We start from the raw sequence: 57,671 nt of genomic DNA, 5'->3' as shown, positions 1-57,671 counted from the left end.
ACCGTTGCCGATGACGATGAGGCTGACATCGTACGTGTCGATCAGGCGCTTGAAAGCGGCCTTCGCTTCCGCGACTTTGTTGTTCGGCGGCGTTGGATACGTCACCGTGACCTCCAGCATCTTACCCGTCTCGTCCACGACGGCCAGCTTGCAGCCGGTCCGGTAAGCCGGATCGACGCCGAGCACGGTTTGGCCCTTAACGGGCGCCTGGAGGAGCAGATTCCGCAGATTGCCGGCGAAAATCTGGATCGCGTGCGTCTCCGCCCGTTCCGTCAGCTCTCCGCGGACTTCCCGCTCGATGGATGGCGCGATCAGACGCTTGTAGGCGTCTTCCACAGCCGATTGCAGCGCGTCGCGCGTCACGGACGGCCCCTGGATGACCTGGCGGCCGATGAATTCATGGATTCGCTCCACGGGAACGTCGAGCGCCACTTTCAGCACGTCCTCGCGCTCACCGCGGTTAATCGCCAGCGTGCGGTGCGGCGGCATTTTTTTCAGCGGTTCCTGGTAGCTGTAATACATCTCGTAAACGGACTCTTCTTCCTGCTTCTTCGCTTCCGTACGCAGAATCCCGTTGTCGTGCGTAAATTTACGGACCCAGGCCCGGATTTTCGCATCGTCCGCGAGCTGCTCGGCAACGATATCCTGCGCGCCTTGAAGAGCTTCTTCGGTGGTGCCGACGCCTTTGTCTTCGCGAACGTACTTCGCGGCTTCTTCCTGAAGCGAGCCTTTCTGAGGCTGTTTCAGTATAAATTTCGCCAGCGGCTCCAGCCCTTTTTCCTTCGCGACGCTTGCGCGTGTTTTGCGCTTCTGGCGGTATGGACGGTACAAATCCTCCAGCTCCTGGAGCTTTACCGCTTTTTCAATGGAAGCCTGAAGCTCACCGGTGAGCTTGTCCTGCTCGTCGATAAGACGCAGCACTTCCAGCTTGCGGTCTTCCAGATTGCGGAGGTAATTCAGCCGCTCCTCGATATCCCGCAGGAAATTCTCGTCGAGTTCTCCCGTCATTTCCTTGCGGTAACGCGCGATAAACGGGATGGTATTGCCTTCATCCAGAAGATTTACAGTCGTTTGAACCTGCGAAGCCTTGAGCTGAAGCTCGGCGGCGATTTGTTTGACGATTCGGGCAGCCGTAGCCGCCGTTTTTTCCTCGGTCCGTTCGTAGCTCTTAGGTGCTTGCTGCTTGTCTGCGTGCTGGACATCCGTGTTTGCCATCGTTATTCCCCCATGCGTTTTGTAGCTTTCTTCCGGGCATAGTTATACTCGGCCCGATCCTTCCCCCGAAAACCTCTTGATCTCCGCAGCTTTCGCGTGCCCGGACCTCATTTTCGTGCCGACCTTAGTTAAAGAAACGAAAAAACGAGGGCTGTTAGGGCCCCTCGCTCCTCATTTCATCGCTAGAAATCAATCAGTCCCACGCTGACCTGCAGCGCTTCGTCCACCTTGCGCATTGATTCTTCATCCAGATGCGTAATTTTGTCGGTCAGCCGCTGTTTGTCGATCGTACGGATCTGTTCCAGCAAAATGACGGAGTCCCGGTCGAAACCGTGCGTTTCCGCATCGATTTCCACGTGCGTCGGTAGCTTCGCTTTCTGAATCTGCGCCGTGATTGCGGCGACGATGACCGTCGGGCTGAAGCGATTGCCGATGTCGTTCTGGATAATCAGCACCGGACGGACGCCGCCCTGCTCGGAACCGACAACCGGTGAAAGATCTGCGAAGTACACATCGCCACGTTTTACAATCAAATTATTACACCCCGCTTACTAAGCGTACCAGCGTATTGTCCGCCTCTTCCTCCGCTTGAAAAGCTTCGTCCGCTATCGTTAGGTTGATTTTAGCCATCTCCATGTAGCCTTTCTGCATGGATTCGCGAAGGCTGCGTTTTTTGCGTTCAAGCAAATACAGCTTCATGGCCTGGCGAATAAACTCGCTTCGGTTGGAGTTCTCCTTCTCCACAATGCCGTCGACCTCCTGTAATAGGTTGTCTGGCAAACTGATCATGATCCTCTTCGTGTTATGAGCATTATTCACCGATTTCGCACCCCCAAGAAACATCCGAAAACACTTTACTACCATTATGTCGATGCAGTAGTAAATTTATACTACTTCAGTATATATGCGCGTGGTATATCATTTATGCCATACGCATCGTCAAGCTCCCTTGTAATCTATTCGAGGGCATACCCTGAAATCCTGTTTTTCCTTCGGGAAAAATTGTGGAATTTTGATTAAATTCTGTCGATCCGTTAAAAAAGATGTCTGAACAGGGAGTTGACCGCCTTCACTCTACGGCCGCCGCTTACGTAAACGCGGGGAACCCGGTGAGAGATCATGCAGGTTACTTCGTAATTGATCGTACCCAGCTTAGCGGCGATTTCCTCCGCGGTTATGCGTTCTCCGCCCTGCTCGCCGAGCAGGACGACCTCGTCTCCGAATGCCGCTTCCGGAATATCGCTCGTATTCAGCATACATTGATCCATACAGATCCGGCCCACGACCAGAGCTCTTCTGCCGCGCACCAGTCCTTCCGCTTTCCCCGTCAACAGACGCGAGAAGCCGTCGGCATAGCCGATCGGCAGTGTGGCAATCCGTTCATCGCCTTGCGTGTGATAAATGGTGCCGTAGCTGACGCCCGATCCGGGCGGAAGGGTCTTCAGATGGACGATCCCCGTTTTGAGGCTCAGTACGGGTTTCAGCCTAATCTGCTCTTTGTTTACCTCTTCGGAAGGATACAGCCCATACATGGCAATGCCCAGACGTACCATATTGTAAGTAAGTTCGGGCAGATCGATGGCAGTCGCGCTGTTGCCGGCGTGCACAAAAGGAAAACGGGCTCCCGGCAGCTCACCGGCCTTCCGGACGATCCCGGCGAATTTCGCGTGCTGTTCGTACGTATAAGCTTTGTCGGTTTCATCCGCATTGGCATAGTGGGTAAACAGCCCCTCGACCCGGACTCCCCGCGTCTGCAGCGCTTTCGCGATAAACGCGATCGCTTCGTCCTCGTCGTGCAAGCCGATCCGTCCCATGCCGCTGTCGATTTTAATATGAATGTTAAGCGGCGGTTTGTTCCCGCCCGCTGCGGCGTCGCGCTGCGCATACCCGGAAGCCGCTTCAAGCAGTTCTTCCGTATAAACGGTCAACGTAATGTCGTGTTCCAGCGCAAGTCCGATCCCTTCAGGCGGCGTATAGCCCAGAACCAGGATAGGCGCCGTAACGCCGGCGTTCCTCAGTTCCATCGCTTCGTCGAGAAAAGCTACGGCCAGATAGGTCGCGCCGCATTCCATTGCCACTTTCGAAACCTCTACGGCGCCATGGCCGTAGGCATCGGCTTTCAGAACCGCCATCATGTGTACGCTTCCCGGCAGCACGCGCCTGAAAGTCTCCAGGTTGCTGCGGAGCGCATCCAATGAAATTTCCACGTAAGTCGGACGGTAAAAAGCATCCACGTCAAAGTTCACCTTCTTCAAAACTGTACACGGGACAAGGGAGATCCCGAATAAACAGGGTCTCCCTTCCCTAATTGGCCGGCACTTCCGCCGTCCTCCGTTACACCCATGTTAAAGGCTCCGCTGGATGAAGTCAATGCATTGTTCCGGGCAAAATTCCCCAATCCATGGGCCTTTACGGGTTATTTGCCCGCTTCTTCGGCAACGGACTGGGCGATTTTGACAAGCTCGTCGTGCGGCAGGTCGGCGGTCGCCAGGCGGAATTCGATGCCCTCGTACGTCCACGTCAGCGTCTTCTTCTCGTCGCCGGTGACCACACCGAGCGTGTAGCCCAGGTCGACGATATCGCCGGGCAGGACGGATACGGTCTGTGTCTGCGGCGCTACCTCGAGCAGCGTGTAGTTGTAGGTCCCCTGGTAGCGGACCATGATGCCCGTGTTCTCGCCGAGCTTCACGTCCCGGATGTCCTGCTGCGCGACACCCTTGGGCATGTAGGACGGCTCGATGAGCCCGAAGCCCGCGCTGCTGTTGGCCGCGGCTTTGTTGTCCGCGTCGGCGGCACCGGTCGCGGAAGTGCCCGCCGCTGCGGGGGCAGGCTGCTTGTCGCCGGTGCCGCCTGCGGAGGCTGCGCCGCCCGCGGAAGCGCCTGGCGCAGCGGGCATCTTGCCCGCGTCAGCCGCCGCGCCGCCGGAGCCCGCCGCCGCGGCCGGAGCCTTCGCGGAGCCGTCTGCGGCTTTGCCTGCGGCGGCCGCGCTTTGGCCGGGCGACGCGGCCGGGGCTTTGCCGCCGTCGGCGGCCGCTCCGGCGCTTGCGCCGCTCGCGGGAGTTCCCGCAGCCGCGTCCTTGCCCGCGGTGCCTGCCTGCGCGGATGCCGGGGTATCCTTGCCGGCAGCCGCTTTGCCGTCCGGAGACGTCGCGCCCGCAGCCGGTTCTGTTGCCACGCCGGAGACAGGCGCGTCCTTATCCAGCGATTTCAGATCCCAGCTGGTCATGTTGCGCTGCATGTCAAAGCTGTCTTTTTCCAGCTTTTTACCAAACTCAAACTGGGTGAAATCAAGCTTAACGAGTACGTTCGAGCTGCTGTCGGAAACTTCGACCTTCTGCGGCGCGAGGCTTTTTTGATCCAGCCATATCTTCTGTCTCGCCATCTGTCCGCTGTTGGCATAATTCGCCGCCACGTCGAAGACGAACGAATTGCCCTCTTTCGTAAACTGCCGCTCCGTGTCCAGCAGAATGCTTTGAGCCAAGGACTGGAACAGGTACACCTGACCCTGATTCTCCGGCCAGTCGCTCTGGAACCGGAAGCTTTTATGCAGATGAGGCGTCAAAACAAAAACTCCGTCATCGTTGCGCAGCACAACCTGCGTGATGTCTTTTTTCTCATTGGTCAAGGAAATGCGGTAATAATGCGGCTGTTGGTACCACACCTCCACCTGATATTCCTGCGGTTCCTGCCCGGTTTGAAGAACCATGCGTCCCGTACCCTGATAACTTTCGAGCTTGCCGATCACATGATCCAAATCTTTTACTACCGATCCTGCATCCTTTTTTCCACAACCGGCCAGAAGCAATGCTGCACTCATCACGATGGCGAGTATCCATGTGACCCGACGCATGTCATCATCCCCTCATCCTTAAGTAAAATGTACTGATACATGTCTATGAAAGGACTTGGCCGATTATGCGGACTAGTTTGACAAGCCGTGATCCTGTCCTCGGCCGGTTTGTTCTGCCGGGGTAACCGGATAGTGTTCGTGCCGCACGGCCAAAAGCTGCATGCGAAAAGGAGGCCATCTTAATAGAAGACCTCCTTTTCCTACCTAGCCGCGACTGCCATGTTTGTCAGGCAAAGCCTATTCTAATCCAACCAAAATGAAGCTTCTGCCCGGTCGGCAGGGCTTGTGAAGCTCATCGGACAGGTTAGAAGGATTCACCAAGGGCCGTGTTGGCTGAACAAGATAACCGTAATCCCCCTCTTCAAGTCGCGGACGAACGAAGAAGTGAATCCGTTAAGGCCGGCGTTGCACAGCATGCCGGATGTGACGAATGCTTAAGCTACTTTCCCTCCCCAGGACTTCCCTTCTCCATGGGTTATCGATCCGGTGAGAAGCGGTATCTTCTCGCGCAATTCGGACAGAGTCGCCTCGCGCCCATCCGCGAGCAGCGCAAATGTCTGCTCGCCTGCCTCACGGATCAAGCGGCGACGCGGTTGCTCGCCCCGGCCTGGGCGAAGCGAAGCAGCTCGCGAGGGAAGACGAATAGGGTTCGTCGCATCGCCAAGTGCTTGATAAGGGAGCGATCAACGTAAAGGGCGTGATCCATATCTTCCACAATCATCCCATCGACACGCGCCCAGGCAGAGAGATACACGGTCGGCTGGTCCGTCCCGTGGAGACACACCATACTCCTCGCCGCGTCAACAACTTCCGTTGCCCGAAATCCAGGCGCTAAATGGTGGCGACGTGCCAATCGCGCTCGACGTTCGGCTGCACCGATGCTCCGGGTGGAATGAGTGGTCATTGTCTTTATCCTCCTCTGCTTGTAGAACGATCAATAAAGTTAGCGATTATTTTTAGTCAGATACAAATACAACGTCATAGGGGCAAAGATGGCGATCAACAGCAGGCAAACACCAAGTCCGGCTGTAATGTCCATTGTGGTTGCCGTACCATTCATGACTCCCCGTACTGTCGTAACTGCAATGCTGATTGGGTTGATATCCACGACGAACCCAATCCATTTCGGCATCGTTGACGAGTCTACCAGAATATTGCTCGCAAACATGAGAGGATACACCAACATCATGCTTGATCCCGATACCGTCTCAGGCCGTTTGGCCAAGACACCAATCATCGAAAAAATCCAACTTACACTAAAGGCGAAAAAAATGATAAACAAAATAGCTAGTAGTGTTCCCTTGATCCCGTCCTCCGGGCGGAAGCCAAGCAGCAGCCCTGTTCCACAAGCTACGAGCAAAGCTTAGTGCATCTGTCATTAATGGCCCGAGTACGGAGGCCGGTTGCCAAAAAGGCATCGTTCGGAAACGATTGTATACCCCATTCGAGATATCTTGGCAAAGGGTTGTCCCGCTATAGATGGTCATCGGAACAACCGTAAGAACGAGGATGCCAGGCAGCAGAAATTGGATGTATGCCTCAGTGGAACCCGCAATAGCGCCGCCAAACAAGAAATTAAAAATAAGCAGCAGCATAACAGGAGTCAGAACGGCATCCATTACAAATCCAAAAAGATTGTTTTTCGTATTTTGCCATGTTCTCCACATGAAGATTGTTGTCGATGTTAAGGAATTTGGACTGGGTGGTGCAGACCTTCGTAACAACATCGATTCATTCAGGATAGGGCTGCTGTTCATTGAACGGCCTCCTTCCCCTGTTTAGATGAAGTTAAAGCCATGAATACTTCGTTCAAGCTTGGCTCACTTAGGGAAAAGTAGTCTATCGGGACTTTATTGCTCACGAGCGTATGTATGGCTTGGCTTGCGAGAATGGCTTCTTGCACGGGTATATTATATTCAAGCGGATCATGGCCTTGAAATCCTGTCAAATGATGATGATCGGCTAACAAGCGGCTGATGGTTGCTTCATCTGTCTGTTCGGCCAATCGAATCGCTAACGTTTTGCCCCCAACGGATGCCTTCAATTGATTAGGTGTCCCTTCGGAAACAATGCTCCCGTTATCGATGACAGCGATTCTGTCAGCCAACTGATCGGCTTCTTCCAGGTATTGGGTCGTCAACAACACCGTCGTTCCCTGCTTCAATAACGTTCGAACCATTTCCCATACCCCCATACGACTTTGAGGGTCTAATCCGGTTGTCGGTTCATCCAGAAAAATAATTTCCGGCTGGGTAACGATGCCGGCGGCAATATCTAAGCGTCTGCGCATGCCTCCGGAATAGTTCCGGACCATACAATCCTTGGCATCTGATAACGCGAACGATTGAATCAGTTGTTCCGCTATGGCACGGGCCTCCTTTGAGGTATAACCATGAAGCCTGGCAATCATGATGATATTCTGCATTCCTGTCAACCCTTCATCAAGGGCAGCGAACTGCCCCGTCAGACTTATTTTCTTTCTCACTTCCTTGGCGTGCTCCACCACATCATAACCGGCTACAAGCGCAGTTCCCCCATCCGGCTTAAGAAGTGTGGACAACATATCGATGGTCGTTGTTTTCCCTGCGCCGTTAGGACCGAGCAAAGCAAACAGTTCCCCTTTTTTGACGCGTAAATGAATTCCTTTGACCACCTCATTTTCGTTAAACGATTTTCTGAGATCGTTGACTTCGATAGCATAGGACATTTCTGACAACCCCTTATTCCCTTGATCCAATATGGCACCCTGCTGAAATTTGAATATTACAAAAAGTTATTTTTATGTTCAGAAACCCATTCGGCGAGTGTTCTGGCAGGACGTCCTGTCACTTGCTCAATAGTGGGGACAACCGTATGTCCAATTGCGGGTGGATTCTTGCCCATAAGGACAAAAAATTCGATAGCCCCCTCTTCATAACCCTGATCTCTCCAGTTTTGTCTCACCTGCTCTTCCGTAAGTTCAACAAATTCAATATCTTTACCGATCCCTTCACTAATCGTCCGCACAGCTTCTCTTCGCGAAAGAGACTCCGGGCCTGTGAGAATATAACTGTGCCTGTGATGGCCATTCTCCGTAAGCGCCGCAACGAAAACAGCGGCTATGTCTGCTTCATGGACTCTAGCACTCAGTGCATCTCCGAAAGCCTCCTGGACAACCCCCTCCGAACGAATGGATTCCTGCCAATCCACTAGGATATTGGCCATAAATTCTCCAGGCTTTACGAGTGTCCATTCCATCCCGCTATTTTTCAGCGCTTCTTCAACAGGCCCTTCTTCGTAACCGACCAATACGGTGACCCGTTTAACACCGGCAAGTTCCGCCAATTCAATCACTTTGGGCTGCGTATCCAACGTTGCATTAGGCTCATCGCTGGAGGTGATTAAGAACAATCCTTTAACGCCTTCCAATGCGGCTTGCAGCGTTTCCGGCGCATTAAGATCCCCTGCCACAACCTCAACACCGTCCGGTAAATTAGCCTTTGCCGGATTGCGCGACACGGCTCTCACCTGCTTCCCCTTTTGCACGAGCTGAGTCACAACATGTCTTCCTACCGTTCCTGTAGCACCTGTTACTAATAGTGTCATTTGCTGATTCCTCCTATTTGCGCTGCGTATAAAGCTTTTGGATTTCGTTGATTTTTTCCAATAAATCTTGCTTCAACTCGTCAGGCGAAATGATTGTCACCTTTGAACCGTAGCTCAGAATAATGGAAATCGCATATTCTTGCGAGTAGAAAACCGTGTGTACGTCAATATAATCCCCGTGGTGCGTACACTCTCCCTGAAACTGCTCGTACACTCGAGGCTGAGCTGTTAAATCGAAACGCAGTTGGGCTTGTACGCCTTGAGCCTCTTCTTCAGCGGGAAGAGATGATAGGACTCTAGGTTGAAAATGGTCGTCTAGCACTTCCAGTTCGGTGATCCTGGACACCCGGAAGAAGCGTTTCGCTTGATGCGATAAGCAATACCCCTCCAAATACCATGCCCCGCGCTCCCAATACAACTTGACTGGCTCTACCTTTCTTTGAGATAAGGTGCCTGTTGCACTTGTGTAAGAAAATGCAAGGACTCGGGTCCGATTGATCGCATGAAGGAGCGGATGAACAATCTCCTTCTCACCTTCTGACGTACTCATATCAAATACGATCTTATCGTGATGTCCCCCTTTCAACAGAGCAGGCTGCAGACCGGAAAGCTTCTGCATTAACGAGACAGACGGGCCCCCCATGGCTCCTTCCATGCCCTTAAGAAGATTGTAGATGACCGAAAAATCATCAACAGAGAAGTGCTGTTTCGTTAAGAAAAAACCGTTCATCAGTTCAAAACCACCGTCAGTACCCGTAAACGAAGCAACAGGAATGCCCGCTTGATTGATCAGATCCACATCACGATAAATCGTACGAATGGAAACCTCGAATCTAGCTGCCAATTCTGTTGCCGTCACTCTTTTTCTTGTCAGCAGCTCCATCGTAATTCCGAGCATGCGATCCAGTCTCATCTTTTCACCACTCTCCTTCCGCGATTTATCGGCTCATCTGTTTGAAAGCATAACATCCGAATTCTGACATCATGTATGTCAGGATTCCAAACACATAGAATCTTGTCATAGTTATTCCTCTTAATCTGTTTATGAGATTGTATCCATATTGAGACTATACTTCATGGCTTAAAAACGGAGTAGATGGAAATGGCACACTGGAAATAGTAATACTATACGAGGGACCATTCCAGTGAGGAAGTAATTTGAGGTTTGAGCAAAAAAGCGCCCCCTCGTTATAATGGAAATCGTTCCCCAAGAACAAATCCCACTAACGAAAAAGGCGCTCAACATGAAGCAGAAGCTGAAACAGAAGCATTGACGGCGGCTGGGCAGCGAGATAAGAAGGTTTCCCGGATGCTCCTATGGTAAACCGCCCAAATTGAAAGCCGCCGAAACCGGGAAGACCGGTCGGCGGCTTTTATTTTTCCCCTCATTAGTTCATCAAGTAAAGAAACCCGCCGATAATGACCGCCCACATGACGGCTCCCATCAGCACTCCGATGATCAGGCCGCGCCCCATTGGCATTTGATCGTCCCGGTAAGCGTCTTCATGATCGATCATAAAAAAACCTCCCCGTTACCAAGATATGATCCTAGTATCGGGAAGATTCGGGCGGAATATACTTAATAAGCATTTTTGTTCGTAAAGCCGTTTACGATTGTTTTCCAGATAATCTTGATGTCGAAGAGGAACGACCAATTCTCGATATAGAAAATATCGTGCTGAATCCGGTCCGAGATCGAAGTGTCCCCCCGCAGTCCGTTGCTCTGCGCCCAGCCTGTAATACCCGGGCGAATATGATGCTTCACCATATATTTCGGAATTTCTTCTTTAAACTGCTCCACGAAAAACGGCCGTTCCGGACGCGGTCCGACTACACTCATATGCCCGAAAAGCACATTGAAAAACTGAGGCAGCTCATCAAGGCTCGTTTTGCGGAGAAAGGCGCCCAGCCTCGTTTTACGCGGATCGTCGGCTGTCGTCCAGCCGGTATCGGACGTGTTTGCCGTCTCCTGGCGCATCGAGCGGAATTTGTACATATAAAACTTCCGCCGGTTTAACCCTACCCGCTCCTGCCTGAAAATCACCGGTCCGGGCGACGTCAGTTTGATTGCAACGGCAATCACAATCATCACCGGAAGGGTGATCAGGATGGCCGTGAGCGAAAACGCGAGGTCGAAAGCCCGTTTGATCACGCGGTTGCTGATCATATCGAGCGGAATATCGCGTACATTGATCAGCGGCATCCCCGCAAAGTTATCGAAAAACGGCCGCGCCGGCAAATAATCGAAAAAGTCGGGAATGATCAGCGTCCGTACGCCCGCCTTCTCGCAAGCCGCGATGATCCGCGGGAATTTGTGATGAACGTCCAGCGGCAGCGCGATAATGACTTCATCGATCAATTTGTCCTGCAGGATTTCATCCAGATCGTCCAGACAGCCGATAACCGGCTTATAAGGAGCCGCCGGAAGCTCCTTGCGCTCCGAATGCCCGCCGTGATCATCGAGAAACCCGATAATTTCGTAGCCGAGCTCCGGATGCTGCAGCAGATTATCGTGAAAGCGCCGCCCCAGCGTACCCGCTCCCAGAATGAGCACAAACTGTTTGTTGTACCCTTTCTCGCGAAGACGCTTGAGGCTTTCCTTCAAAACGTAGCGGTAAACGGTGATGAGCACAATATCCAGCACGATATACAACGCGAGAAATTCACGCGAAATATGCACTTCTTTGAAGAAGAAGAGCAAGCTAAACTGGATGAACAAGCTGATTAGATGCGTCTGCACGATTTTGATCAGCGCATCGGCAAACCGTTTCTTGCGGTTCGGTCCGTAAAGGCCGACGAAAAAACCGACCGCTACGGCCACCGCCCCGTACACCGCGCTCCAAGCGGCATAAACGGAGATGGGAATCGGCTGATTGGCGTCCAGCCATCCGCTCTCGAATTTAACCCACCAGGCGATCAGGAAGGCGGTCTGAATCACAGCGAAATCAAAAATCGCATAGACCTGGTTTAGAAATTGTTGATTTCTGCGAAGCATGGAAGATTCACCTCAAAAATCGTTGGAGATTCTAAACGGTCTGTCTGGATAAAATTTCATCCACTTTATTTATCATATAGTCCACTAGCTGAGTACGAAGTTCTTCATTTTTCAAAGCATATTCTATATTCGTTTGAATAAAACCAAATTTCTCTCCCACATCGTAACGTATTCCTTCAAAATCATATGCGTAGACTTTCTCAAATTTGCATAGGGCATTGATAGCATCGGTCAGTTGAATCTCACCGCCGGCCCCCACATGCTGCTGCTGCAGCAAATCAAAAATGGCGGGAGTCAAAATATATCGTCCCATTATAGCGAGATTGGAAGGAGCCAACTGAGGTTTAGGTTTTTCTATCAGGCTATTCACTTCATAAATACGCGAATTTAACTGGATGGGATTCACTATTCCGTATCTCGACACTTCTTCCGTTGAGACGCGCTGTATTCCGATTACTGAGCTCTGTCTCTTCTCATAAACGTCTATCATTTGTTTTAGGCAAGGGTTATTTTCAGAGTCTACAATATCGTCGCCGAGCAAAACAGCAAAGGGTTCGTTTCCGATAAATTTGCGGGCACACCATACGGCATGACCTAAACCTTTAGGTTCCTTTTGACGGATATAATGAATCTCGACTTTAGCGCTCTTAAGCACTTCATCCAGCAGGGAAAGCTTTCCTTTCTCCAACAAATTCCGCTCAAGCTCGAACGAGTTATCAAAATGATCTTCGATAGCACGTTTGCCTTTACCGGTTACAATAATAATATCTTCAATACCGGATTCAATCGCTTCTTCCACGATATATTGAATCGTCGGTTTATCAACAATAGGAAGCATCTCTTTAGGCATTGCTTTCGTAGCAGGTAAAAATCGGGTCCCTAGTCCTGCTGCGGGTATGATCGCTTTTCTAATTTTCATCTTTTCTTCCTCCCAAAAAGGTGTTCTCTATATTTTCTTCATAATTTTATTTTTCAAGATTGCCAGACTGAATTTTACAGCCACACCTGTATAGACAGCTATATTCGTTACAAATGAATATTTACGCTCGTAATGCTTACGATGGAACAAGATCATGGCCCTGTGAAATTCATAGATGATTTTATAGGGCTTGCGTCTGCTGCTGGCGCCTTTGTAATGGATAATCCTGGTGTGGGGATAATAATAAATTTGCCAGCCCGCTTCCTTAATCCGATAGCACCAGTCCACGTCTTCCCCATACATGAAAAACTCTTCGTCAAGCATCCCGACTTCCTCGATCGTTTTCCGGCGAACCATCATAAACGCCCCGACCAAACAATCGACTTCGTATTCTTCGTCAGGGTTCAAATACCCCAGCTGGTATTGATTGAACCGGGGACGATCTGGGAACAATTTCGAAAAGCCGAACGCATAATAAAAAGACGCCGACGGCGTCGGAAAACCCCGTTTGCACGCTTTATCGAGAGAGCCGTCCGGCAGGATAACTTTACAGCCGGATGCACCGACATGTGGATGTTCATTCATGTAATCCAGCATAATTTGGAAGGTATCCGGCTCCACAATCGTGTCCGAGTTCAGCAATAAAATATATTGGCCCTGCGCTATTCTTATGCCCTGATTGTTCGCTCGGGAAAAACCGACGTTTTCCTGATTCACGATCAAATCTACCTGGGGAAATTCGTTTCGAATGCAAGAAACCGAATCATCTAGGGAGTTATTGTCAATCAAAAGTACTTCGTATGTATACCCCGTAATGGAGGCATATACCGAATGCAGACAATCTATCGTCAGCCGACGGGTATTGTAATTAACAATGATAATGCTTAAGTCCATTTGTATCTCCATCCGCATTTACTAGATATTCCTAGTATAACATGCAAGATTGTGAATAAGCTAAATCTTCTCCAAATAAAAAAGACCTCCATTAGAGCTAAAGGTCTTTAAGACTTCCAGTTGAGAAATAACCCAAAATTTCGCACAACTCCTATTTTGTAAAACCCATTCTTAAGAAGTGAAAATCGGCCTCTTAAGAATGAACTATTTTCCAGCCTGATAAATTCCTTCAAGAGTACACGGCTTTCTTTAGGGAGAATTTCGAAAAATTGCTCTTCAAAAGCTTTCGCTTGGCGTATATTCTTGTCCAGATACACGGGTTCAAATACCTTGTTCTTGATGTAAGACATCCCGAACCGCTTAGCACCTACACTGTTTTCCTCATGCTGCCGATACAAAATTGTCGGCTCCGTCACATAACCGATCTTACCGAGCGCACTGGCTACGAGACCCATCCACCAATCATGCATAATCGCGTCTGCATGTACGGGAAGACTGAGCTCAGCCAACCGACGGTTGATCATCATCGTGCAGCCCGTGATGACATTCTGCATAAGCAAGCGCGGAAACGAATCCTTCCGTGGATTTAGGTTCTGGTACCTCCAAAATGAAAGATTAATATTCTCATCTTGTTTCCCTATAACTGTAAGGTCCGAATGTACCAAAACTGGCAATGAAGTGTCTTCAGCTTCTTTCTGTTTCATAATCTTGAGGGTCTTTTCGATTTTGGTGGGAAGCCAGATATCGTCTTGATCGGTAAACATAAAATAATCCGCTTCCGAAACAAAAAGTCCGACTTTCAATAATTCACCAAAACTCATTTTCGGTCCCATGTTATCCTTGTTTTCCATAATCTGTATATTATATCTGTGCTTGTATCTCTCTAGTATAGCGAGAGTTGCATCGGTCGATCCATCGTCTCTTACAAACAATCGAATATTTTTATAAGACTGTCGGAAAATGGAGTCCAACTGAGACTCCAAATATTTCTCCCCATTGTAAGTAGATAGAAGAATAACTACATTATCCGTCTGTTCCATCTATATACTCCTTTAAAAAATCCGATAGACCTTCTTGCCAAGACCTCAGGCTCTTAAAGCCGTTCGTTCGGATACACATATTATCCATGACGGAAAAGCCAGGCCGTATGGCCGGACGGGGGAACTGATCAGTCGTGCACGGATTGACTGATATTTTTATACCCGCTACTTGAAAAATCGTTTGGGCAAATTCATACCATGTGCACCTACCTAAATTAGACGCATGATAAATACCATACTTCTCGGTTTGCGTAAGATTTAATAAAAAGTCGGCCAAGTCAGCTGTATATGTTGGCGACCCCACTTGGTCATGAACAACATTTAAGGTAGTATGCTCTTTGCTCAGCTTAAGCATTGTTTTCACAAAATTTTGTCCATATTTACCATATACCCAAGAGGTTCGGACGATAAAAAAACGGCTGCAAAGTGACATTGTCAATAATTCTCCAGCTAACTTCGACTTACCGTATATTGTTTGGGGATTGGTTAAATCATATTCCTTATAAGGAACATTCGACGTACCATCAAAAACGTAGTCAGTACTGATGTAGCATAATTTACAATTAAGCTTTTCAGCCTCTACTGCTAAATTTCTTGTACCATCCGCATTCACCCGGTAAGCAAGGTCTGCCTCAATTTCCGCTTTGTCTACAGCCGTATAGGCACCGCAATGAATGATTAAGTCAGGACCAATTTGTTTAAGAACCCGGGCACATTGTCCTTGATCAGTAAAGTCCAGTTCTTTACGGCCGAATGCTAATACTTGATGGCCGGCCTTTTCAAATAAACGGCATACTTCTGTACCCAGTTGTCCCGCCGCCCCCGTTACAACTACTTTCATCTTATTCATCAGCTGTTCCATTTTGTTTTGAGTAATAATCCTGATAAGCACCTGACTGGATATTTTCCCACCAACTTTTGTTTTGCAAATACCAGAGAATAGTTTCTTTAATTCCCTTGTCTAATTCATATTGTGGTTTCCATCCCAACTCCCGAGTAATTTTATTGGAGTCTATGGCATACCTCCGGTCATGGCCTGGGCGGTCTCGAACATAAGTAATTCGTTCTTCTGATTTACCCAGTTCTCGGAGTATGGTTTTTACAATCGTCAGATTAGTTCGCTCGTTATTACCACCGATATTATAAACTTCTCCATTTTGGCCTTTATGGATTACAAGATCTAATGCCGAACAATGATCATCAACGTATAGCCAATCTCTAATGTTCTGTCCGTCTCCATATACCGGTAAATCTTTATCCTCAAGCGCGTTTAAAATCATGAGAGGAATCAGTTTCTCGGGAAATTGATAAGGCCCATAATTGTTCGAGCATCTCGTAATGTTAACAGGTAATCCAAAGGTTTCATGATAAGCACGAACGAGTAAATCGGCGCCCGCCTTACTTGCCGAATACGGACTGTTAGCAGACAGTGGAGATGTTTCTGAAAATAAACCTGTTTCACCTAAAGAACCGTAAACTTCATCAGTCGACACTTGTATAAATTTCGTTACTTTATGTGATCTCGCTGCATCCAGAAGGACTTGTGTCCCCAGAACGTTAGTATTAACAAAGATATCCGGCTGCACTATACTTCGATCCACGTGAGACTCTGCCGCAAAGTTCACTACTACATCGATTTTTTGCTCAAACACTGATGAAACGAAAGCCCGATCGGTAATATCGGCATGTATAAATGTGTACCGAGGATTATGCTCGACCTGCTTAAGATTGTTTAAATTTCCTGCATAAGTCAAAGCGTCTAAATTAATAATCTGATAATGAGGGTACTTTTTAAGCATGTATAGGATAAAATTAGTGCCAATAAAGCCCGCACCGCCTGTAATTAAAAGTTTCATGAAGTTACCTCTTCATCAAAGTTAATTTCAGCATCCTGTAAGCGTGGATGTTTTTTGTCCTTGTCTGACAATACAGGCATAGATATCGGCCAATCAATCCCTAGCGAGGGATCGTTCCAAAGTATTCCTCGATCGTTTTCAGGAGAATAATACTCATCTACTTTGTAAAGCACTTCTGTATCAGGCACCAATGTACAGAAACCATGTGCAAATCCCTTTGGAACCAAAAGCTGTCTCTTATTTGATGAACTTAGGATAAAGCCTTGCCATTGGCCAAAAGTTGGCGAGTGCTTCCGAATATCAACGATCACGTCATAAATCGCACCGGCTAGAACACGAACAAGCTTGGTTTGCGCTTTCGGCTGGAGCTGATAATGAAGTCCTCTAAGGACTCCGGGTTCCTTAGACAAAGAGTGATTGTCTTGATTGAATTGATTGGCTATACCCAATTCCCCAAACCTTGCTGCGTTGTAGCTTCCCATAAAAAAGCCACGGTTGTCACCATAAATCGTAGGTTCGATTAAGATAGCTCCTTGAAAATTAGTAGATAGGATATTCATGTACTTGTATCCTTTCTCGCTAAATTTTGTTAGTAAAGATATTCTGAAGGCTCACTTCTTTAGCTAGTTCATTTGCCTTCGCCAAAGACTCATGAGTACCCGCATCCGACCACCAGCCTTCAAGAATATCAAATGTAAGTTCTCCTTTTTTGATATAAGCGTTATTAACATCCGTTATTTCGAGTTCTCCGCGCTTGGAGGGCTTTAATTCTTTTATAATTCTGAAAACCGAGCTGTCATACATATATATTCCGGTAACCGCATATTGGCTCTTAGGATTAGATGGCTTCTCTTCGATAGACATTATATGGCTCACTCCGATTTCCGGAACACCAAACCTTGCAGGATCATCTACTTCTTGAATTAAAATCTTGGCTCCAATTCTCTGTTCATTAAAATTTTTAACGAAAGGTGCGATACTTGATTCGAATATATTATCACCTAATATGACAACCATTCGGTCATCGGACACAAAATCTTCTGCTAGTCCGAGTGCCTGCGCAATTCCACCGGCTTCATCCTGTACCTTATAGGTAAATTTAAGTCCAAATTCATGGCCGCTCCCTAGCAGATTAACAACATCCCCCATGTGCTCTTTTCCGGTAATAATGAGCACATCATCAATTTGACACTGTTTAAGCTTGCTAATACCGTGAAAAATCATAGGATATTTCCCTACCGGAAGCAAATGTTTATTGGTTACTTTGGTAAGCGGATAAAGCCGGGAGCCTGTGCCGCCTGCTAAAATTATACCCTTCATACCGCGTCAACTCCCTATTTAAAGAATAAAGGGTCATTTGCATACTGCTGTTTGAAAAGATCTTTCACATAGCCCTTTGTTTCGGCATTTAATTCGGTCTGTCTTTGAAATACTTTAGCTTTAACCTGATTACTTAGGCTAAATTCTTTTAGGACTTTATAATTTTTACCGAAGATATCTTGATTCAATAAAGAACTAGAAATTATACCGATGACTTGCTGATCTTCCGGCCTTAAATGATATTGTATGGGATCTGCAACAACCAGATACTCAGATTCAAAAATTTCTTCCGGGAATCCATCCCGTTTATCCACATGATGGGTGACAAACATACTCGGTAAAGCATCCAGTTTTTCAGGCATCTCCAGTTTCCTTATTATATCGTCATTTAAAATACCGGAGCTGGATAACACATACACTCGCTTGCTAGTATTGACCGTTAGCTCATTTAAATATCGGGTTAAATCAGTCAGCTGAGGGATATCATCTCTTACCCGCGGGTAAAGTTTATAATTCCCATATATAATCGAAGCTTTCCCCAGCAGTTTACCGCTATTAGAGCTGCTTATAAATGCATTAGAAAAATTAAGATAAACAAGCCCCAGAATAATGACTGCAAGAATAGATTTAATTGTTGATTGCTTTAGTAAATTCACAATAAAGTAACAGCCTAAGCAAAAGAAAAACAAGAAAGTAGCGGTAAATAAATAATAATGATGAATGGCAAAGCTTTGCACACGAGTGAACAGTATAAAAACCACAACAGCCTGTATTCCCAGTACAGTGGAAATATAACGAAATTTATGATTTGTGACACCAAAAACAAACCCAATCAGTATCAATATAAAATAGAAGAACCCATGGTAGCGAATTAAGCCCTCAAATATCTCCATTACGCCACCAAGCTTATATGCCGAGTAAGCATAGGAATAATTATTCGAAATAGTCCTGACTAAGAAACCGTTAAAGAACACAGCGAGTATAAGGACACAAAATATTCCCACATAAAAAAATTTACTTATTGTTCTTATGAAATTCTTAAAAAGATACGTTTTAATAAACAATAGTTTTAACACTTCAGCTATAAATATGGCACTAAAAAAACCCACAACCCAATAGCTGTACCATCTTCTTGATAAAGCCAATGCGATTAAAAGGAAAGAAAGGAGCAGTATATCTTTTAGAGACAATTCTTCTTGCTTTTTATTATAGAGAATCACTAACAGAAGCCCTATAAATAATAGGCCGATTGAATCTAAATAGCCTGATAACAGTGGTGAAAGTAAAGCAGGAAAAAAACAAATGCCCATAAGCAAAAAAATATGTCCTTTATGTGAGCCGATGTTAAAAGCCTTGATCATAAAGAGAGTGAATAAAATGATAAACGGTAAAATGTATAAATTTAATATGGAAAGAACAAAACTTTCATAACTTCCGCCCGATAATTTAAAAATAAACATAATAGGAAGGATTGGTACCACATTATAATCATCGTTTAGAATGCTGATATAAACTTGTTTAACAGCTTGTGTAAAATTATTAAAATAGAGATCGCTAAAAAGAATGGTTGAATTCCAGTAAGCTGAAAAATCCCAAAAGTAGATAAACTTTTCTCGTTGTACAAATGAAAATACCAGCAAATTACTCACAAGGCTAAGTATGAAAAATAGATTGGTTAATTTGTTGGCATTTTCTGAAGGATACAGATTATAACTGCGAATTATAAGTGATATTACGGTTAAAAGTGCTGCCATCGGTAAGAATGACAACAGGTATGGTTTCAAATAATCAATTTGGAGAAAAATAACAAAACAAACTAACCCAATTATTAAATAAATAAATCTTTTTTTCTTTTCCCCTTGTATTTCACTTAAGAATGTTGTTAACATTTCGGCTCCTCGAGTTAAACTGTTTTCTCAACTATGTATTTGGGTCTTCTCTTTGACTCTTTATAAATTTTTCCAATATATTCTCCTATCAATCCTAAGCTCATTAATTGTATACCACCAAGGAACCAAATCGATACCATTAAGGAAGCCCAGCCACTTACAGTTTGACCGGTTATTTTTGCGTATAATGTATACATCGCAGCCAATATACTTGTCAGAAAGACTAAAAAACCTATAAAACTTACAAACCTAATTGGAGTTACACTAAACGATGTGACTCCATTCATGGCGAATCCAACCATTTTTTTCAGAGGGTACTTAGATATACCTGCAAAACGCTCATGTCTCTTATAATATACCTCAGTAGATTTAAATCCTATAAGAGGAACAATTCCTCTAATGAACAGATTTGTCTCTGTAAAATTCGTTAGTTCTTCTAAAACCCTCTTACTCATTAAGCGATAATCGGCATGATTATAAACGAGATCTACGCCCATTTTACTCATTATTTTGTAAAACCCTTGTGCAGTCATTTTCTTAAAATAAGTATCTGTGTCCCTGTTGTTTCTGACTCCATAAACCACATCGTAACCTTCATGGTATTTCTCAATGAATTCGCTTATTGCCTCCACATCGTCCTGCAAGTCAGCATCGATTGATATAGCGATATCACAATAATCTTTCGCAAAGTGAAGTCCCGCCAGCAAAGCGTTTTGATGTCCTACATTTTTAGCAAGCTTCAATCCTTTATAGTGGGGTGATCTTTCTGATAGTTCACTTATTAGCATCCATGTCTTATCTTTACTTCCATCGTCTACAAACATTACTCTGCTATCGTTAGATATCCCCCTACTTTCCATTAAATTTGTTAGAATTGCTGATAATCGTGAAGCAGCTTCGAATAAGACCTCTTCCTCATTATAACAAGGTACAACAATAAACAATGTTGGTATCTTGTCCTTTCTGTCCAAATCTTGCACACAATCGCTCCTTACTGGTTATTGAATTGAAATTCGTCTGCACCGATTATGTTTCCAATCTCCCTCACTCTATTGCGCCAACTGTGCGTCTGTATAAAGAGATTCAGATCTAATTCAGTAGAAAAAGGCGACTGGAAACTTGTTAAATTGCCAAGAAGTTTTCTAACATCCGATTTTGTTTTATAAACAATTATTTTATCCCCGAACTTGTCAATTTCTTCATTCGATACAGCTATTATCTTTTTATTGCAACTTAAATACTCATAAATTTTCACAGGGTCAATAGTATCCAAATAATCACCCTGTTTAAAACAATATAAACCGTAATCTAAATGTTTAATTACATCAAACACTTGCTTTTTAGGAATAGGGTCATAGTAGTGCACTTGATTGGATACGATTTTTTTTGTCGGAATATTATTCCTTCCTACAATTAAAACATGAAAATGAGGATCTGAGTCTATAATTGTCTGAATAATCTCATAATCAAACCAATGATCAATGGTACCTACATAACCAAATACTGTATTGTTATTTTTTTTAAGTTCACGTATAGCTTGAGAGATTTTACTTTCTTCACTACACATAATGGTGTCGCTATCAACTCCGTTATTAATTAAATGCACTTTGGGATTTATTCTTGAAATCTTATCATAAAAGGCTTTACTTGATATGAAAATACTATCCGCCCGTTTGACCAGTCTCTCTTCATTAATCCCGATTACTTTACGTAGGAGTGAATTACTCGTTAGAAATTGATAATCGTCCATTTTATCATAAATGATCTTTTTCCCCCTATACTGGTTTCCAATAAGCGGCTCAAATATAGGACTACCTAGCCAAAAAAGATCTGCATCTTCCATGAACCGGTGTAGTTGTCTTCTTTCACTCCTAGTATTAATTTGCATGATAGCTCTTGACTCTAAACTTTTAGGCAGCCTCCATATTCCTGAAGGGCGATATACAGACAAGTTATCCCCTATTATTTTAAATTCCTTTTTATAATAATGATTTCTATTAATAATCGAACTGATTAAACTTACAGAAGGCTCAATATAACTCACTTCATGGGTACGAGCTAACTCTTCCGCAATATGCTGCGGCCTCTGTTTCAGATCATTCCACATAATAGGTGAAAAATAAACAATTTTCACTGCAATGCCCCTTAATTGTAACGTTTATTGAGCAAGAGTAGCTAAAACATGTTGTTTCCGATTTTCGGTGTCTTGCTCTTTAATCTTGATCAATTCTTCATATGCTTCAAGAAGGCATTCTTTATAAAAGACATCGTAGTTATTTTCCTTTATTTCCTTCCCTCGCAAAATTGAAAGCTCTTCCCTTAATAAATCTACCCTGCTTTTATCGTAATTTATATCCGAATCCATCGGGCTGTATAAATCCTTTTGAAGCTGATAATGAGTGATCACACTGGCCCTTAGAGTTTTATGCACGTGCTCTTCGGTGTATCTCCCTGTATCAACATCATGTATAACTCTAGATTTAGGATTCAATCCTACTTTAAAACCAATTTGGTTCATTAAATAAGAAACGACAATCTCTTCCCCACCCGCATAGTCATTCCCTTTTCTCCCATAAGAGGTACGGAATCCTCCAATTAGCATTAGCGCCGTTCTTCTTACCGCAAAGTTTGCGCCGTAGGGGAATTCCCATTGATACTTGGACTCTTTATACTCGTCTCCATCAATAATTAATTGACTCCAAAGTGCCTCTTGTCCGGGTATTACAACTTCAGGACGAGGCTCGGGAAGATTCAATATGATATTTCCGCCAATGACTCCTGCTTCCGGATGAAGATTGAACCCATTAATCGTTTCTTCCACCAATCGATAGTCAGCTATTACATCATCATCCAGATAAAGCATAATATCGGAACGAGCCGCATATAAACCTGTATTTCGGGCATAGGATAGCCCCTTAAGGGGAGAAATCACATATCGCAGGAAATTCTCCTCTTTAATAAGATGTTTCTTTTTTAATTCGACTAATGCATTCTCAATCTCAACATTGTGGTAATCATTATTGACAATAATAATTTCATATTCGTTTCTGTCGGAACTTTGCTCGATGACAGATTCCAAAGTTGAAATCAATTTTTGAGTCCGTTTATATGTGCATACAACTATTGATAGTTTCTTTTGATATTTACAATCGTTTAGATCTATCATTTCCTCAATTTTGTACAAATGATCGTTTTTAACTTTACTGTCCAGATAACAAAAAACTGTGTGCATATCCGCCGCTGTCACTGCTGAGTCCTTATCTTTTTGATAATCGTCCCCATATCTCATCAAATATCCATCGCCACTAACTTCGCGGCTTATTAAGGTTTTATAAACACCATCAGGAAGGTCATGATGATCATCTAATGAATCGGAAAACAAGACATAGGAAATCGGAATTCCCAGATTGATAGCCGGTAAAACTCCAAGATCTTCTCTCGTGATTACTGTATGTCCTTTGGATATGCAGAGTTCTTGCATCTCTTTGACAAGTTGTCCGGATCCCTCGATAATCCAAATCAACGGAGAAAGATAAAAGTCTCTTCTGAAATCGTCCAGCACCATTAGTTTGTACCGGTTTGCAGTAATACCCAGTTCTTTATCTTGAGAAGTAAGCGATTGAGAGTGAAAACGGTAATCGTATATAGGGCTCTGTTCTTCCACATGTTTAAGGTTAAACAATGAATTAACTCTCATCCAATAATCATAATCTTCTAGGGTATGTTTAAATTTAGAGTAATCACCTAGAATTACAGCGACTTTAGCGCGATACATGAAAGCCGCCCCAATTGTATTATTAGGATAAGTATTTAATTCCAAAGTTCGCTCAGGAAGGATTACCCACGAACTTCCTTCCGGTTGCTCATACCAACCATGATTGGTTAGTGGTCTCCCCGTCTCGTCAATCAGTTTCATATTGGCATAAACCATACCAACATTTTCATCTTTTTTGAGCTCTTCAACCATAATTTCCAGACAATTTGGATGTAAGTTATTATCAGCGCTCGTCCAAGTATAAAACTCTCCTTTTGCCAAACTAAAGCCTTTGGACAACGTACGAGGTATTTTCAAATTTTCTTGATGAATTACCCGGATTCTTTCATCCAACTTGGCGTAATGATTTAGTATTTGGGGAGTTTTGTCCGTTGATCCATCATTAAGAATGATTAATTCAAAGTTCGAATATGTTTGTTTTAGAATGCTCTCTATCGCTTCTCCGATCATCGTTTCTCCATTGTAAACAGGAAGAACGATAGAAATTAGTTCTTTCTCATATGAAATAGATATCTTACCTAAGTCAAGCGGATATTTTGAGTTTCTCATTTTTTTATAATTCAAAAACTTATATTCGTACCAGTTTAACAGTTTGTCCTCATCTTTTCTTGCGTAAGTAGAATGATCATTCTCAACTGTTTGAATGGTTTTAGTTACTAACTTATGTTTCACCTTTTTCAAAAAAACACGAGTTCCAAACTGGCGCCATATTTTAAAACCTTTTAGTAAATAAATCCCTCTTGTTTTATATAAAGCGGTTCTTAAAATATTGCCCATTTTCCATCGTTTAGATCCGTAAATATTATTTAATTCATGATAAACTCTGCTGAGTTCATGATTTTTAAGTTCTAGCTGCTTACTTATGTCTTGATTCGCTTCGTTTACCTGCAAAGCCTCTGCAAGTCTCGTTTCAGATTGCTTCAGTTCTTCCTCCTGCGCATTAAACCTGGCCAGAAGCTCCTCTTTTTCTTTAATCAGCTTTGATACTTGCTCCGTAAATTGAAGAATATGTTCGCTCTTGGTATTCATCAATTCTTCTACTTTAAGGATATGGACTCTATTATCGGCCAATCTTATTTCTAAGTCCTTCTTTCGCTCTTCTATTTCATATTTTTGTCTGCCTGCCTCTTGGAGTTGTTCTTCCGCTCTTTGTTTATCTGCTTCTAGAAGATACATATAGTTGTTTAATCGTTTATGGGCAGCATGTTGGTAAGGATCAATATCATCCCGAAGCAGTTTTATTACCTGCTTCATTACGATCTGAACCGATTTTTCACCCTTCACAGGAAAAAGTTCATCGGAAAGATTCTTAAGCTTTTCCTGATAAACTTTATCATTCAGTGCTTCCAGAAGTTTTCCTCTCAGATGGCGCACATCTGTTGTGTGAGGGACCATGTCATTTAGGATAATGTACTCTTCTAAAGGCATAATCTCTTCAAAATACTCCGGCTTGTTGTGCTGGTAAACGACAATCGGCGTATTGGTAGCAATCGCGTCAAATATAGCTCCTGATCCGTCAGAAAGAACCAGATCCGTTTGTTCAAACAAATCCACTAAAGAAGATCTATGGTCCAATACCCTGTCCGAAATAGTATGTGCTAAACTGACTCGATTCGGTTCCAGGTAAGTAGTTCCATGATGCAATTTAATAGTAATATCAAACTCTTCTTTAAGCTCTTGTATGCATGGACCAATTTCTTCGATAGAACATTGACTTCCGTAAGTAGGAAGGTACAACAGACGTTTCCTTACATTTTGAGTCGGTTTCTTTTGAAAATATGAAAATTTTATCAGTCCCGATATTTCTGCTTGTGTATAATGTTTCAAAACAGAATAGTCATATGTACTATTACAGAAAATAAAGTCAAATTTTGAGCTCCATGCATCCAGGTTCCATGAAGGCTTAGCCATGCCGTATTGATATCTGACCTTATAATCGGCATCCACTTCAATGTAATACGGCAAGTATGGATAGAAAGCAAGTTTATATTTATCGAGAGGTTTACTTTTTAGGAATTGAACCGGATATCCTTTTTCCTTGAGATAAAGATAAGTATCTCGAGACATTTCATTCCAGTCGCCTTCTTCAATTTCCGGTACCAGCAAGTCAAATAAAATAGATTCCGCTGTTAGCGCCTCTAGAATAGGCTTAACGGTTTCATACAGTACGAGATTGTGAAGGACAAATGCTATTTTAGCTGACACCTTCAGATTATTCAGAACTAATGTAGTCACAAATAAAAACTCCTTGCCATTTTATTGATCGTCTCTCAATTTCAACAGAGCCTGGTTTAATAAAGTAGAGGAAGTTCCTTTGGTATATGGAAAGTAGATGATTTTGACTCCTACATTTTTAAACATCTCATCATACTCTTCCCAGCGATCGGTATTGTACCAGTCATCGCCGACAAACATAAGATCAAACTTTAATTTTTTCCAAAGTTCAAATTTATCCATACTTTCTTGTGGAATCACCACATCAACATATTTAATTGCTCTTACGATCTCCATTCTTTCGGCAAATGGAATCACAGCTTTTTTGTACTTATAGGCAACCAATTCATCTATAGTAACCCCGACGATTAATTTATCGCATAATGACTTCGCGTTTTTCAGCAGATTTAGATGTCCGATATGGAACAAGTCAAAGACTCCCGAAGTATAACCAGTTATCATAGGACCTCCATCAGTTTATTTAAATTATAGTCGAACCATTTATCCATACCTGTTTGTTTTTCATTATTGCCAGAGAATATTTCGTCAACTTTCACCGGAAAACCCACTTTTTCTCTATCAATAATTTCATTTGGCAAGATATCTTTAAATACTCTTTTTAATGGTGCTTTGACTATGTTATCTTTCATTTTATAATCTGCACCGACACCGGCAAGACGTTCAACTAATCTATAATCTACAAAGGGAGAACGTGCTTCAACTCCACATAACATTGTAGCGCTATCCAGTCTTTTTAGCAGTCCCTGTAAGTGAGCGATCTGAAAAAAAGCAGAAACTATGTGTAGTGGCGTCTCATATTGGAGGAATGGTTTAATAGCGTCTTCTACAATTTCCAGATCAGCATCTTGGCTGTACGAGTAATAAGAAGAAAATTCATCAATAGTAAACTTATCAACAGAAGCAGCCCACCTAAAAATACGGTCATAACCAAAAAACAATTCATCTGCTCCTTCACCGCTCAATACAACTTTGTTTTTCTTACTTACCTCTTGAGTCATTTTATATAAAAGGACTTCATTGGGAACCGAAATAGGTTCTTTTTTTCTGTTAATTATTGCATCAGCTAAAGTTAAAAATTCGTCTTCTTGGATTGTAACGCGGCAGTGATCCGTGCCGTAACGTTCGGCAGCTAGATTAGACCAAATAAATTCGTTATAAGACTCAAACCCCACAGTCCAAGTATTCGTCACGTTAGAAAGAGCTGTAACGATTGTGCTATCCAGTCCCCCGCTCAAATAACTGCCGATGCTGACATCGGAGATTTCTCTGTAACGAACAGAGGACTTTAACAAATCAGCTAACTCCTCGTCGGAAGGAGGTTGCTTAGTATCCATATCCAGCTTCCAATATTCTGTAACTTTCCCGTCAATCATATAACAGCCCGCAGGAAAGCTTCTGATATCTTCATAAATAGTACGATCGTTAAAGAAAGTTCGCATCTTCTTATACTGTCTGATACCTATAGGGTCTAACTTCCTAAGTTTGTGAAGCTCCAGAATAGGGGCTATTTCCGAAGAAAAGGTAAAGTTCCCCCTATTTCTATAATAGTATAGCGGCTTTACCCCCAACCTGTCTCGGGCCACAAAGACCTGATTAGTTGAAGTATCCAAGATAATCAAGGCAAACATGCCGTTTAACATCGATAGCATATTCGGACCAAAGCGGATATAAAGCTGAAGAAGTACTTCTGTATCGGAACTTGTTCTCGTAAGAAGGTCAAACTGTTTGGCTAATTCGAGGTAATTATAAATTTCTCCATTATAAATCATTACGTAGCGGCCATCTTCGGACTGAAAGGGCTGATTGCTTCTGTCGTCAATATCCAGAATGCTCAATCGGTTATGTCCCATTTTCATTTCGGTATGTTCCCAATAGCATAAAGATTTGTCTGGTCCTCGATGTTCAATCAACCTCAAAGAATTAACAAATAGTTCTTTATCGACAGACGGGTCGTCTGTAAATAATACTCCACACATAATCTATTCCTCCTGCGGCAGTAGTAGATCAACCTCAACTTGGTTATCGACGTACATAAGGCCGGGAACATAATTATCTTGTATAGGGGGTACCTCAAAAACGGCCGCAATACTTACGCTATCGAAATAAACGGGTTCAAAAGGTTTTGGCTTTAAACCAATTGATATTGAATATTTACCGCTTTCAGATAAGAGGTTTTTAAAAATAAATTTAATTTCTGCAACCTGACCTCTTTTCATCGGAGGAAGCAAACGTGCTGCATTATATATGTTCATTCCGAAAATATCTACTCCATTGTGGTTTCTGACCATGTAACCGACAGTTCCTTCCGTTTCTACATCAACGGCATATTTTGCAAGCAGTCTGAGTGTAACCGTAGCCCCGAAGGGAATCGTAGTCGTTTCCTTGCCATTCACGAGTAGGTCGGCTCTAATAAATTTGGCCTCTCCCGTCCCTGAACGGAACTGTTCAGCAAGTTTCAGAAAATTCGGATCCTCCTCAATCGAAACCTGATTTAAAACCGAAGATTCACCTGATTGAAGCATAGATTCCAAAGACATTACCTTCTTCATATCCGCAATTTCCTGATTAACCATATTCTCATATCTTTGAGCTACTTTCTTTACATCCCCTATTTCCAATAGTTGTCCTTTGTCTATTAAAATCGCTTTATTGCAAAAGCTTTTGATGGTATCCATGGAGTGTGAAACAAAGAGAATCGTACATTTTTGAGCTAATTCCTTCATTTTAGCTATACATTTGGCTTGGAAATATATATCTCCTACGGAGAGCGCTTCATCAACAATCAATATATCGGGGTCCACATTAATCGCAACAGAAAAAGCCAACCTTGCAAACATACCGCTGGAGTACATTTTGACAGGTTGGTTAATAAAATCTCCAATGTCCGCAAAGGAAACTATATTGTCTATTTTTTGATCCATTTCCTGTTTAGAAAAGCCCATTAACGTACCGTTTAAATAGATATTTTCAATACCTGTGAGATTAAAGTCAAACCCTGCACCTAATTCCAGCAGCGCGGCTATTTTTCCATTAATATTTATTTCCCCTCTCGAGGGATTAAGAACGCCAGTAATCATTTTAAGTAAAGTTGATTTACCGGAGCCGTTTTTACCGATTATTCCAACCGTATCCCCCTTAAGTATCTCAAACGATAAATTGTTAATAGCTACAAATTCCTTGTGATAGCTCTTTTCCGAAAAATGCAGAGATTCTTTCAATCGATCAATAGGATTATCATAAATTTTATATATTTTAGACAGTTCTTTTAGTTCAATTGCTACGCCCTGTTCTTTCATCTTTTAGTTCCCCTTTATATAACATCAGCGAAATGAATTTTGAGTTTTTTGAAAACTTTAACGCCTACCAATATAACAATACATGTAAATGTCCAAAAATAGATTGTGAGATAGGGATGCTCCCAAAACCATTCTTTATTAATAAATGTATCCCTAAATCCGGACACAATATAATAAACTGGATTAAGCTTGAAATAGAATTGATACTCTTTACTAACGATATTCAAATTCCAAAAAATAGGCGTCAGCCAGAAGAAAAATTGAAGGAACATGGCAACAAATTGTCCTACATCTTTCAAAAAAACATTAAGTGCCGCGGTAATGTAAGAGATCCCAACTATCAAGCCTATACTCGCCAGCAAATAGTAGAAAATTTGTAAATGATACCATGAAAGACCGTAACCATAAGATACAAATATCGTAAGCAAAACTACTATAAAAAACAGATGAATTATTAAAGAAGAAATAATCTTTATAAGCGGAAGAATACTAACTTTAAAAACTATCTTCTTTACCAGATAGCTGCTCTCGATTATGCTGTTAGTCGCACTCGATATCGATTCAGATATGAAAAACCACGGAATTATAGCCGGAAGCAACCATAAGATAAAGGGAAAGTCATTTACCGTATTTGATTTCAATCCGACTTGAAATACGAACCAATACACCAGAATAGTAATGATAGGATGAACAAACGCCCAGAGGATGCCCAAGTAAGACCCTAAATATTTTGCTTTTATATCTTTCTTCGATAATTCCCATATTAAATTTTTATTTTTAAACAAGGTTTTTATTGCATTCATTTTACTTCCTACCTCTTAATCAGCTTATTTTTGAATATCAGGCAAATTCCTTCCCATTCTACCATCAGCAAACTATAAAAACTAGACAGGGGGGAAAACATGCCTGTCATTCATAAATTGGAATATATTCTCCGCTATGATAAAATATTGTCGAGATTTATCGGAGAGGGAGACTGTGATGTACGCGTATAAAAAGCCAAAGTTAGACGAAAGAGAACAGGCCGAAAAGAGTTCTATTATCTTTTGGCTGTTAATCGGGTTCGTAACCCTGTTTTTGTTTTGGGCCCCTTTTCAAAAGGCCTTGTTTAACGGAAATTCGCTGAACTTCGAAAGACCTATTTATTCCGCCGTGATATGGGCTTCCATTTTTCTGTTTCTGACGGGAATCTACTTCTTCTACTTCTGGAAGCTGCGGGAACGTAAAGATTTGTTGAGTTTATTTATCTTTTTAATTCCGTTCACTTATCTGATTTCCTTGCTGCCGGCCGCTTCCAAATATTCGGCGGTAAACCTCCTGCTTATTCAGGTCGTGCTCGTAACGCTGTTCCTGATCGGAGCCTATCTGACCAAATCGGCGCTGGGAAATAAGATTATCCAGACCGGTCTTTTGACTAGCGGCTATATCATCGTCCTCTTCGGGATCATGAATTGGCTTGGCAACGGGAAGTTGGCAGGTGCAGTCATTGGCTGGTTTTCCGAGTTAGATGCTGCTGGGTTGTATAAAGATGCCGTCATGACCGATTCCAACGGTTTGCGTCTAACTTCCGTGTTCCAGTACGCCAATACCTATGCGGGCTTCTTAATCGCTTTCTGGGGCACGGGGCTATTCCTGGTATCGAAAAACCGCAGCTGGTCCAAAATACTGGTACACGCACTGTTCCTAGTGCCGATCCTGGTATCCTTTATGCTGACCCTGTCACGCGGCGCGATTATCTTTTTGCCCATTATTTTCTTTCTTATTCTAATCTTTCAGAAGCCATCTAGGCAAATCCTGCTGCTTATTCATGCGATATTGTCAACTCTAGCCTCCTTCGCCGTTTTAAGCAAGATTACAGCGATCGGTATCGATGTGAACAAGGAGTTTTCGGCCTCTCTTTCGGGAAAGGGCTGGATGCTGCTTATCGGAGCCAGTGTGATTTACGGAATCCTTGCCTTATTGGTTCAGCGTTTTGTTGCTTCGTCATTGGAAAGCAAGCTTGAGAATTTCTCGGCCAGGAAGTGGGCACCTTTTGCTATTCCGGTCGGTTCCATTGTACTGGGGATTCTGGGTGTTCTGGTTGTCATGGCCACTCCGCTCAAAAATCTGCTTCCCGAAAATGTTCGGATCCGTCTGGAGACGATCAACTTCACCCAGCACAGCGTACTTGAAAGGATCACTTTTTACAAAGACGCCTCCAAGCTTTTTGCGGATTACCCGCTATTCGGTGCAGGCGGCGGCGCTTGGTCGAGCTTGTACGAGCAATACCAAAACAACCCGTACACAAGCCGTCAAGCTCATAACTTTTTCATGCAGTATCTGGTCGAAGTCGGAGCCGTCGGCACCCTGATTCTGGCTGTACTGCTGCTTGCAATCTTTGCGATGTATATTCGTAATTACATCCGCAGCACGGAGCAGGAACGGGACAAACACTTTATCTACTTCATTTTTGTCATTGCCATCCTGGGGCACAGCGTGCTCGACTTTGATATGAGCTATGTGTACATTGGAGCGCTTGTGTTCCTTTGCTTGGGAGCTATGATCGCAGATGTTAAAACAAAAGAATTTACCAAACAAGCCGTACCGGTAAGATACGCGTATCCTTCGATTATAATTGTTCTTTCAATCGTTACCCTTTTTGTTTCTGTCCGCTATCTAAGTGCAAATAGTTCTTATAATAAAGCCTTTGAAGTGGCGAAAACTTCTCAGAACTATATGGAAATTGTAACCCCTCTAAACAATGCGCTTGATCTGAGACCGGCGCATCCGGAGTTTGTGTTATTCAAAGTCGATATGCTTTCTCAACTTTATACACAAACACAAGATAACCAGTATTATCAAGAAGAGATAGCTCTTATTAATCAAGCCAGGAATAAAGAACCTTATAACAAGTTGCTGCTTGATCGTGAAATAAAGGCCGCTCAATCAAAAGGTGATAATACGAAGGCGGCTGATTTAATTCAATACGGAATGAATCACTTTATTTGGGACATTTCATTCTATGAGCGCAGTATTCAATATCAAGTATCTGAAGGCTTGAAAAATTACGCAGCCAAAGATAAACCAGCCACAGAAAAGAACTGGAAGCAAGCCATGGAAATTTATAATCAAGTACTTGCCAAAATGAATGAGTTATCCAAACTTCCAGAAGGTCAACTGCAAGGCCGGGAATTCGATATTACGAATCAGATCCGTTCAAGCATAGGTCAGATGCAGTTTGTTCAAGGCAAATATGCGGATGCTGAAGCAATGCTGCTTCCTTTCACAACTATGGAGCTTAAAGATGCTCCGGAACAGATAGGGATACGTTATTATTTCGCTGCGCTAAAAAAACAGGATAAAACTAATCAATCGGCTTTGGAAAAAGTTAGCGTTCAGTTACCTAATATCCAGCATGATATTGATCAAATTATTACAAGTACACCTCCTTTACAATAATCTCTTCAATAACCGCCTCTTTAAAAGAGGCGGTTTTTTATTTGAAACTTATAATTAATTCGCATAACAAGAAAACTTTTGTTTCATTTTTCCTTACTACGGATAATTATGATTGTTAAATACTTACAAGCCCAATTCCCATCGTAAAGGAGGTGAACCGACAAAGATGAAACGCAAACCTAAAAATACAGAAGCTAAAATAAAGAGAGAATGGAGCGTTGCCCCAATGAATCGATGGTTTACCAAAACCGCACAAGTGCTGTGCTTCTCGTTAGTAGTTTCGGCTTTCACACCAATCCTTGCTTTTGCTAAGACAGAATTCTCTACTCCTGTTTCTTATACGGACGGGACAGTAAGTGGCACTGTCTATTTGGATGAACGCGTTGCGGGAGATCAAACACAAATTCGGGTTTACGGACCAAACGGCAACTTACTCAATGTCATTGATGCAACTTATACAAGTAAATTTGATGCAGCAAATAATCGTTACGGGTATGATTTTTCGACTCCTGTTTCGAACACTTATGAATATATAAAACTGCAATCCGTTGTTGATTCCGTTTATCAAAGAGTTAACAATGCAAATTATACCACCGATTCCGGAAACGGTTCCGGTAACGGTTCCACTGCTCCGGGCGGTAGCGACAATGGTGGAGGCGCGACCACTCCTGGTGACGGAAGCACAGCCGTGAACTCCATTAAAGCAGGCTCTGACGGCTCTCTTGACGCGAAGGCGCTGCAAGATGCCCTTGCCAAAGGCGACACGCTGGAGATTTTTTTAAACGGCAGCGACATGGTAAATATCCCGGCATGGATCCTAAAAGATAACAGCAACTATAAGCAAATCACAGTTAAAAACGGCAGCGCCGTTTACTACCTTCCTCTGGCGGCATTAAACTACGATACTCTTGCTTCTTCATTGAATGTCGGACTCAATGAGCTTTATATCCGTGTCACCGTGAAATTCGTTTCCGAAAGCATGCGCAGCACGATGCAAACGGAAGCGGCCGCAATGGGCGGTAAAATCATCGGTACGCCGGCTGATTTTAACCTGGAAGCAGCTACTACCGCCGGTAAGACATCCACGATCAACACCGGCAATGTGTACGTGCCTCGCAGCCTGAACTTCGACACTGTGCTGAATCAGGCGAAAACGACGGCCTTCCTGTATAACGAGACGACTAAAACCATGACGTTCGTCCCTGCTTTCTACACGTTTAGCGACGGCAAAACGGATGTAATGGTGAAACGCCAAGGCAACAGCATTTACGGTGTCCTGGAGCTTAACAAAACCTTCTCGGACATCAAGGGACACTGGGCGGAATCCAACATTACGATGCTCGCCAACAAGCTCGTTGTGGACGGTGTAACGAACACAACCTTCCAGCCGGATCGCAGTGTAACCCGCGCTGAATTCGCAGCGATGCTCGTCCGTTCTCTGGGCATTCAAAATACGGGCGGATCCTCCACGTTTAAAGATGTAGCCTCCAACCAGTGGTATGCGGATGTGGTAGCGACAGCAGCCAAGCTGAAGCTGGTAGACGGCTATGAAGACGGCACGTTCCGTCCGAACAACCAGATTACCCGTGAAGAGCTTTCGGCCATGGTCGTTCGCGCTCTGAGCTACGCCGGGGTAAACACCAGCACGGAAATCACTAAGGGACAAGCTATGCTTACGAAATTTAAGGACTCCCATACGATTATCTGGGCCAAGGATGAAATTGCTGCGGCACTGAGCCTCGGTATCATCGACGGCATGACTTCTACTACGATTGAGCCTCTTCAGCAGGCCACACGCGCACAAAGCGCAACGATGCTGAAACGTTTCCTGACGGCGGCTAAATTTATTTAAACAACCCCAAAAGAGGCTGTCCCTTAGTCACCTTCGTGACTTTTGGGACAGCCTCTTTTTAACATCGTCTTCCGACCACTCAACTTTCAACTTGATCTTCTAATTCGTAGTTCCTTCCCGCTGCGGCACTTTCCAGTTGGTCTTGTCGATCTTCTTATGCAACAAGAAATGGCCTACGGCCAGCAGCAAATTGCTGATCAAGGGAATAACCCCTTTGATGATTTCCGTCATCCTTAAGCGCCTCCTCTGCTTCTTTACTTCTTTTATTGTACCAGAAAAACCCATTAATGATTCAATTAAACTCTAGCGCTCTTTTAATTCTTTTATTCCTTACGCGAAATCTCCCGTTATCGTTCCATTTTCTGCGGCGGAGCGTGCTCCTCGGTTAACTCAATACCCGCATGTACATGCTTGCTCCGCTTTTGAATACATGGGTTACCCGACGAAAAGCTGAGAAATCCGCTTCGGGATCCCCTTCGAGAAGAATGACATCTGCCCATTTCCCGATCTCTAAGCTGCCGGTCTCCTTTTCGATGCCGAGCGCCTCGGCAGCCATGTAGGTAGCGGCGTGAATGACTTCTTGCACGGACATGCCTTCTTCCTTCATGAGCTCAAGCTCCGTTGCAAAATCTCCATGCAGGTTGAACGGGGTACCCGCATCCGTACCGGCGGCAATTTTTATATTCTGCATATGTGCCTTGCGGAAGCTCTCACGATGCGGAATCATGGCTTCCTCATTTTTTCTTACCGCAAACTCCGGTATGCCGGCAGCCGTTCCATTCTTTACAATCTGATAGGGAGCTGCCAGTGTCGGGACGAGATACGTGCTGCGTTCTTTCATTAACTGGATCGCTTCATCATCCAGCTCGACTCCGTGCTCAATCGTTGTCACGCCTGCACGAATCGCGTTTTTGATCCCCTCGTTGCCTTGGGCATGGGCGGCTGTTCGTTTTCCGGCTTCTTTGGCAACTTGGCAAGCGACAGCTAATTCTTCTTCCGTTAGTTGGGAAGCTCCTGCCTTTACCCCCGGTGTTAAACCACCGCCTGTAGCCATGAGCTTAAGAAAGTCGGCCCCTTCTTTTATCTTGCTCCTCGCTGCTTTCCGAACTTCTTCGACGCCATCTGCCTCTGTACCGAACATATGGCAGTGGCCGCCTGTCATCGTAATCGGTTGACCGCAGGCAAAGATCCTTGGGCCTTTTACAATCCCTTCGGCAATCGCATTTCGCAGCTCGATATCTATATTGTATTTCGAACCGCAATTTCTGACGGTGACTACGCCCGATTGAATCTGTTTCCCTGCACTAACAAGTGCACGATAGGCGGCAATACCAGCCGAATCCGCTATTGTTTTGCCCATGGAATCGGGACTGCCATCCATCGTCAAATGAACATGCAGGTCAATGAGACCGGGCAGTGCGGTTAATCCGGTGCCATCAATGATCCGATCAGCTTGACTCGTCAGATCATGGGTGCCTAATCCAACAATTCCGGTTTCATCAAAAAGGATGTTGGCACCTTCTGTTTTGCTGCCTCGTCCGTCATATAACGTGACATTTTGAAGGTAGGTTTTCATGTTAAGCCCCCTTTTCTACTCTAACCTTATTCATAGGAAGAGCTTGTTTGCGTGTAAACATACTGACGAAGATTAACGCTGCAGCATTTAGAAGAACGGCGATGAACCCGATATTTAATTCTTGGATGGCTTGCGGCAGACCTGGGAATAGCTGAGCTATCGTAAGGTCGTTCAGTGTAATCATGATGACAGTGAGAACACCGACGAGCATTCCGGCCGCAGCGCCTTGCTTGGTGAAGAATCTCTTATTGACCAGAGAAGCGAGTAAGGGCGGGAATAATTGGGTTACAAAATTATAGCCCATCAGGAGCAGGGTCATGATCGTGCTGCTGTTGTAAATGGCGTAAAACATGCAAACGAGAGCGATAATCGGAACGATCAGCTTGGCAACCCTGCTAAGCTGCGCATCTGTGGTTGCAGGAAAGATGACTTGATAGATGTTTTTCGCGACTGCTGTAGAAGCGGCCATGAGCAGCAAGGAGCCGGGAACGACCCCTGTCAATAATCCTGCAGCTCCGATAAATCCGACGAACCAAGGGTCGAAAGTTTGGATCGAGATTTTTAACAGCGCCAAATCTCCATTGGGACCGGTTAATCCGGGGACCTGTAAGATAGCCGTGAACCCGACGATTAATACGAATGGCAGCATCAGTGTATAAAGAGGCATGATGATCGTATTTTTCTTAAATACGTTCGTGCTTTTCGCGGAAAAATAGGCTGCAAAAGTATGGGGCCACATGCTGAAGCCGATCACAGTGAGCAGGGTTGTCGAAATGAACCAGGAGAAGGATAACCCTTTTTCAGGAACGATCAAAAAGTTCGGTTTCGCTTCATTGACGGCCTCAAACATCGATTGAATACCGCCAAAATAGTGGTAAGGGAGATAAATACCTAAAAAGAGAACGATTATAAAGATTAAGATATCTTTCATGACTGCCGTCCAAGCCGATCCGTGAATACCGGAAACGCTTACATAAACCGTGATGACGATGGTAGAAATGACAATGGCAAGAGAGGGCGAGATCGAACCGTATGAGGCTGCGGATACTATAATCCCCAATCCTTTAAATTGCAAGATCAGATACGGTATGAGTGCCAAGACACCTACAATCGCTACCAATACACCTAGACCTTTGCTTTTGTATTTGATAGCAAAAAAATCAGATTGTGAAACGAGTTTATGCTCTTTTGCATATCTCCAAATCGGCGGCAGCAGCCAATACCCGAGTAAATAGCTTAAGGAAGAGGTACATAGAATATAAAATGCGGGTCCGCCTTTGGAGTAGGACCAGCCGCTTGTCCCAAGGAAAGTAGAAGTGGTGTAAATCTCTCCGGCGAGCAGTAGAAAAACGAATGCGGTGCCGAATCCTCGTCCGCCCACTGCCCACTGTTCCATATTCATATCTTTTCCTCTTCTCGCCATTAACCCGAGAAAGAGAGACAGCAGAAGAAACCCCAGCATGATGAGCAGAGCCGTATTCATACCTCGTCGCCCTCCTTATCGAGCAATCCGTTTGATTTATCCAGCTGATAAATAACCAGCATCGTAAGCGAAGAGAGAACAATCCACAGCAAGATCCAAAAGAGCAGGAAAGGCAATCCTAATACGTAAGGAGTCACTTGATTAAAGACAACGGCGCCTCCGAGCATTCCGATAAACGGAATGATAACCAGCCAATAATAACTTCTCATTCCAGTTAACCCCCTCAAGCTTTTTCCATGATCAAGATCAGCATTCCGCAGAATGGGTATGAACGAGTTTCCCGCCTTTGTATACCCGCTTGATTCTCGCTTTCTCTTGAAGGATTTTGATATCATGCAGCGGATTCCCGTCGACGACGATCATATCCGCGATTTTCCCCGCCTCAATGACCCCTAGCTCCGTTAAACGAAGTGCTTCCGCGGCTACTTGCGTAGCGCTTTTAATCGCATCCATTTCAGACAAACCGTTTCTCACGAGACATTCCAGTTCATAAGCATTTTCCCCGTGATAATTAAAAGGGGTTCCCGCATCCGTACCGGCGACAATCTTGACGCCTGCCGCAATCGCCTTTTGTAAATTGGCTTCATGAGCAGTTTGGTAGTATTCCACTTTTTTAATATGATGTTCGGGGACTCCGCCGGTTCTGCCGTATTTAATCGTTTTAAAAGCAGACAGAGTCGGGACGAGATAAGCGTTTTTCTCCAAGAAAAGTTCAATCCCCTGATCATCTAAAAACGTCCCGTGCTCAATGGTTCGAACACCGGCTTTCAAAGCGTTATGAATTCCCTCTACACCGATGGCATGGGCCGCTGTGATTTTCTCGAATTTCACCGCTTCTTCTACGGCAGCTTGCATTTCCTCAATGGTTAATTGGGCGATCGTTCCCGGACCGGGTGACATTCCCCCGCCGGTAGCCATCATTTTAATGTTGTCGGCACCCAGCTTTAACTGCTCTCGGGCCGCTCTTCTTGCTTGGTCAACACCGTCCAGGACGATGCCGATTCCATCTACGTTTACGCCTTCCGGAAACATATCTCCGTGTCCGCCTGTTATGGTCAAAGCTTTTCCGCTGGCAACAATCGTGGGTCCGACAATGATTCCTTGTTCAACCGCCTTTTTAATGGCGATATCAATATGTCCCTTTTCGCCCATGGTGCGAAGTGTCGTAAACCCTGCTTCGAGCGAGCGTTTGGCTCTCTCTACTCCCTTGATTGCGGCGAACGCCGGCGTATCCATGACCATGTCGGTGAAGGTGCTCGCCTCGCCTGCCATACACAGATGGACGTGTGTATCAATCATGCCCGGCATTAAGGTCATGCCTTTTAGATCGAACAGCTCCGCATCACCGGCTTGCTGCACGATGGTTTCATCGTAGGAGCCGACATACGTGATTCTATCGTTTTCCACCATTACCAGGGCCTCTTTTCGCACTGTGCTGCTTTTTCCATCGATGAGCAAAGCGTTTTTGAAAATTTTCTTGTTAGCCATCCAGCAATTCCCCCTTATTCTTGATAATTAAAATTGGATTGTAGCATAAAAGTAAGCGCATACAATTACGAATTCAGTTCACGCAGCATATCAATTGCAAGGGCCACTTCTTCTTTTTTATTGTAAAAATGGGGTGCAATCCGAATGACGTCATTGCGCGCCGACACAATAACTCCTCTTTCCCTCATTTTCATTTCGATCAAAGATGCGTTCGGGCAATGAAATGCCGTATTAGCCGCTTTTCGCTTGATATCCAGCGGGCTTGCGACGGTTAGTCCCTTTTCTTGTCCATAAGCAACGGCAAAGCTTGATAATTCGTTAAGATAGGACTCAATTCGGTGTACGCCTATCTGATTAATCAGTTCCAGCGCCGCATGAGCGGCATAAGCGTTGATCATTGGAGGCGTTCCCGTATCAAAACGCCTTGCTCCTTCCGCATAATCCAGTGATTTAACATCAAATGAAAAAGGATCTATTCGGCCGAACCAGCCGGTAATGGAAGGCTGCAATTCATCGGCGAGTTCTTTCTTAACGTATAGGAAAGCGATTCCCGGTATCCCCAGCAAATACTTTTGTGCTCCTGCCGTAAGAAAATCCACGTCCATCTCCTTAACGTCTATAGCAGCGCAGCCCGCCGACTGATACGCATCAACAAATAGCCGTGCCCCTTTATCGTGCGCTATGGAGGAAATTTGTTTTAAATCTTGTTTAAGTCCATTATAATAAGCAGCATGCGACATGGAGACGATCAGAGTTCGTTCATCCACATATCGATCATAAAATTCAATGGGAATCTCGTTGTTTTCACTTGGAACGTAAGCGACTTGGGCCCCCCGGGATTGTTGAGCCAGCCAGACATGCCCGATTGACGGGAAATCCATTTCGGTGGTCACGACTTTATTCCTGGGTGTTGTAAATCGCAGCGCGGATGCGACTGCCGACGCCGCTAATGAAACGGACGGAAGCACCGCGATTTCATCGGGGGACGCATTAATTAGGGTGGCAAAAGACTGTTTAGCCATCTCTACCCGATGCACCCAGCCTGTCCAGTCCATGCCTTCCGTTAACCAACCGTCGGTATACTCTTTCATCTCCGCTTCCACTTGAAGGCTCATCGCGCTTTGCGAACAACTGGACAGCTGAATCTTGTTTGTTAATATCGGAAAACATTGTCTTTCCTTATGAAAAGGAAATTCCACAAAAATCGCCCGCTTTCAATTTATATTTGAGGAGATTGACTATGACCAAGACAGAAAGCGCTAACAATTCTTCGGTAACATCTTGGCTGGAAGGCTTGGCTTTTCAATGGCACCCGCTCCCTCAACTTGGACAAAAGCTGGTTATACAAAAGCATGCTTTTATCTTTTTTGAAAATCAACCTAACGATTTTGTCTATCTCGTTCTGAACGGACGTATTCGATTATATGTGACCTCCCTAAACGGCGTCGAAAAAACGATCGCGATCGTTGGAAAAAACGGGATGATCGGCGAAAACGGCATTTTTGATAACGCTGCCTCGTACAACCATAGCGCTATTGCGGCCAGTAAAGCCACTTTAATTAAAATTGACCGAAAAAAACTCGAAGACACATTGAAAAGCAATTTTGAACTTACGCGACAAGTACTGCTCTGGGTAAACTTAAAAATGAGAATAATGTCGTCCCAATTACTGCAATTAAGCTCTTATTCCGCCACCCAGCGAATTTGTCACACGCTCTTACAGTTAGTGGATACGTATGGGTTAAAAAACGGCGAAAAAGAGTTCATCGGAATCGGCTTTACACACCAAGAATTGGCCAATCTAGTGAGCACCTCGAGGGTTACAGCGGCAAACACCCTGAAAAACTTGGAACTAACCGGCGTCATTTCCAAACAAAACGGCAAGTACGTGATTGAAGACAAGGCGCGCCTCATTTCATTAGGAACCCATCACAATTAATCGGGTATGCATTTATTGTATTAATTACTTTCTAAATATTCTGTAAAGTAGTTTACAATCTATAAAATTTCTCACACCTGCCCATAAAAAAAAGATGAATTTCGCATCACTCCCAAGAAAAAAACATAAAAAGACCTCTCAGATATGATTCTGAGAGGTCTTCATTTACAGATCGGGTCAAACGGACGCTTCTCCGCAGAGAAACCTTGATGCTATAGGCTTTGTCGGCCTATCTTACATCATGCCGCCCATACCACCCATGCCGCCCATGTCAGGCATAGCAGGTTTGTCTTTTTCAGGCTTGTCGGCGATAACCGCTTCGGTTGTCAGGAACATAGCCGCAACGGATGCCGCGTTTTGCAGAGCGGAACGAGTTACTTTCGCCGGGTCAACGATACCGGCTTCGATCATGTTCACCCACTCGCCAGTAGCGGCGTTGTAGCCGATACCGGTCGTTTCTTTCTTCAGACGCTCAACGATTACGGAGCCCTCTTGGCCGGCGTTCGCCGCGATTGTGCGAACCGGCTCTTCCAGAGCGCGCAGAACGATGTTCACGCCTGTTTTCTCGTCGCCTTCGGATCCAACAGCGGCAACGGCATTGTACACGCTCACGAGAGCTGTACCGCCGCCCGCTACGATACCTTCCTCAACCGCAGCACGAGTAGCGTTCAGTGCGTCTTCGATACGCAGTTTGCGCTCTTTCAGCTCGGTTTCGGTAGCAGCGCCGACTTTGATTACGGCTACGCCGCCTGCAAGTTTAGCCAGACGCTCTTGCAGTTTTTCTTTATCGAACTCGGAAGTCGTTTCTTCCAGTTGCGCTTTGATTTGGGAAACACGCGCATCGATGTCTTCTTTAGCGCCAGCGCCGTCGACAACGATCGTGTTCTCTTTGGTTACACGGATCTGACGAGCCGTACCCAGTTGTTGCACTGTAGCGGATTTCAGCTCAAGGCCGAGTTCCTCAGTGATCACTTGGCCGCCGGTCAGAGCAGCGATGTCCTGCAGCATAGCTTTGCGGCGGTCGCCGAAGCCAGGAGCTTTAACAGCCACGCAAGTGAATGTACCGCGCAGACGGTTAACGACCAGCGTAGCCAGCGCTTCGCCTTCTACGTCTTCAGCGATGATCAGAAGCTGCTTGCCTTGTTGTACCACTTTTTCAAGAACCGGAAGGATTTCTTGGATGTTCGTGATCTTCTTGTCGGTGATCAGAACGTAAGGGTTCTCCAGAACGGCTTCCATTTTGTCCGTGTCCGTGATCATGTACGGGGAGATGTATCCGCGGTCGAACTGCATGCCTTCAACCACTTCAAGCTCAGTCGCGAATCCTTTGGATTCTTCAACGGTGATAACGCCGTCTTTGCCGACTTTCTCCATCGCTTCGGCGATCAGTTCGCCGACTTCGTCGTCAGCAGCGGAGATAGCCGCTACTTGAGCGATGCTTTGCTTGCCTTCGATAGGCTTCGCAATGCTTGCAAGCTCTTCGACAGCCGCGCGAACGGCTTTATCGATGCCTTTGCGGATAACCATTGGGTTAGCGCCCGCGGTTACGTTTTTCAGACCTTCGCGAATCATCGCTTGAGCCAGAACCGTAGCCGTAGTCGTACCGTCACCGGCAACATCGTTTGTTTTGGTCGCGACTTCTTTGACAAGCTGTGCGCCCATGTTCTCGAATGCGTCTTCGAGTTCGATTTCTTTCGCGATCGTCACGCCGTCATTGGTGATGAGCGGGCTTCCGAATTTTTTCTCAAGTACTACGTTGCGGCCTTTAGGACCGAGTGTAACTTTAACTGCGTTCGCCAGAGCGTCCACACCACGAAGCATTGCGCGGCGCGCGTCTTCACTAAACATAATGTCTTTTGCCATCGTTAAAACCCTCCCTGAAATGTTTGATTCTGCTTACAGGTTCATGCGCATCTATATCGATTCCGATAACCGGCCTTCAGCCGAGGCGTCAGGCGGTAAGTATTCAAATGAGTGGCTTAAGTATGTGAATCCGCTAAATTAGGCTAAGATAGCGAGGATATCGCTCTCACGCATAATCAACAGTTCGCGGCCCTCGTATTTCACTTCAGTCCCTGCGTACTTGGAGAAAATAACGCGGTCGCCTTCTTTAACTTCCAGCTCAACGCGCTCGCCGTCTTTCAGCGTGCCGCTTCCAACTGCTACAACTTTGCCTTCCTGCGGCTTTTCTTTAGCTGTGTCCGGAAGCACGATGCCACTAGCAGTCGTCTCCTCTTTCGCAATGGCTTCAATGATAACGCGATCACCCAACGGTTTGATCATGGATAAATAGCCTCCTTCAGTTTAGTTTGTAGTCAATGGATTTTTAGATTTTAGCACTCAAACATCTTAAGTGCTAACAACACTTTTAATGATAATGATTTTGCCATCGTTTTGCAAGTGGGTTTTGTTAAATTTTATTGTTTTGCCGCAAAAAGCAGAATGGAAACCCCTCCCAAGGAAACGGCCTCCCCCATTGTTCCCCGGCTGCCCGAATTTCATACGTCTTGTAAATCGACTTTAAAGGCCCCGGCAAAAAAACGGTTCCAACTTGTTATCCTATGCGCGGCCGCCTCTCTTAAGACGAGGAATACGGCATTTTTCCGGCAGCATTGCGGTCACTCCAAAGAACACCGGACCCTGCCTCTTTTGAACCGTTTCGAAAAAAAAGGGCCGTCTTCCGACAGCCCGTTACTTTTGTTCCCCGTATTCCGCTTCCCAGGCCGCGTCCTGGACAAGCTGTTTGCGATAAATAAAGCCCGAAAGCAGCACGCTGAACTCATACAGCACAATCATCGGCAGCGCCACAAGAATAGCGGAGATCGCATCCGGCGGCGTGATGATAGTCGAGAGAATGACCAGAATCATATAAGCGTAACGGCGCATTTTGGCCAGCCGCTTGGGGTTCAGAATACGTAGTTTTGTCAGAAACATCACCACGATCGGAAGCTCGAAAAGAACCGAAAGCGGCAAAATAATATTAAACATGAACGAAAAATACTGGGCTGCCCCGTAGAGCTCGGTAATTCCCATGGAACGGCTGATCGCGGTCGTAAAGTAAAAAGCCATCGGAAACACGACAAAATAGCCGAAAGCAAGACCCGCCAGGAACAGGACAACCGCTCCCGGAATGTAGAGAATCGACGCTTTCTGCTCGCTTTCCCGGAGCCCCGGACTTACAAACGCCCAGATGTGGTAAAGGATCACCGGCAGTGTAATGAGCAGAGCCACGACAAAGCCGAAGTTCATGTATAAACGGAGCGCATCCCACGGTGAAAATACATGCCACGCGATTTTATCGGCCGGAGGCACGGATTTCAGAAAAAGGATGACGTTCTTGGCGAAAATAAGGCCGATGACGAGGCCGATGATCAGGACTCCCAGCACCCAGAAGATCCGCTTGCGCAGCTCCGCCAGATGCTCGACCAAAGGTTGTTCTTTATCCATGCAGCACCAACCAATCTACGTATAGCTTCACTGAACCGGCACCTTAGTCGGGAAGCCGGCGGGGATTGTCCGAAGCCGCCCGTTCACTGTTCGCCGGTGCGGGAGCGGCTTGCGTTAAAGAGGCGGGCGCCGGAACTTCCTCGGGCGCTGCGGCGGCGGATTTGACCTCGGCCGCTTTCTTGTCCGCCTGGTCATGCTCGGACATCATATCGCGCGCGCCCTTCTTGAACTCGCTCAAGGTGCGTCCGAAAGCTCTTCCGAGCTCGGGAAGCTTGTTCGGTCCGAACAGCAGCAGACACACGACGGCAACCAGCAAAATTTCGGTAAAGCCTATATTTTGAAACATCCGGAATGTTTCCTCCTTCAAAATGTGTAATCAGCAGCCGAGCAGGCCGCCGTATCCCATCTCCGTAATATCTTCGCGGAAAATCTCTTCCCCGGCGCAGATACGCGGGAGAAGCACGTCGAAGGACGTGTACGGATCGTGCATCACGCAGCCCGGCAGTCCCATTACCGGGACACTGCCGATATATGCCATCATCAGCATCGAACCGGGCAGCATCGGCGTCCCGTAACTGACGATGCGGGCACCCGCCCGGGATATGGCCCCGGGCGTGCGGTCGTCGGGATCGACCGACATGCCGCCGGTGACCAGGATGAGATCCGCGCCGAGTCCGATGAAATGCCGGATCTCGGTTACGATCGCATCCATGTCGTCCGGCGTGAACCGCTGGTCGATCACCTTCGAGCCAAGCGCTTCGACTTTGGCTCGCACGACAGGGCCGAATTTGTCTTGGATTCGGCCCTTGAACACTTCGCTGCCGGTGGTGATCAGCCCCACCCGCAGGCTGCGGAAGGGCTTCACGGCGACAAGCTCCGCCGCTGCCGCCGGAGTCTCTTCACGCCGGACCGCAGCGGTGCCGGCCGCGCCCTTGTCAGGCGGGACCGGCTTCGGGGCGAGGTAGCCGGCCTCCGCCGGGGGCAGCGTCTCCGCCGCATCCGCCGGTCCGCCGCTCAGCGGCTCCAGGCTGCCGGCGGCCAAGGCCTGTCCGCTTCGTCGCTGCACAGCCAGCCGCTCCACGCGGGCGACGGGCTCCTCCTCGATGACGAGCGGAATGACCCGGGTGCCGGCCAACGCTTGACCGGGTTTTACGACCGTATTCGTGCGGATGGTCGACATCACGATGCGGCCTATGCCGTTGACTTCATCGACGAACGCTTTGTCGATCTTGGCCAGCCCGTGAATCGCCGATTTCAGCGTCACCTTGCCTTCATGCGGTTCCGTCCGCTCGGTGTTCGCCCCACGCACGGCGCTCGCTAGACGAAGAGCCGCCTCATCCTCATGAAGGTAGCCTTCGGCAAGCTCCAGCACGTAAATGTGCTCCTTGCCTATGCTTAACAAAGCGGGAATATCTTCTTCCGAAATCTGGTGGCCTTTGCGGAACAAGCGGCCCTTGAACTCCCCCGGGATAATCCGGGTCAAGTCGTGCGCAAGGACCAAACCGATCGCATCCTCCACTTTTACTTCACGAAGCATGGGATCAGCTTTCATCCGCATGCTCCTGCTCCCGGCCCGTCAAGATCGACAAGGCATGAGGAAGCACGTCAATAATGGCCATAAGACTTTCATGGACACCTTTGGGACTGCCCGGCAGATTAATGATCAGCGTAGAGCCCCGGATTCCGGTCACCGCGCGCGAAAGCATAGCCCGAGGAGACTTTTCGATCGATTTCATCCGCATGGCTTCGGCAAAACCGGGTGCCGAGCGGTCGATGACGCTCAAGGTCGCTTCCGGGGTAACGTCCCGGGCCGCAAGACCCGTTCCGCCTGTCGTCAAGATGAGATCCGCCTGAAAGTAGTCGGTCATTTCTATAAGAGCCGCCATAATTTCGTCCATTTCATCCGGTACGACGCGGTATTCAATGATATCTCCTTGAATCTCTTCCTCTACCAGCTCGCGGATGACTTGGGCGCTCGTATCTTCCCGTTCTCCCCTCGATCCGCGGTCACTGGCAGTTAGAATCGCAACTTTCCAGCGCATTCCTCTCACCTCTTCCTCTACTGTAACAAAATTTGATTAAGAATGGGTATCAAATCTGTGAAAATCTCCATTTTTGCCGCCGGTCTTGGATACGAGCATCGTGGGCCCGATCACCATGTCCTTCTGGAGTGCTTTGCACATATCATACACGGTCAGGGCCGCAGCCGATACGGCCGTCAACGCCTCCATTTCCACGCCGGTAGGCCCGGTTGTGCGCACTTCGGCTTCGATGCCGAGTTCCGTTCCGCTTTCGTATACGAAGCGGATGTCCACCCCGGACAGCGCGAGCGGGTGGCACATCGGAATCCAGTCGGCCGTTTTCTTCGCCGCCATGATGCCGGCCACCTGGGCGACAGCCAGCACATCGCCTTTGGCAAGCCGCCCTTCACGGATGCGCAGCAGCGTTTCCGGCAGCATCGTAACGCTGGTACGGGCAACGGCCGTCCGCTTGGTCTCCTTTTTTTCGCTGATGTCGACCATTTTGGCGCGTCCTTGTTCATTAAAATGAGTCAGTTTATCCGGCTGCTCCATCCGATCCCTCTCCCCTCTTCCGGTCCGCTGCCGGGTCCCGGGTATATGCGGCGCTCTCCGTAATCAGCACGTCCAGACGGATATCGTGCGGTTCCACGGGAAGGCGCTCTACAAGCTGCACGTCAAAGGCCGCCGCCGCAAAAAGAGGCGCTTCCCGTCCTTCCTCGCGAGCGGCTTGCAGCAGCTTTTCAAGAAAGCGGTCGTAATAGCCGCCCCCGTATCCGAGCCTTCCGCAAGCGGTATCAAAAGCAAGCCCGGGTACGAGAACAGCGAAAGCGGCGAGGGGATCCTGCAAGGCGGGGCTTAGGGGATCCGGCTCCATTATGCCGTGCATCCCTTTCCGCAGGTCTTTCCACTGCCTTATTTCGTGAAAAAGAAGCTCTCTCGACGCATGCAGCGAACGAGGCACAAAAACGCGGATGCCCGCTTCCCAGCAGGCTTCGATAGTCCTGTGAATCCCGCATTCCGTACGAAAGGGGACATAAGCCAGAACAATCGGAAGGTCCGGCAGACCGGAAGGGCCGCAGCTTCCGTCCGTTTCCCGGCCCGCGGACCGTGTTGTGCCGGAATACTCGTGACTCGGACAGTCTTCCGTTTCTTGCGGCTGTTTCAACGGCAAAGGCGCCGTACCGGCGGAAGCACCGGGCGAAAGGCGAAGGCGGGCGGCTTGGCCTTTCAACCAGGCGGTCAGCCTTTCGTTGACCCGGCGCTCGCGGCTTGCTCTCTCCTCAGGCGTCAATCCCGCCCGGAGCGTTTCGATGTGCCGGCGGATTTCTTTTTTATCGGAACCGTTCATGTATAAAGCTGCAACCTCTTTCCGGCTGGGGCTGTTATTTTAGACTGACTGGCAGGATTTCGTAGTTGGTTGTCTGCCTGCGGGGCAAAGAGCCCTATTTTAGATAGAAGGCATAAGCAGACAGTAGTATACATTATTTTATCACATTGCCGGGAAGTTTGAAAAAAATGTGTTCAGTTTTCCTCGAAGCGTTTTTCCTGTACACTAAAAAGAGTCTTAGCAGCCGTATTAATGAAGAAAATCGTGCAATCATGGAGGTAATAAAGGAAGATGCTTCTCCAAGTAAACGGAATCGGTAAAAGCTACGGCACTTCGTCCGTGCTTTCTAACATATCCCTGCAAATCGAAGACCGCGAAAGAATCGGTCTGGTCGGTGTGAACGGAGCCGGCAAGTCGACCCTGCTGCAAATTATTGCAGGCGACCTTTCTTACGATGAAGGCGATATTTTCAAGGCCAAAGAAACCCGAATCGGCTATCTCCGCCAGAACGGCGGTCTGCAGACGGACAAAACGATTATCGAGGAAATGCGCACGGTTTTTACGGCGCTTTATGCCGTCGAGAAAGAGCTGCGCGAGCTGGAACAGCAGATGGCGGATCCGAAGCTGGTCGATAACGCCAAGGCGTACGAGGACACGATGAACCGGTATTCCGCCAGATCGGAGTGGTTCCGTGAGCGTGGCGGTTACGAAATCGAAGCAAGAATACGCGGAATTCTGCACGGAATGGGGTTTGGGGAGTTCCCTCCCGATACGCTGATCCAGACGCTGAGCGGCGGGCAGAAGACCCGTCTGGCGCTGGCCAAAATGCTTCTGGAAGAGCCGGACCTGCTCCTTCTCGACGAGCCGACCAACCATCTGGACATCCGCACGCTGACGTGGCTGGAGTCCTACCTGCGCGGGTATCCCGGCGCTATTCTGGTCGTATCCCACGACCGCTATTTCCTCGACTCGCTCGTTACGGCGATCTACGAAATCGAGCGCACGTCGTCCAAGCGCTACACGGGCAACTATTCCCGTTTCGTCGAACTGAAGGAAGCGGACTATGAAATCCGCATGAAGCAGTTTGAGAAGCAGCAGGAAGAGATTGCCCGCATGGAGGACTTCGTGCAGAAAAATATCGTCCGCGCCACAACGACCAAGCGCGCGCAAAGCCGCCGCAAAGCGCTGGAGCGGATGGAACGGATCGACAAGCCTCTCGGCGATCTTAAGCGCGCCAGCTTTTCCTTCCAGATCGATCAGACCTCCGGCAAGGAAGTTTTGCAGGTGAGGGATCTGGCGCTGTCCGTGGGAGAAGGCAAACGCCTTCTCGATTCCGTCTCGTTCGAGCTGAGGCGCGGCGAAACGGCCGCCCTGATCGGCCCGAACGGTATCGGCAAGACGACCCTGCTGAAAACATTGATCGGTAAACTTTCCCCCGATACCGGCAGCATCCGCTGGGGAACCAACGTCAAGATCGGCTACTACGATCAGGAACAAACGACCCTGAACCCGCAGAAAACGATCCTGGAGGAAGTCTGGGACACGTTCCCTACTATTGAGGAAGCGCGCATCCGCTCCGTGCTCGGCAATTTTCTTTTCAGCGGCGAGGATGTGTTCAAAAAGATCGCGTCCCTAAGCGGCGGCGAGAAAGCGCGCGTAGCGCTAGCCAAGCTTATGCTGCTTAATGCGAATATGCTCATACTCGATGAGCCGACCAACCATCTGGACTTGTACAGCAAGGAAGTGCTCGAATCGGCTCTGCTCGATTACGAAGGCACCCTGCTCTTCATTTCCCATGACCGTTATTTCCTGAACAAAATGGCGGAAAGCATGCTGGAACTGGAACGCCACGGCGTCACCCATTATCTCGGCAACTATGACGACTATCTCGAGAAAAAAGCGGAGCTCGCCGAAATGGAAGCCGAACGCGCCCGTGAACAGGCGGCACGCGACAGCAAGGCCAAGGCCTCCTCGGCGTCTTCAGCGGCGCAGCAGACGGAGAAACCTTCGTCTTACGAAGCGGACAAACAGGCCAAGCGGGAAGAGCGCAACCGCCAGCGGCGGATCGAGCAGCTTGAGCAGGATATCGCCCGGCTGGAAGAGGAAGTGACCGCTCTTGAGGAAGAGCTGGCCGATCCCGCGGTCTACAACGATTATGTGCTTGTCCAGGAGAAGAATACCCTCATCGAGCAGAAAAAAGGAAGCCTGCAGGCGTGCTACGAGGAGTGGGAGACTCTTGTGGGCTGAAATCAGCCCCGCCCAACCAAATAAATAAATGCAAAAAAAGAGGCCCCGACCGGGCCTCTTTTTGTTATACCTGCGGTTATCCCGCCTTATGCGATAAACCGGCGAACCGGGGCGGAGAATCAAGGTAGGCTTGATTCTTCAGCTGAACCGGAGGACAGGCCCGTGCCGGACCTCCTGCCGTTCGTACTTTCGCCGATTACAGCTTAAACCGGCTGATACTCTGCTTAAGATCCCGGGACATGTCGCTCAGCGCACCGGCCGAAGCGGAGATATCCTCCATGGAAGCGAGCTGCTCTTCCGAAGAAGCGGCAACAGTCTGGGAGCTTTCCGCGGTTTGCCGGTTCATATGGGACAGCTCCGAGATGGACGCGGCCACTTCTTCCGTTCCCGCGGACATCTGCTGGGAGGACGAAGAAACCTCCAAAATCTGCTTCGCAAGCTCATCCATATGATTGACGATACGCTGGAAGGCTTCCCCGCTCTCGGAAACGAGCTTGGTCATCTCTGTCACTTCTTCGGCCGTATGGCTCATCGTGCTCACGGCCTGACCCGTACCGGTGTGGATCGTGACGACCAGATCAGCGATTTTGTCCGAGGACTGCTTGGACTGCTCGGCAAGCTTGCGGATTTCATCGGATACGACCGAGAAGCCGCGTCCGTGTTCCCCTGCGCGTGCAGCCTCGATAGCCGCATTCAGCGCCAGCAGGTTCGTCTGGTTGGCGATATCCGAGATCAGCGCCGTAATGCCGCCGATTTCCTCGGACAGCTGTGCAAGCTGGTTGATCGATTCCACGGAACGCTGCACCGTATCGTTCATCCGGCTCATCTGCTTCACATTGTGCTGAATCATCTCGTTGCCTCGGGCCGCCTCATCGGAAGCGGATTCCGAAGACTGCGCCGCATAACCCGCGGATTCGGCAATCCGCTGAATGCCCGTCGCCATCTCTTCCATGGCGTTCGAGCTTTCCTGCGTGCTCTGCAGCTGGCGCTCCGCTCCCGACGCTACCTGCTCGATCGCCGTCGCAATTTGATGCGTGGCCTGCGTCGTCTGTTTCGCGTTGGTATCGAGCACCTCCGCGGCATGACTCACCTGGTCGGAAGACTCCCGGATGCCCAGAATGAGGCTGTGGATGCTCGCCGTCATCGCGTTGAAATTCCGGGCCAGAGTCCCGAACTCGTCTTCGCTGCGGACCGGAATGGACACGGCCAGATTTCCTTCCGCCACTTCCAGCGACAGGCGGGAAAGCTCCCCGATGGGTTTAAGAATTCTGCGGGTGAATACACTCAGAAGCAAGGCGAACAACACAGCCATGCCCACGTAAAAAGCCAAGCTCATCAGCAGCCTTTTGTTCAAATCCCAGGATAGCGTGTCATAGTCAAAGTCAATGCCGACATAAGCCATTGTTTTGCCGGCCTCGTCCGTAACCGGGCTCAGAATGGTCACCCATTCTCCAGCCTGATCGGTATATACCGGCGTTACGCCCTGGCCTCCGATCTTTTTAACCGTTTCGAAAGCTTTCGTGTACTGCTCGGAGAAGGTATAGTCCGTCAAAGGCTTAAGCCCGGCCTTATCCAGTGCCTCATTGGCCGCGACAACGGTCAGGGCCGTCTTGCCGTCCACCGTTTTTTCTTCCGGATAGTAGAGGGCGACGTTAGCCATATCCCCGTCTTTTACATAATGCTCCATCATCGTGCGGATCGCTTCCAGCTCGGCTGCCGCGGCGGCCGGTTTCCCCGTACTTTTCATTTGATCCATTGCCTTTGTAAGGAAAGGAAGCTGCTGCTCCCATCCCAGTTCTACGACCCGCTCAATCGATTTGAGCCGGCTGTAGTAATCGCCTCTCTGCTGAAAATAAGTCAAGGTCATGATCAACGCGCAAAGTACCACCACCAGTGCTGCCATCATCGTGATCATTTTCGCCGTCACGCTTCGTTTTAAGTATTTCATAGTTCCCCCCAAATAAATTAGATAGGAACTATATCGACAACATTCGACTATTTTTTTAACGTTCTATATAAAATTCTGTAGCCCAATTCCTCCAGCTCGATATGCATCACGCCGTCTACCGGTTTGACTTCTTCCTGCGAAAGCGCATCGCGCCAATCCTCCGCCACCATAGGATGCTGCAGCGTAACCCGCTCCTCCGTATTGTTCATCCAGATCGTAAAATGCGTATGGGCGTCGATCCGCTCGTAAATGATGCAGGGATCGCCGTGGTCCGCTTTCAGAAACCGGAAACTCCCTTCACGCAGCGCCCGGTTTTCCTTGCGAAGATGGATCAGAAGCTTATAGAAATCCAGCAGCTCGCGGTCCTGCATATCGGGATGCCATTCCATACACTGGCGGCAATCCGGGTCGCCTTCGCCTTGAAGCCCCACTTCGTCCCCGTAAAAAATACACGGCGTCCCCATGTACGTCATCAGGAAGACCACGCACAGCTTCAGTCTTCTTTTATCGCCGCCCACTCTCGTCAACACACGCGGAGTGTCGTGGCTGCACAGCAGGTTGAAGACGACCTCGTTGGCCTGTTTCGGATACCGCATGAGCAGGAAGCCCATGCTGCTTGCGAAGGAATGGCCGTCCATGCCCGGACCCGAGAAGAACTCCAGTACTTTGTCCGAGAACGGATAGTTCATGACGGAATCGAACTGGTCGCCCAGCAGCCACATCAGGGAGTCGTTCCATACTTCCCCGACGATATAAGCTTCCGGATTGGCTGCTTTGACCACCTGCCTGAATTCGCGCCAGAAGCGGTGGTCGATCTCATCGGCGACATCCAGCCGCCAGCCGTCGATTCCGATCTCCTCGATCCAGTACTTGGCTACGTCGAGCAGATACTTTTTCACTTCGGGGTTGGCTGTATTGAATTTCGGCATGCCTTCGAAAAAACCGAATGTATCGTAAGTGGGAATTCCGTTTTTTACGGCAACCGGGTATTCGTTAATATGGAACCAGTCGGCAAAGGCGGACTCCTCCCCTTTCGCCTTCACATCTTGAAAAGCCGGAAATTCCAGTGCGCTGTGGTTGAAAACCGCATCCAGCATGACCCGGATTCCGCGTTCGTGGCAGGTCGCGACCACTTTCTTCAGCAGAGCGTTATCGCCGAAATGAGGGTCCACCTGCGTATAGTCCAGCGTATCGTACTTGTGGTTCGAAGGAGACTTGAACACCGGCGTGAAATAGATCGCATTGATGCCAAGATCCACGAGATATTCGAGATGATCAAGCACCCCCTGCAGGTCCCCGCCGAAAAAATTCTCGCGCTCCGGCTTTCCGCCCCACGGCTGCACGCCTTCGGGATCGTTCTCCGGGTCTCCGTTGGCAAAGCGCTCCGGGAAGATCTGATAAAAGATCGCATCCTTCGCCCAGGCCGGGGGTCTGAAAAGGTCGATTTCATGAATATACGGGAAGGCGTAATAGCCGCCGGGCGGATGAGGCTGTTCGGAATGAATCCCCGTTTCCGTCATCCACAGCTGTTCGCTTCCCGCACTCAGCCTGAAGCAGTAGGACAGGCGTTTGTAGCTGGGTACGACCTCCGCCTCCCAGTAATCGAACAGCGAATCCGAAGCGGTTTTGGCCATGGGTATTTCCTGATAAAAGGTGTCCCAATCGTATTTATCGCTGGCGATCACCGAAATTTCTTCCACGTCATCTCTTTGTGTACGGACTCTCAAATGAATCGTTCTGTTGTCATACGCATAAGCCCAGTTGCTTCTCGTCCCGTGATAAAAGGCTTCTCTATTCATTCAGGCTCACTCCCTGCGGATAAGTTTTGCCTTTTATATACACATTTTTTTCCACGACCGAACCACGTTTTTTATCCACATCTTCATCCACAGGTAAAATATAAAAAAGCGCCGATTTTTCGGCGCTTTAAGCACTTATAAACAGTTTTATCCACATTATCCACAGATTCTTCAGAAAATGTTATCCGAGAGTTATACGGAAAAAGAAGAAAAAGCGGAAGCCTGAAAAATACGGGGTTTTTCAAGTTATGCACATTATCCACAGGGGGTGTGAATAAGTTCTTCACACCCATCCTGTTAATAATTTAAGCCATTAAGGATACACTCTGTGAAGCATTCGGATTGGCCCGCACGGCCTGGTTGCAGGCCGACAGGAACGCTTTGGCGGTCGCAAACAGAATATCGACATCCAAGCCGGAGCTTTTGTAAGTCTGCGTCCCGCAGGATACTGTCACCGTCGCTTCGCCGGTCGCTTTTTCGCTGGCCGCCAAGGAGTACAGCTCCAGGTCGGCGAACGTCACATCCATCGGCACCGCTTGACGGATGCAGTTGACGATCGCTTCGATCGGTCCGTCTCCGGTGCCCGACCAGGTTGCCTCTGCACCGGTCTCGTTATCGCGGATGGTGGCCGATGCCACGCGGCTGCGGTCGCTGGAACTGACGACTTGAAGCTGTACCAGCGATAAGCGCTCCGCCGCGGAAGCTCCCGCATCACCGACCAGACTCATCAGCTCGTCGTCCGTGACGTGCTTCTGCTCGTCGGCCATGTCCTTGAAGCGGGCGTATACTTCTTCTAAGGACTGGGCGTCCAGATCGACACCGTACTGGCCGATCCGGTGCTTCAGAGCGTGACGGCCGGAATGCTTGCCCAGAATGATCATCGAACGCGGAATTCCAAGCTTTTCAGGCTCCATGATTTCGTAGGTGTTGCGGTTTTTCAGCAAACCGTCCTGATGGATGCCCGACTCGTGCTGGAAGGCATTGCGGCCGACGACCGGCTTGTTGAACGCGATCGGCATATTCATCATCCGGCTGACCATCGTCGACGTATTGTAGATTTCCTCCAGCACAATGCCGGTTTCCATGTTCAGCGTGTCTTTGTGCGTCTCGATCGCCATGACGATCTCTTCCAGGGAACAGTTGCCCGCCCGTTCTCCGATTCCGTTGACGGAGACTTCCACATAGTTCGCCCCGTTGCGGATGGCCGCCAGGCTGTTCGCAACCGCAAGCCCCAGATCGTTGTGGCAGTGGGTGCTGAATTCCACCTTGTCGGCGCCCCTCGCATGCTTGCGCACATCCGAGAACATTTGGCCGTAATCTTCCGGCATCGCGTAACCGACGGTATCCGGCAGGTTGATGATCGTTGCGCCCTCGGCGATGACCGCTTCCACCAGCTCATACAAATACTCCCTGCCCGTACGGCTGGAATCCATGGCCGTAAATTCGATCCGCTCGCAGAACTGCTTCGCGTAGGCAACCATCTGACGCGCTTCCGCCAGCACCTGCTCGCGTGTTTTGCGCAGTTGGAAGTCCAGATGAATATCCGACGAGGAGATAAACATGTGGATGCGCCGCAAAGCCGCGTCCTGAGTCGCCTTCACCGCCGCGTCGATGTCGATTTTGACCGCGCGCGCGAAGCCGCAAATTTCTACCCCCTGCAGTTCACGGGAAATTTGCTGCACAGCGGCGAAATCGCCCGGACTGGAAATCGGGAAGCCCGGTTCGATCGTATCCACGCCCATTTTCACAAGCTGCCGCGCGATGCGGACCTTTTCTTCCGGATATAAGGAACATCCCGGCGCCTGCTCACCGTCTCTCAAAGTCGTGTCAAAAATTTTAATTTGCCGTTTCGTCATTTTCGTTATCCTCCTGATTACCCGTTTCGGGTTTATTAAAAACTCCGGATGGAGCTTTTTGTGACATGTCTGCCTCAGCCGCCCGGAGCATGCAAAAAAGCCGCCGTCTCCGAAAAAGAGACGACGGCTGTGCCGGCGCGGTACCACTCTTGTTGACCTTCCCCACGGGAAAGTCCGCTTACGGCAGCGAATGTGAAAGGAAGTGAAGCCTAACATTCGCTGCGCGCCCGTTAACGGAGGCCAACCGTTTGCAAGCTTGAGTCACGGCCGCTCATGCGGCATCGTAACATTCGGCTCCCGGCTCCCAAGCGAGTTCGGATCCTTTACGGACTGCGTCGCACCTCCCCGCAGCTCTCTGTACCGTTACCGGATCGTACTACTCTTGTTCATTGCCTTTGTGGATATTTAAGTTGTTCGTTGTTACCCGGACACCTGCTTCCGCCTGAATGTCCGCTCGGTTAGACTTGCGATGATCGCAGGCTGTGCCTGCCACGTTAGCGCTTCGCTTGTACGATCGACCGCCGATCACCTTCGCCCCGCCTTGCTTAGCCTAGTCCATCTATCTCACGGTTGTTTGTCGATGCTGTCTGTGCACATCCGTCTGCTGGAGAGGATGCAAAAAAGACCTGCCGTCTCTAACTTAAGAGACGACAGGCCGTTAGCCTTCCGCGTTACCACTCTCATTGATCCGCCGTAAGGCGAATCCACTCGATGCTTTTGGAAACAGGTCGGCCGGTATCCGGATACCGGGACGTTCCAATCGCTGCCCGATCACGGGGGCCAGCCGTTAAAACTTACTTCGCCGGATGCTTCGAAGACTTCTGACCCGACCGATGGGACATCTGTCTCATGGGTTCAGGACGGCTTGCCGGCGTTGTTCAGTTTTACCGCTCCCGGGCGAGTTCAGGGTTCATCCGGCTGCGTTGCACCAACCCGCAGCTCTCTGCGCGACATGAATGACCTTACTTTTCCCGTTCGTTGCGTGTACGTATTGAACTTGTTGTGATTATAATATGCGCGAAAACGCAAAGTCAATACAAAATGTCAAAATGTTCAAAATTTTAAGCGGGGGCGGAAAAAATTCATTAAGAAAAACTCGCCCGTTGCTAGGATTTCTTCCTAAGTGGTAGGGTAAGAACAGGGATTTTCCCTAAGATCGATAGGAGGGCGTTTAACATGGTTATCCACTTCATGCGGATCAGGTAATGCAGGCGGACTGACACACTGCACCTGCTCTTTTTCAAAAAGAGAGATCAGGGCTTATTTGTGCTGCCCCGCAAGGATGCTTTTATAAGATTCGATTACTTGATTAAAAATGAAGAGGTGCTATCCGATATGAACGACTCCGTAAAAAAATCAACACCTTTAACGGAACAAGAACAACTCAACCAATTCCGCCTGTTGGCGGCAGCATATCATCTGGAACTGGACCGATCGAAGCCCCTGGAGCTGAACGATTCCGGGCTGGACTTTCTGGCGGCGTCCGCCCGCACGGCAGACGGTGCCTCCTGGATACTCCGTATCCCCAGGAGACCGGACGTTACCCAATCGGCCGCTTACGAAGCTAAAGTACTGGAGCTGGTCGGGCGTTCGCTGCCCGTTTCCGTCCCCGGCTGGCAAATCAACCGGCCGGACTTCATTGCCTACCGCAAGCTGCCCGGAACGCCGGCGGCCACTATAGACACCGCCGCAAAGGCCTACACGTGGCATATCGATCCGGAGAGGCCTTCCCCCGAGTTCGTTCAGTCCCTTGCGGCCGCAATGGCGGCGCTGCACCGGATAGACAGCCGCACCTCCGAACAGGCGGGTCTTATGGCCGTAGAAGCCGGTGATCTGAGAGCGGTCGCCGCGGCACGCATGGAGGTCGTCCGGCAGGCCTTCGGGGTCTCGGACGACCTTTGGGAACGCTGGCAGGCTTGGCTCGCGGATGCTTCCTATTGGCCCGAGCACACGTCGCTCATTCATGGCGATCTGCATCCCGGCCATATTTTGGTCGACGAAAATGAACGGGTTTGCGGGCTGCTGGACTGGACCGAAGCGGAGTGCGGAGACCCGGCCACGGACTTTACCGCGTTTCACACCGTTTTCGGCGAGGAAGTCTTGTCGGTACTGCTGGAGGAATATGAAAAAGCAGGGGGACGCGTCTGGCCGAGAATGAAAGAGCATATCGCGCAATTGCAGGGGTCGTACGCGGTCACCATCGGCTTGTTTGCCCTTAAGTCCGGCCTTGAGGAATATGCCGACATGGCACGCGAAGCTTTAGGAGTTCCTGTTCATAAGTCGGCGGACTAAATCCATAGGTGCGTAAAAACAAACAAAGACAGCCCCGGTAGCTTAATGCTTCCCCGGGGTTGTCTTTGTTTGTTTTGTATCTTCATTTC

51 protein-coding genes and 2 other annotated features (1 of these 53 cut by a window edge) are annotated in these 57,671 nt (G+C 47.4%); of the genes, 5 read left to right on the top strand and 46 right to left on the bottom strand.

Features of this window, described 5'->3' with window-relative positions:
• From KVT34_RS19590 to KVT34_RS19465, 28 genes are all read right to left on the bottom strand, one after another.
• A protein-coding gene (locus KVT34_RS19590) for a Tex family protein (protein ID WP_254634998.1) crosses the window boundary here: on the bottom strand, window positions 1-1,215 show its 5' portion. Its footprint begins 1,017 nt before the window's first position; the window shows 1,215 of its 2,232 coding nt (coding positions 1-1,215); it begins with the start codon at window positions 1,213-1,215; its stop codon lies off the left edge, out of view.
• A gap of 182 nt (window positions 1,216-1,397) precedes the next feature.
• The gene (locus KVT34_RS19585) at window positions 1,398-1,748 is read right to left on the bottom strand and encodes a type II toxin-antitoxin system PemK/MazF family toxin (protein ID WP_009675190.1); all 351 of its coding nucleotides are present in this window, start codon (window positions 1,746-1,748) and stop codon (window positions 1,398-1,400) included.
• Between the two features lie 4 nt (window positions 1,749-1,752).
• Window positions 1,753-2,034: a CopG family ribbon-helix-helix protein gene (locus KVT34_RS19580; RefSeq protein WP_036740450.1), complete on the bottom strand. Its 282-nt coding sequence runs from the start codon at window positions 2,032-2,034 to the stop codon at window positions 1,753-1,755.
• A gap of 215 nt (window positions 2,035-2,249) precedes the next feature.
• The gene (gene alr, locus KVT34_RS19575; RefSeq protein ID WP_217560493.1) at window positions 2,250-3,449 is read right to left on the bottom strand and encodes an alanine racemase; all 1,200 of its coding nucleotides are present in this window, start codon (window positions 3,447-3,449) and stop codon (window positions 2,250-2,252) included.
• Between the two features lie 182 nt (window positions 3,450-3,631).
• Complete coding sequence (locus KVT34_RS19570) at window positions 3,632-5,065, bottom strand: outer membrane lipoprotein-sorting protein (RefSeq protein WP_217560492.1); 1,434 nt, start codon at window positions 5,063-5,065, stop codon at window positions 3,632-3,634.
• 577 nt (window positions 5,066-5,642) lie between these two features.
• Window positions 5,643-5,852, bottom strand: coding sequence for a DNA glycosylase AlkZ-like family protein (locus KVT34_RS19565; protein ID WP_217560491.1), 210 nt, complete (start codon window positions 5,850-5,852; stop codon window positions 5,643-5,645).
• 156 nt (window positions 5,853-6,008) lie between these two features.
• Complete coding sequence (locus KVT34_RS31915; protein WP_254634996.1) at window positions 6,009-6,425, bottom strand: ABC transporter permease; 417 nt, start codon at window positions 6,423-6,425, stop codon at window positions 6,009-6,011.
• On the bottom strand, window positions 6,322-6,822 hold the full coding sequence (locus tag KVT34_RS31910; RefSeq protein WP_254634995.1) for an ABC transporter permease: 501 nt from the start codon (window positions 6,820-6,822) through the stop codon (window positions 6,322-6,324). Before KVT34_RS31910 ends, KVT34_RS31915 begins: the two co-directional genes overlap by 104 nt.
• Window positions 6,819-7,772, bottom strand: a complete 954-nt coding sequence (locus tag KVT34_RS19555) for an ATP-binding cassette domain-containing protein (protein WP_217560489.1) — start codon at window positions 7,770-7,772, stop codon at window positions 6,819-6,821. The genes KVT34_RS31910 and KVT34_RS19555 overlap by 4 nt, the downstream gene beginning before the upstream one ends.
• Before the next feature lie 56 nt (window positions 7,773-7,828).
• Complete coding sequence (locus tag KVT34_RS19550) at window positions 7,829-8,650, bottom strand: NAD(P)H-binding protein (protein WP_217560488.1); 822 nt, start codon at window positions 8,648-8,650, stop codon at window positions 7,829-7,831.
• Window positions 8,651-8,663: 13 nt separating this feature from the next.
• Window positions 8,664-9,563, bottom strand: coding sequence for a helix-turn-helix transcriptional regulator (locus tag KVT34_RS19545; protein WP_217560487.1), 900 nt, complete (start codon window positions 9,561-9,563; stop codon window positions 8,664-8,666).
• Between the two features lie 475 nt (window positions 9,564-10,038).
• Window positions 10,039-10,167 (bottom strand): hypothetical protein, encoded by a 129-nt coding sequence (locus KVT34_RS32435; RefSeq protein WP_255246865.1) that lies wholly within the window; start codon window positions 10,165-10,167, stop codon window positions 10,039-10,041.
• Between the two features lie 62 nt (window positions 10,168-10,229).
• Window positions 10,230-11,645 (bottom strand): undecaprenyl-phosphate glucose phosphotransferase, encoded by a 1,416-nt coding sequence (locus KVT34_RS19540; protein ID WP_217560486.1) that lies wholly within the window; start codon window positions 11,643-11,645, stop codon window positions 10,230-10,232.
• Between the two features lie 31 nt (window positions 11,646-11,676).
• Entirely contained in the window at window positions 11,677-12,564 is an 888-nt protein-coding gene (gene galU / locus KVT34_RS19535; RefSeq protein ID WP_217560485.1) for a UTP--glucose-1-phosphate uridylyltransferase GalU, read from the bottom strand.
• Window positions 12,565-12,591: 27 nt separating this feature from the next.
• Window positions 12,592-13,458, bottom strand: a complete 867-nt coding sequence (locus KVT34_RS19530; RefSeq protein WP_217560484.1) for a glycosyltransferase family 2 protein — start codon at window positions 13,456-13,458, stop codon at window positions 12,592-12,594.
• A 107-nt stretch (window positions 13,459-13,565) separates the two neighbouring features.
• The gene (locus KVT34_RS19525; protein ID WP_217560483.1) at window positions 13,566-14,498 is read right to left on the bottom strand and encodes a glycosyltransferase family 2 protein; all 933 of its coding nucleotides are present in this window, start codon (window positions 14,496-14,498) and stop codon (window positions 13,566-13,568) included.
• The gene (gene rfbD, locus KVT34_RS19520; protein WP_217560482.1) at window positions 14,482-15,339 is read right to left on the bottom strand and encodes a dTDP-4-dehydrorhamnose reductase; all 858 of its coding nucleotides are present in this window, start codon (window positions 15,337-15,339) and stop codon (window positions 14,482-14,484) included. Before rfbD ends, KVT34_RS19525 begins: the two co-directional genes overlap by 17 nt.
• Before the next feature lies 1 nt (window position 15,340).
• On the bottom strand, window positions 15,341-16,354 hold the full coding sequence (rfbB, locus tag KVT34_RS19515) for a dTDP-glucose 4,6-dehydratase (protein ID WP_217560481.1): 1,014 nt from the start codon (window positions 16,352-16,354) through the stop codon (window positions 15,341-15,343).
• Window positions 16,351-16,914 (bottom strand): dTDP-4-dehydrorhamnose 3,5-epimerase, encoded by a 564-nt coding sequence (rfbC, locus tag KVT34_RS19510; RefSeq protein WP_217560480.1) that lies wholly within the window; start codon window positions 16,912-16,914, stop codon window positions 16,351-16,353. Before rfbC ends, rfbB begins: the two co-directional genes overlap by 4 nt.
• Before the next feature lie 19 nt (window positions 16,915-16,933).
• The gene (locus KVT34_RS19505) at window positions 16,934-17,674 is read right to left on the bottom strand and encodes a sugar phosphate nucleotidyltransferase (protein WP_217560479.1); all 741 of its coding nucleotides are present in this window, start codon (window positions 17,672-17,674) and stop codon (window positions 16,934-16,936) included.
• 14 nt (window positions 17,675-17,688) lie between these two features.
• On the bottom strand, window positions 17,689-19,563 hold the full coding sequence (locus KVT34_RS19500; protein WP_217560478.1) for a hypothetical protein: 1,875 nt from the start codon (window positions 19,561-19,563) through the stop codon (window positions 17,689-17,691).
• A 14-nt stretch (window positions 19,564-19,577) separates the two neighbouring features.
• Window positions 19,578-20,534 (bottom strand): glycosyltransferase family 2 protein, encoded by a 957-nt coding sequence (locus tag KVT34_RS19495; protein ID WP_217560525.1) that lies wholly within the window; start codon window positions 20,532-20,534, stop codon window positions 19,578-19,580.
• 20 nt (window positions 20,535-20,554) lie between these two features.
• Entirely contained in the window at window positions 20,555-21,697 is a 1,143-nt protein-coding gene (locus tag KVT34_RS19490; protein ID WP_217560477.1) for a glycosyltransferase family protein, read from the bottom strand.
• Window positions 21,698-21,721: 24 nt separating this feature from the next.
• On the bottom strand, window positions 21,722-25,573 hold the full coding sequence (locus KVT34_RS19485) for a glycosyltransferase (protein ID WP_309244110.1): 3,852 nt from the start codon (window positions 25,571-25,573) through the stop codon (window positions 21,722-21,724).
• A gap of 21 nt (window positions 25,574-25,594) precedes the next feature.
• Complete coding sequence (locus KVT34_RS19480; RefSeq protein WP_217560476.1) at window positions 25,595-26,014, bottom strand: FAD synthase family protein; 420 nt, start codon at window positions 26,012-26,014, stop codon at window positions 25,595-25,597.
• Window positions 26,011-27,549, bottom strand: a complete 1,539-nt coding sequence (gene asnB / locus KVT34_RS19475; protein ID WP_217560475.1) for an asparagine synthase (glutamine-hydrolyzing) — start codon at window positions 27,547-27,549, stop codon at window positions 26,011-26,013. The genes KVT34_RS19480 and asnB overlap by 4 nt, the downstream gene beginning before the upstream one ends.
• A gap of 3 nt (window positions 27,550-27,552) precedes the next feature.
• A complete protein-coding gene (locus tag KVT34_RS19470; protein WP_217560474.1) occupies window positions 27,553-28,869 on the bottom strand; it encodes an ABC transporter ATP-binding protein in 1,317 nt (438 codons plus the stop codon).
• Between the two features lie 14 nt (window positions 28,870-28,883).
• On the bottom strand, window positions 28,884-29,672 hold the full coding sequence (locus KVT34_RS19465; protein WP_217560473.1) for an ABC transporter permease: 789 nt from the start codon (window positions 29,670-29,672) through the stop codon (window positions 28,884-28,886).
• 178 nt (window positions 29,673-29,850) lie between these two features.
• On the opposite strand from KVT34_RS19465, the gene KVT34_RS19460 reads away from it, so the two are divergent.
• Together KVT34_RS19460 and KVT34_RS32625 are read left to right on the top strand one after the other, a co-directional pair.
• A complete protein-coding gene (locus tag KVT34_RS19460; RefSeq protein WP_217560472.1) occupies window positions 29,851-32,307 on the top strand; it encodes an O-antigen ligase family protein in 2,457 nt (818 codons plus the stop codon).
• A 688-nt stretch (window positions 32,308-32,995) separates the two neighbouring features.
• The gene (locus KVT34_RS32625; RefSeq protein WP_309244109.1) at window positions 32,996-34,159 is read left to right on the top strand and encodes an S-layer homology domain-containing protein; all 1,164 of its coding nucleotides are present in this window, start codon (window positions 32,996-32,998) and stop codon (window positions 34,157-34,159) included.
• Between the two features lie 99 nt (window positions 34,160-34,258).
• Here the strand turns inward: KVT34_RS32625 and KVT34_RS32430 are convergent, their stop codons facing one another.
• The 6 genes from KVT34_RS32430 to KVT34_RS19430 all read right to left on the bottom strand — a co-directional run bounded on the left by KVT34_RS32430 (window position 34,259) and on the right by KVT34_RS19430 (window position 39,905).
• On the bottom strand, window positions 34,259-34,390 hold the full coding sequence (locus KVT34_RS32430) for a hypothetical protein (protein WP_302695459.1): 132 nt from the start codon (window positions 34,388-34,390) through the stop codon (window positions 34,259-34,261).
• A gap of 154 nt (window positions 34,391-34,544) precedes the next feature.
• Window positions 34,545-35,735, bottom strand: coding sequence for a metal-dependent hydrolase family protein (locus tag KVT34_RS19450; RefSeq protein WP_217560469.1), 1,191 nt, complete (start codon window positions 35,733-35,735; stop codon window positions 34,545-34,547).
• Between the two features lies 1 nt (window position 35,736).
• A complete protein-coding gene (locus tag KVT34_RS19445) occupies window positions 35,737-37,218 on the bottom strand; it encodes a sodium:solute symporter family protein (RefSeq protein WP_217560468.1) in 1,482 nt (493 codons plus the stop codon).
• On the bottom strand, window positions 37,215-37,427 hold the full coding sequence (locus KVT34_RS19440) for a DUF3311 domain-containing protein (protein WP_217560467.1): 213 nt from the start codon (window positions 37,425-37,427) through the stop codon (window positions 37,215-37,217). The genes KVT34_RS19445 and KVT34_RS19440 overlap by 4 nt, the downstream gene beginning before the upstream one ends.
• 37 nt (window positions 37,428-37,464) lie before the next feature.
• Window positions 37,465-38,706, bottom strand: a complete 1,242-nt coding sequence (locus tag KVT34_RS19435; protein ID WP_217560466.1) for a metal-dependent hydrolase family protein — start codon at window positions 38,704-38,706, stop codon at window positions 37,465-37,467.
• 65 nt (window positions 38,707-38,771) lie between these two features.
• On the bottom strand, window positions 38,772-39,905 hold the full coding sequence (locus KVT34_RS19430; RefSeq protein ID WP_217560465.1) for an aminotransferase class V-fold PLP-dependent enzyme: 1,134 nt from the start codon (window positions 39,903-39,905) through the stop codon (window positions 38,772-38,774).
• A gap of 41 nt (window positions 39,906-39,946) precedes the next feature.
• Here KVT34_RS19430 and KVT34_RS19425 point away from each other — a divergent pair, with 41 nt between their 5' ends.
• The gene (locus tag KVT34_RS19425) at window positions 39,947-40,645 is read left to right on the top strand and encodes a Crp/Fnr family transcriptional regulator (RefSeq protein ID WP_217560463.1); all 699 of its coding nucleotides are present in this window, start codon (window positions 39,947-39,949) and stop codon (window positions 40,643-40,645) included.
• Between the two features lie 234 nt (window positions 40,646-40,879).
• Here the strand turns inward: KVT34_RS19425 and groL are convergent, their stop codons facing one another.
• The 8 genes from groL to KVT34_RS19385 form a co-directional block, all read right to left on the bottom strand.
• Complete coding sequence (gene groL, locus KVT34_RS19420) at window positions 40,880-42,508, bottom strand: chaperonin GroEL (RefSeq protein WP_217560462.1); 1,629 nt, start codon at window positions 42,506-42,508, stop codon at window positions 40,880-40,882.
• Between the two features lie 138 nt (window positions 42,509-42,646).
• Window positions 42,647-42,928 carry a co-chaperone GroES gene (gene groES, locus KVT34_RS19415; RefSeq protein ID WP_009675186.1) on the bottom strand — a complete coding sequence of 94 codons (282 nt, stop codon included), beginning with the start codon at window positions 42,926-42,928 and terminating at the stop codon, window positions 42,647-42,649.
• Between the two features lie 408 nt (window positions 42,929-43,336).
• Window positions 43,337-44,092 (bottom strand): twin-arginine translocase subunit TatC, encoded by a 756-nt coding sequence (gene tatC / locus KVT34_RS19410; protein ID WP_217560461.1) that lies wholly within the window; start codon window positions 44,090-44,092, stop codon window positions 43,337-43,339.
• A gap of 43 nt (window positions 44,093-44,135) precedes the next feature.
• Window positions 44,136-44,438 (bottom strand): twin-arginine translocase TatA/TatE family subunit, encoded by a 303-nt coding sequence (locus KVT34_RS19405; protein ID WP_217560460.1) that lies wholly within the window; start codon window positions 44,436-44,438, stop codon window positions 44,136-44,138.
• A gap of 30 nt (window positions 44,439-44,468) precedes the next feature.
• The gene (locus KVT34_RS19400) at window positions 44,469-45,644 is read right to left on the bottom strand and encodes a molybdopterin-binding protein (protein WP_217560459.1); all 1,176 of its coding nucleotides are present in this window, start codon (window positions 45,642-45,644) and stop codon (window positions 44,469-44,471) included.
• Window positions 45,634-46,134: a molybdopterin adenylyltransferase gene (gene mog / locus KVT34_RS19395; RefSeq protein ID WP_009675197.1), complete on the bottom strand. Its 501-nt coding sequence runs from the start codon at window positions 46,132-46,134 to the stop codon at window positions 45,634-45,636. The genes KVT34_RS19400 and mog overlap by 11 nt, the downstream gene beginning before the upstream one ends.
• Before the next feature lie 36 nt (window positions 46,135-46,170).
• Complete coding sequence (moaC, locus tag KVT34_RS19390) at window positions 46,171-46,665, bottom strand: cyclic pyranopterin monophosphate synthase MoaC (protein ID WP_217560458.1); 495 nt, start codon at window positions 46,663-46,665, stop codon at window positions 46,171-46,173.
• Window positions 46,649-47,461 (bottom strand): 5-formyltetrahydrofolate cyclo-ligase, encoded by an 813-nt coding sequence (locus tag KVT34_RS19385; RefSeq protein WP_217560456.1) that lies wholly within the window; start codon window positions 47,459-47,461, stop codon window positions 46,649-46,651. The genes moaC and KVT34_RS19385 overlap by 17 nt, the downstream gene beginning before the upstream one ends.
• A 270-nt stretch (window positions 47,462-47,731) precedes the next feature.
• Here KVT34_RS19385 and abc-f point away from each other — a divergent pair, with 270 nt between their 5' ends.
• Window positions 47,732-49,687, top strand: coding sequence for a ribosomal protection-like ABC-F family protein (abc-f, locus tag KVT34_RS19380; RefSeq protein ID WP_217560455.1), 1,956 nt, complete (start codon window positions 47,732-47,734; stop codon window positions 49,685-49,687).
• A 196-nt stretch (window positions 49,688-49,883) separates the two neighbouring features.
• Here abc-f and KVT34_RS19375 read toward each other — a convergent pair whose 3' ends face one another.
• The 4 genes from KVT34_RS19375 to KVT34_RS19360 form a co-directional block, all read right to left on the bottom strand.
• Window positions 49,884-51,635 carry a methyl-accepting chemotaxis protein gene (locus tag KVT34_RS19375; RefSeq protein WP_217560454.1) on the bottom strand — a complete coding sequence of 584 codons (1,752 nt, stop codon included), beginning with the start codon at window positions 51,633-51,635 and terminating at the stop codon, window positions 49,884-49,886.
• A gap of 47 nt (window positions 51,636-51,682) precedes the next feature.
• On the bottom strand, window positions 51,683-53,434 hold the full coding sequence (locus KVT34_RS19370) for an alpha-glycosidase (RefSeq protein ID WP_217560453.1): 1,752 nt from the start codon (window positions 53,432-53,434) through the stop codon (window positions 51,683-51,685).
• A 305-nt stretch (window positions 53,435-53,739) separates the two neighbouring features.
• A complete protein-coding gene (locus KVT34_RS19365; protein WP_217560452.1) occupies window positions 53,740-55,290 on the bottom strand; it encodes a 2-isopropylmalate synthase in 1,551 nt (516 codons plus the stop codon).
• Window positions 55,291-55,403: 113 nt separating this feature from the next.
• Window positions 55,404-55,689: a binding site (T-box leader), on the bottom strand.
• Window positions 55,667-55,819 carry a hypothetical protein gene (locus tag KVT34_RS19360; RefSeq protein ID WP_217560451.1) on the bottom strand — a complete coding sequence of 51 codons (153 nt, stop codon included), beginning with the start codon at window positions 55,817-55,819 and terminating at the stop codon, window positions 55,667-55,669. Its footprint overlaps the feature before it by 23 nt.
• 111 nt (window positions 55,820-55,930) lie before the next feature.
• Window positions 55,931-56,278 (bottom strand) — a binding site (T-box leader).
• 347 nt (window positions 56,279-56,625) lie between these two features.
• Between KVT34_RS19360 and KVT34_RS19355 the strand changes: the two genes are divergently transcribed.
• Entirely contained in the window at window positions 56,626-57,582 is a 957-nt protein-coding gene (locus KVT34_RS19355) for a macrolide 2'-phosphotransferase (RefSeq protein ID WP_217560449.1), read from the top strand.
• Window positions 57,583-57,671: the final 89 nt, after the last annotated feature.

The sequence above is a fragment of the Paenibacillus sp. GbtcB18 genome, from assembly GCF_019091125.1.
Taxonomy (GTDB): Bacteria; Bacillota; Bacilli; order Paenibacillales; family NBRC-103111; genus Paenibacillus_F; species Paenibacillus_F chitinolyticus.
Note: the sequence above shows the minus strand (reverse complement) of the source record. Positions and strands in the feature narration are given on the sequence as shown.

Bases quoted from the DNA above. Each gene is read 5' to 3' on its own strand.
- KVT34_RS19570 (WP_217560492.1), bottom strand. From the start codon at position 5,065: ATGCGTCGGGTCACATGGATACTCGCCATCGTGATGAGTGCAGCATTG.
- KVT34_RS19565 (WP_217560491.1), bottom strand. From the start codon at position 5,852: ATGGTGTGTCTCCACGGGACGGACCAGCCGACCGTGTATCTCTCTGCC.
- KVT34_RS31910 (WP_254634995.1), bottom strand. From the start codon at position 6,822: ATGAACAGCAGCCCTATCCTGAATGAATCGATGTTGTTACGAAGGTCT.
- KVT34_RS19555 (WP_217560489.1), bottom strand. From the start codon at position 7,772: ATGTCCTATGCTATCGAAGTCAACGATCTCAGAAAATCGTTTAACGAA.
- KVT34_RS19550 (WP_217560488.1), bottom strand. From the start codon at position 8,650: ATGACACTATTAGTAACAGGTGCTACAGGAACGGTAGGAAGACATGTT.
- KVT34_RS19545 (WP_217560487.1), bottom strand. From the start codon at position 9,563: ATGAGACTGGATCGCATGCTCGGAATTACGATGGAGCTGCTGACAAGA.
- KVT34_RS32435 (WP_255246865.1), bottom strand. From the start codon at position 10,167: ATGATCGATCATGAAGACGCTTACCGGGACGATCAAATGCCAATGGGG.
- KVT34_RS19540 (WP_217560486.1), bottom strand. From the start codon at position 11,645: ATGCTTCGCAGAAATCAACAATTTCTAAACCAGGTCTATGCGATTTTT.
- galU (WP_217560485.1), bottom strand. From the start codon at position 12,564: ATGAAAATTAGAAAAGCGATCATACCCGCAGCAGGACTAGGGACCCGA.
- KVT34_RS19530 (WP_217560484.1), bottom strand. From the start codon at position 13,458: ATGGACTTAAGCATTATCATTGTTAATTACAATACCCGTCGGCTGACG.
- KVT34_RS19525 (WP_217560483.1), bottom strand. From the start codon at position 14,498: ATGGAACAGACGGATAATGTAGTTATTCTTCTATCTACTTACAATGGG.
- rfbD (WP_217560482.1), bottom strand. From the start codon at position 15,339: ATGAAAGTAGTTGTAACGGGGGCGGCGGGACAACTGGGTACAGAAGTA.
- rfbB (WP_217560481.1), bottom strand. From the start codon at position 16,354: ATGAAACTTTTAATTACAGGCGGTGCGGGCTTTATTGGCACTAATTTT.
- rfbC (WP_217560480.1), bottom strand. From the start codon at position 16,914: ATGAATATCCTATCTACTAATTTTCAAGGAGCTATCTTAATCGAACCT.
- KVT34_RS19505 (WP_217560479.1), bottom strand. From the start codon at position 17,674: ATGAAGGGTATAATTTTAGCAGGCGGCACAGGCTCCCGGCTTTATCCG.
- KVT34_RS19500 (WP_217560478.1), bottom strand. From the start codon at position 19,563: ATGTTAACAACATTCTTAAGTGAAATACAAGGGGAAAAGAAAAAAAGA.
- KVT34_RS19480 (WP_217560476.1), bottom strand. From the start codon at position 26,014: ATGATAACTGGTTATACTTCGGGAGTCTTTGACTTGTTCCATATCGGA.
- asnB (WP_217560475.1), bottom strand. From the start codon at position 27,549: ATGTGTGGAGTATTATTTACAGACGACCCGTCTGTCGATAAAGAACTA.
- KVT34_RS19470 (WP_217560474.1), bottom strand. From the start codon at position 28,869: ATGAAAGAACAGGGCGTAGCAATTGAACTAAAAGAACTGTCTAAAATA.
- KVT34_RS19465 (WP_217560473.1), bottom strand. From the start codon at position 29,672: ATGAATGCAATAAAAACCTTGTTTAAAAATAAAAATTTAATATGGGAA.
- KVT34_RS19460 (WP_217560472.1), top strand. From the start codon at position 29,851: ATGTACGCGTATAAAAAGCCAAAGTTAGACGAAAGAGAACAGGCCGAA.
- KVT34_RS32430 (WP_302695459.1), bottom strand. From the start codon at position 34,390: ATGACGGAAATCATCAAAGGGGTTATTCCCTTGATCAGCAATTTGCTG.
- KVT34_RS19450 (WP_217560469.1), bottom strand. From the start codon at position 35,735: ATGAAAACCTACCTTCAAAATGTCACGTTATATGACGGACGAGGCAGC.
- KVT34_RS19445 (WP_217560468.1), bottom strand. From the start codon at position 37,218: ATGAATACGGCTCTGCTCATCATGCTGGGGTTTCTTCTGCTGTCTCTC.
- KVT34_RS19440 (WP_217560467.1), bottom strand. From the start codon at position 37,427: ATGAGAAGTTATTATTGGCTGGTTATCATTCCGTTTATCGGAATGCTC.
- KVT34_RS19435 (WP_217560466.1), bottom strand. From the start codon at position 38,706: ATGGCTAACAAGAAAATTTTCAAAAACGCTTTGCTCATCGATGGAAAA.
- KVT34_RS19425 (WP_217560463.1), top strand. From the start codon at position 39,947: ATGACCAAGACAGAAAGCGCTAACAATTCTTCGGTAACATCTTGGCTG.
- groL (WP_217560462.1), bottom strand. From the start codon at position 42,508: ATGGCAAAAGACATTATGTTTAGTGAAGACGCGCGCCGCGCAATGCTT.
- groES (WP_009675186.1), bottom strand. From the start codon at position 42,928: ATGATCAAACCGTTGGGTGATCGCGTTATCATTGAAGCCATTGCGAAA.
- tatC (WP_217560461.1), bottom strand. From the start codon at position 44,092: ATGGATAAAGAACAACCTTTGGTCGAGCATCTGGCGGAGCTGCGCAAG.
- KVT34_RS19405 (WP_217560460.1), bottom strand. From the start codon at position 44,438: ATGTTTCAAAATATAGGCTTTACCGAAATTTTGCTGGTTGCCGTCGTG.
- KVT34_RS19400 (WP_217560459.1), bottom strand. From the start codon at position 45,644: ATGAAAGCTGATCCCATGCTTCGTGAAGTAAAAGTGGAGGATGCGATC.
- mog (WP_009675197.1), bottom strand. From the start codon at position 46,134: ATGCGCTGGAAAGTTGCGATTCTAACTGCCAGTGACCGCGGATCGAGG.
- moaC (WP_217560458.1), bottom strand. From the start codon at position 46,665: ATGGAGCAGCCGGATAAACTGACTCATTTTAATGAACAAGGACGCGCC.
- KVT34_RS19385 (WP_217560456.1), bottom strand. From the start codon at position 47,461: ATGAACGGTTCCGATAAAAAAGAAATCCGCCGGCACATCGAAACGCTC.
- abc-f (WP_217560455.1), top strand. From the start codon at position 47,732: ATGCTTCTCCAAGTAAACGGAATCGGTAAAAGCTACGGCACTTCGTCC.
- KVT34_RS19375 (WP_217560454.1), bottom strand. From the start codon at position 51,635: ATGAAATACTTAAAACGAAGCGTGACGGCGAAAATGATCACGATGATG.
- KVT34_RS19370 (WP_217560453.1), bottom strand. From the start codon at position 53,434: ATGAATAGAGAAGCCTTTTATCACGGGACGAGAAGCAACTGGGCTTAT.
- KVT34_RS19365 (WP_217560452.1), bottom strand. From the start codon at position 55,290: ATGACGAAACGGCAAATTAAAATTTTTGACACGACTTTGAGAGACGGT.
- KVT34_RS19355 (WP_217560449.1), top strand. From the start codon at position 56,626: ATGAACGACTCCGTAAAAAAATCAACACCTTTAACGGAACAAGAACAA.